Origin of the sequence: Amycolatopsis arida (assembly GCF_900115565.1) — a bacterium.
GTDB classification, from domain to species: domain Bacteria; phylum Actinomycetota; class Actinomycetes; order Mycobacteriales; family Pseudonocardiaceae; genus Yuhushiella; species Yuhushiella arida.
On the sequence record NZ_FOWW01000013.1, the window covers coordinates 54967 to 110879 of the forward strand.

Here is a 55913-nt window from a genome sequence, read left to right on the forward strand (position 1 = left end):
TGCGCGAGAAATCGCGTGTCTTCGGAATCGAGGAACCGTGCGAATCACCAGACTGTTCCCTGCGCTCCTGGCCGCGTTGCTCTCCCTGCTCGCCATGGCCCCCAGCGGATCCGCGGCACCCGCGCCACCATCGTCGGACGGCGGCGCCACGCCGTACATCATCGGCGGGAGCTACGCGAGCAACGCCCCGTGGGCGGCGCGGCTGTTCTCCAACGGCCGGCAGACGTGCACCGCCACCATCATCGCGCCCACCTGGATCCTCACCGCGAAGCACTGCGTGAGCCGCGGCGCGCTGTCGTTCCGCATCGGCAGCCTCGACCAGACCAGCGGCGGCACGGTGGCCAACGGCGTGCAGACCTACAACCATTCCTCCGACCTCTCGCTGGTCCGGCTCGACCGCTCGGTGTCGGCGACCTACGCCCGTCTCGGCGGGCCGGGCTCGGTCACCGTGGGCCAGACCGTGCAGGTGTACGGCTGGGGCGCCACGTCCCGGTGCGGTTCGGAGATCAACTGCCAGTCGCGGTACCTGAAGGTCGCCAACCTGACGGTGAGCGGCGGCTGCGGCGACGCCTACGGCGGCGCGGCGATCTGCGCCCGCCCCGGTGACGGCATCACCGCCGGCGGTGACTCCGGCGGCGCGATGATGTCGAACGGCGTGCAGGTCGGCGTGGCCTCCACCAGCGACCGGCGGTCCATCACCGCGTACACCAACGTGACGCGGTACCGGTCCTGGATCCAGTCGATCGCCGGGGTCTGACCCCGCTGGCTCGCCGGGCGCCGGGTCCTCGACTCCGGCGCCCGGCCCGCGCACGGGACGGACGGTCCGGTCGCGCGAGCGCACATCCGGGGTTGCCGGCCGGTCCCGCCCGGCGCCGGACGTCGTTGGCGACGACGAACACCTTGGCGAGCTCGTGGATGAACAGCACGGTGGCCAGCCCGAGCAGCCCGAACACCGCCAGCGGGACGAGGCTGAGCACGATCGTCGCGGATGCCGATGACGCCGAGCACCGCGTGGTCGTGCTCGACGACGGCGACCGTGGCGGCGGCGTCCGGCAAGCGGGTCATCGCTGGGTGTCCACAGTGGAGCGTCCTTCGTAAATGGTCCCGTCGCTGGCCACGCGCTCTCCGGCACGCGCCAGCATCCGGTCGCCCACGCGCAGCTCGTCAATCTCACGCCCGTCGCTGTGTTCGGGCAGGAATGGCCGGGGCTGCTCGTGGATGCCGGCCGCGGGCCCAGTGGGTCAGCTCGTGCGGGGGAGCAGGCCGTTGGCGATGGCGTCGGTGGCGGTGGCCAGCAGCCGGCGCAGCTCCGCCTCGTCCCGGCGCAGCGCGTCGGGACGCCAGGCGAGGCTGATGATGCCGTTCCAGGCCGCCCACAGGACGGTGGCGACCCGCTCCGGGTCGTGCGCCCGCAACTCGCCCGCCTCGATGCCCGCGCGCAGCGCGGCGACCAGGCGCTGGTTCTGCTCGTCGACCGAGCGGGCGAGCCGCTCGGCCAGCTCGTGCCCGGCCTGGTACTGCCCGGGGGAGTTGGGGAAGGCCAGCATCCGGAAGTAGTCGGGGTAGGCGAGGTAGAACGCCAGGTACTCGTCGGCGGCGGCGTAGATCGTCTCGAGCGGTCCGGCGTCGGAGAGGTAGGCGCGGTCCATGTAGTCGCGGTCGACCTCCAGCGCGCGCTCGACCACCGCCGCGTGCAGCCCGGCCTTCGACCCGAAGTGGTTGTAGATGGACCCGACGGCGACACCGGCGCGCTCGGCGATCTCCTCCACGGTCACCTCGTCGGCCGACCGCTCGCCGAAGATCTCCTCCGCCGCGCGCAGCAGCTTGTTCAGGGTGCGCTCCTTGCGCGGATCCATCGCGTCCTTCCGTCGGCGCGCCGGCCGGCGAGGCCGAGGCGTTGCACCGCTGCCACCTGCCGGGCTAGCCTATCCGCCCGACTTCATGTAATGCTTGCAAAAACTCCGTCAGGGTCGCGCCCCGCGAACGAAGGGACCAGCTGATGGCCATCTCCACCGAGCGCGCCGACGTCGTCGTGGTCGGCGCCGGCATCTCGGGACTGGTCGCCGCCACGCGGCTGGCCGCCGCCGGGCACGACGTGCGCGTGCTGGAGGCCCGCGACCGGGTCGGCGGCCGCACCCTCAACGCCGACCTCGGAGACGGCAAGATCGTCGAGGTCGGTGGCCAGTTCACCGGTCCGGGCCAGTACGCCATCCAGCGGGTGGCCGCCGAGTTGGGCGTGTCCACCTTCGCGACCCACGACACCGGAGCCAGCCTGCTGGAGCTGAACGGGCGGGCCCGGCGCTGGCTCGTGGGGCGTCCCTGGATCGGGGTGACGCCGACGGTGTCCTACCTGCGGGCGCAGCGCGCGCTCGACCGCATGGCGCGCCGGGTGCCGGCCGAGGCGCCGTGGCTGGCCCCCGACGCCGCCAGGTGGGACGGCCAGACACTGGGCTCGTGGCTGCGCCGGCACGTGCGCTCGCCGCGGGCCCGCACGCTGCTGACCATGGCGGTGCGCGCAGTGTGGTCGATCGAGCCCGACGACGTCTCCCTGCTGCACATCCTCGCGTGCATCAGCGCGGGGGAGAGCCTGCGACGGCTGGTGTCCACCCGCGCCGGTGCCCAGCAGGACCGCTTCGTCGGCGGCTCCCAGCGCATCGCCGAGCTCCTCGCCGAGCGCCTGCCCGAACCGCCCCGGCTCGGCCACCCGGTGCGGCGGATCGTCCAGGACGGCGACCGGGTCACCGTCCACGCGGACGGCCTGACCGTCTCGACCCACCGGGTCGTCGTCACGGCCCCCCCGATGCTGGCCAGCCGCATCGACTACCAACCGGCGCTGCCACCCGGCCGCGCACAGCTGCTGGCTCGCACCCCGCAGGGCACCACGCTGAAGTGTCTGGCCGTCTACGCCGAGCCGTTCTGGCGGCGGACCGGGCTCTCCGGTCAGGTCGCCTCGGACACCGGCCCGGTCGGCGCCGCGTTCGACAACTCGCCGCCGGACGGTGACCCCGGAATCCTGCTCGGCTTCGTCGTCGGCGGGCACGCCCGGCGCCTGCTCGACCTGCCCCCCGCCGATCGCCGCGCCGCCGTGCTGACCTGTTTCGCCCGGTGGTTTGGCGCGGAAGCGCTGACCCCGCAACGGTTCCTGGTCGGCTCGTGGTCCGAAGAGGAGTGGACGCGCGGTTGCTACGCGGGCTACTTCACGCCCGGCACGTGGACGTCACACGGGCCGTGGCTGCGCCGGCCGCACGGCCGGATCCACTGGGCGGGCGCCGAGACGGCCACCCGCTGGATTGGGTTCATGGACGGCGCGGTCACCGCGGGGGAGCGTGCCGCCGGCGAGGTGTGCGCGGCGTTGCGCGCCGAGGGCGCGGTGAGCGAGGTGGCGCGGTGACCGAACGCGGCTGGCGGTGGATCCTGCTGCCCCTCGGCGGGGGCCACGTGGCGTTGGCCGGGTGGGCGGCCCTGCACCCTCCTCCTTCACGGTGGTCCTGGCGAACTTCGGTCCGGCCAACGAGCACCTCGTCCGTGACTTCGCCGCCTGCGCGGCCACCTTCGGCCTGGGACTGCTGCTCGGCTGGCGGGTGCCGCGGTGGCGGACCTTCGCGCTGGTCATGGCCGCGCTGTGGAACGGCTTCCACGCGCTCGGGCACCTCTACGACATCGGTGAGGCCGAGCCCGCGATCGTCGGCCCGATCGAGGCCGGCGCGCTGATCGCCATGACCGCCCTGCTTGGCTGGCTCGCCCGAGCCAGCGCCCGCCACGCACCGAAAGGGACGCCCGATGACCGATGACGGCCGCCTCGCCAGCCTCGCCGAGCGCTACGGCGCGGCGTGGAACGCCCACGACCTCGACGCGATCATGGCGCTGCACACCGAGCGCACCACCTTCCGCCTGCACCTGCTCGGGGCACCCGACGTCGTCGGGAGGGACGCGGTCCGCGCCGCGTTCGCCGGGCTGCTCGGGGTGTGGCCGGACATCCACTTCCGCCCCGAGCGCCTGTCCTTCGGCGCGGGCCTCGTCGTGCACCAGTGCGTGATCTCCGGCACCCTCGCCGCGCCCATGCCGTTCGGCGCGTGGGTCGCCCAGCCCACCGGCGAACGAATCCAGTTCACCGGCGTCGACGTCATCACCGTCGCCGACGGCCTGGTGCACCGCAAGGACACCTACCTCGACATCGCCGCCGCCCAGCACCAACTCGGGTTGTTCGACGAGCCGGCCGCCGCCGCGGGGTGAGCGCGGCCGGGCACCGACGGCTCCTCGCGCTGGTGCGCCTCGGCGCCGACGACGAAAACTTGATTCATTCCAGAAAATAGGGCAGACTGTCGGACGTGCCCACGACTACCGACTTCGAGCGCATGTTGCGTGGGGTGGCTCTCCGCGTGACCCGCCCTCGGCTGGCGGTGCTGTCCGCGGTGCACGACCATCCGCACGCGGACACGGACTCGATCATCCGTGCCGTGCGCGTGAATCTCGGTGAGGTGTCCCACCAGGCCGTCTACGACGTGCTGCGCGCGCTCACCACCGCGGGTCTGCTACGGCGCATCCAACCGCCGGGCTCCGTGGCGCGCTACGAGTCGCGGGTGGGGGACAACCACCACCACCTCGTGTGCCGGTCGTGTGGTGCCATCGTCGACGTCGACTGCGCCGTCGGCGAGGCGCCGTGCCTCGCCGCGTCGGACCACCACGGCTACGTGATCGACGAGGCCGAGGTCATCTACTGGGGCCTGTGTCCCGACTGCTCCACCGTGTCCAGTTCCTGAACGAAAGCCCGAACCCGTCCGAAGGGATCTCCATGTCCGAGAACAACGAAGGTGCCGCCACGGGCGGCTGCCCGGTCGCGCACGGCAACCGGCTGCCGCACCCGACCCAGGGGATCGGCAACACGCACTGGTGGCCGAACCGGCTCAACCTGAAGATCCTCGCCAAGAACCAGCCGGTGAGCAACCCGATGGACGAGGACTTCGACTACGCCGAGGCGTTCAACAGCCTCGACCTGCCGGCCGTGAAGCAGGACATCGCGGAGGTGCTGACGACGTCGCAGGACTGGTGGCCCGCCGACTTCGGCCACTACGGCCCGCTGATGATCCGCATGGCGTGGCACAGCGCGGGGACCTACCGGGTGAGTGACGGCCGCGGTGGCGCGGGCGCCGGCCAGCAGCGGTTCGCTCCGCTGAACAGCTGGCCGGACAACGTGAGCCTGGACAAGGCCCGCCGGTTGCTGTGGCCGGTCAAGAAGAAGTACGGCAAGAACCTCTCGTGGGCCGACCTGATGGTGCTGGCCGGCAACGTCGCCCTGGAGTCGATGGGCTTCGAGACCTTCGGCTTCGCCGGTGGCCGGGAGGACGGCTGGGAGCCCGAGGACGACGTCTACTGGGGCCCCGAGACCACCTGGCTGGGGAGCGACCTGCGCATCTCGGGCGGCGAGAAGCGGGTCCTGGAGAACCCGCTCGGCGCGACCCACATGGGGCTGATCTACGTGAACCCGGAGGGCCCCGAGGGCAAGCCGGACCCCCTCGCCGCCGCTCGCGACATCCGCGAGACCTTCGGCCGGATGGCGATGAACGACGAGGAGACCGTCGCGCTGATCGCGGGTGGGCATACCTTCGGCAAGACCCACGGTGCGGCTCCCGACTCCCACCTCGGCGCCGACCCGGAGGCCGCTCCGCTCGAGGCGCAGGGTCTGGGTTGGGCGAGCAGCTTCGGTACCGGCAAGGGCGCCGACACCATCACCAGTGGCCTGGAGGTCACCTGGACCAGCACGCCGACGCGGTGGAGCAACGGCTTCTTCGAGAACCTGTTCGGCTACGAGTGGGAGCTGTACCAGGGTCCGGGCGGCGGCTGGCAGTGGAAGCCGAAGGACGGCGTGGGTGAGGGCACCGTCCCGCACGCCCACGATTCGTCGAAGCGGATTGCGCCGAACATGCTCACCACGGACCTCGCGCTCAGGGTCGACCCTATCTATGAGCCGATCGCCCGGCGCTTCATGGAGAACCCGGACGAGTTCGCGGACGCCTTCGCCCGCGCATGGTTCAAGTTGACCCACCGCGACATGGGGCCGATCCAGCGTTACCTTGGCCCCGAGGTGCCGAGCGAGACGCTGATCTGGCAGGACCCGGTTCCCGCGGTGGATCACGAGCTCGTCGACGCCGGGGACATCGCGAGCCTCAAGCGCCAGATCCTCGACTCGGGCCTGTCGGTGTCCGAGCTGGTGTCGACGGCGTGGGCGGCGGCCTCGTCGTTCCGCGGCAGCGACAAGCGGGGTGGTGCCAACGGTGCGCGGATCCGGCTGGAGCCGCAGCGGAGCTGGGAGGTCAACAATCCCGCCCAGCTGGCGAAGGTTCTGCGCACGCTGGAGGGCGTCCAGGAGTCGTTCAACTCCGGACAGGGCGGCGACAAGAAGGTCTCGCTCGCCGACCTGATCGTTCTCGCCGGGTGCGCGGGTGTCGAGCAGGCCGCGCGGAACGCGGGCCTCGACCTCGAGGTGCCGTTCACGCCGGGGCGCACGGACGCGTCCGAGGAGCAGACCGACGTGGAGTCGTTCTCGCACCTGGAGCCTTCCGCTGACGGGTTTCGTAACTATGTCGGGAAGGCCGCCCCGCTGCCGGCGGAGTACATGCTCATCGACAGGGCGAACCTGCTCACGCTGAGCGCGCCGGAGATGACGGTGCTCGTTGGTGGGCTGCGGGCGCTGGGCACGAACTATGACAGCTCCTCGCTCGGTGTGCTCACTGACAGGCCCGGGTCGTTGACCAACGACTTCTTCGTGAACCTGCTCGACATGGGCACGGAGTGGAAGCCGACGGCGGGGTCGGACTCGGAGGCGGAGACTTTCGAGGGTCGCGATCGCGGCACCGGCGAACTCAGGTGGACCGGCAGCCGCGTCGACCTCGTCTTCGGCGCGAACTCCGAGCTCCGTGCGCTGGCGGAGGTCTACGCCTGCGATGACGCGCGGGAGAAGTTCGTGCGCGACTTCGTGGCCGCGTGGGACAAGGTTATGAACCTCGACCGGTTCGACCTGCACCGCTGATCCCGATGTCCGGGTCGGCCGCCCGCCGCGGCCGGCCCGGACACTCCGTTCGGCGGGATGTGATCCCGGTCGGCGCGGGGTAACCTGCCGGGCAGCCTTCACCGACTCTCGTCTTCCCCTGTGCGGGTCCAGCCCTGTTGGCGGCTGGCCCGCGTGAGGAACGGACGGGACGTCGCGGAGCCGCTCGGATCACCGGGTGCGACAGGAGAGGACACGGCGTGCCCTTCCCCCGACGACGAACGGTCGCCTCCGGTGTGGTCGTCACGCTGATCGCGGGCCTGACCGCGGTCTGGGCGCCCGCGCCGGCTTCGGGCGAGGCCGGCGCCGACATCCGCGCGCGGCTGGAGCGGATCGAGGGCCTCACGGTGGTGTCGGAGTCGCCGACCCCGCCGCCGGGCTACCGGTTCTTCGTCCTGTCCTTCCGGCAACCGACCGACCACCGCGACCCCGCCGCCGGCACCTTCGAGCAGCGCTTCCAACTCCTGCACCGGTCGGTCGACCGGCCCATGGTGCTGCACACCACCGGCTACGGCATGCCGGAGCGGGCGTTCCGCTCCGAGCCGGCGCGGCTGGTCGATGGCAACCAGATCTCCACCGAGCAGCGGTTCTTCACCCCGTCGCGACCGGAGCCGGCGAACTGGGAGCATCTCACCATCTGGCAGGCGGCCACGGACCACCATCGCATCGTGCGCGCGCTGAAACGGGTCTACCGCGAGCCGTGGATCTCCACCGGCGCCAGCAAGGGCGGCATGACCTCCGTCTACCACCGCCGGTTCTACCCCCACGACGTCGCCGGTGTCGCCGCCTACGTGGCGCCGAACGACCGGATCAACCCGGCCGACCACGCCTACGACCGGTTCTTCGATCGCGTCGGCGGCGATCCCGCGTGCCGGCGGGCGCTCGCGGACGTGCAGCGGGAGGCCCTCCGGCGCCGGCCGGAGCTCGTGGAGCGGTACCAGGCGTGGGCGGCCGCGGAGAACCGGACCTTCCACCAGGTCCTGGGCACCGTCGACAAAGCGTTCGAGATGACGGTGCTGGATCTGGTTTGGGCGTTCTGGCAGTACGGCACCGAGGCCGACTGCGCCACCGTTCCGGCCATCACCGCCACCACCGACGCGATCTACGAGTTCGTCGACCGCGTGGTCGACTGGTCCTTCTACACCGATCAGGGCGTGCTGCCCTACGCGCCGTACTACTACCAGGCGGCGACCCAACTCGGCGCGCCCTCGCTGCGCTTCCGGCACCTGCGGCACCTGATGCACTACCCACCGAGCTTCTACGGGCCCAACTCGAACCTCCCGCCCCGGCTCCGCCGCCACCACGACCCGTGGCCGATGATCGACGTCGACACCTGGGTCCGCACCCGGTCCAGCCGGATGCTGTTCGTCTACGGTGCCAACGACCCGTGGGGCGCGGAGCCGTTCGTCCCGAGCCGGCACGACTCCTACCGTTTCACCGCGCCGGGCGCGAATCACGGTGCCGACATCTCCGCCCTGCCGCCCGGTGAACGTGACCGGGCCACCGCCGCCCTCCTCCGCTGGGCCGACGTGGATTCCCAGCCGGCCACCGCCCGCTCGGCCCCGACGGAGCTCGACGAGGCCGAGCGGGAGCTGCGCCGCGAACGAAGGCCACGGTAGCGCGGGGACAGCGGGAGGCGGGTGGGGCCGCCGCCGATGCTAGGCGCGCAGGAACTCCAGGATCGGCTGGGTCTGGCCGATGATGGCGTGGCCGACGTCGGGCAGCACGGTCACGCTCGCGTGCGGCACGCTGCGGTTCACACGCTCGGCCGTGTCGTAGGAGTCGAACATCGCGTCGCGCCCGCCGACGATCACCAGCACCGGCATGGTCAGCCTTCGCAGGGCGTCGTCGGGGAACACGGGCAGCCGGTCCCGGCGGGGCAGGAAGTGCGTGAACGTCTGCTCGAGGTACTCGGCGACCTCCGGTGTCGCCCTGGTGTCGACGCCCGCGACCGCCTTGATCGAGCGGCGGGTGCCCCACCGCCCGAACGGCTTGTACAGCAGGACCTTGAGGAGGAACCCGATCTTCTGGCGGCCGACGCCACCCGGGCACAGCAGCGCGAGCTTCTCGACTCGATCCGGTTGCCGTGTCGCGTAGTCGAGCGCCAGCCACCCGCCGAGTGATGCCCCGACGACCGCGGCGCGGTCGAGCCCGAGGTGGTCCAGAACGTCGTCCAGCCACCGGGCGTAGGCAGGGGAATCCAGCGGCGGGCGCGCGGGCGCGGAGAGTCCCGGTTCGCCGATCATGTCGACGGCGTGGACGCGGAAGTGCTGGGCCCATGCCGGAACGTCGCCCATCCACATCGTCGCGTTCGAGCCCGATCCGTGGAACAGCAGGAGCGGCGGCGCGTCACGGGGGCCGCACACGAGGACGAACGTGTCGCCCTCACGGGTCGGGACGCGGAGACGCTCGGCCGGGACGGGCCAGTGCACGAGGGTGTGCTCGTAGCGGCGCAGGATCTCCCGCTCGCCGGCCTCGGTCTTGTAGATCACGACTCGAGCACCGCCTGCGCGTACTCGAGGAGCTGCCTGGTGTCGGCCAGGCCGCCAATGATGATGATCTTCATTCGTGCCCTTTCCTCGTCATAGACCGTCTCCACCCGGAGCGGCTGGTCGCCAGGATGGCTGCGCACCGCGGTGAGCAGGGTGCTGACGCGGTGGGCCGTCTCCGGGGCGACCGCGTCGATCTCGACGACGCTCGACACGTCGACGTGCCGGTGTCGCCGAACGTCGGGTGGGTCCGTCACCGGTGCGCCGACGAACGCCTCGAGGTCCGCACGCATGATGCGGTACTGCTTCCCGATGCGGACCGCCCGCAGCCGCCCGTCGCGCACGTAGCCGCGCACGGTGCGCACGTGCAGCCCGAGCCGCTCGGCCACCTCTTCCGTCGAGTAGAGCGGGGTGGACATGTTGTTACCCTAACGGCCTCTTGTGGGCGCTTCGTAGGTAATTTTGGGTAACAACCAGGAGCAGTGGTTCGAGCGTGTCGCGGGGCGCGAAGCGCGCCACCGTGGCGATCGCGATGAACCGGACCGAGCGCTGAACAACCAAGACGATGGGTAGGACAGGAAGCCGAGGGCACGCTCGTGCATCCGGCCCTCAGTCGGTTTTGACGGCGACGGCGGGGTGATCTCGAAGCGGGAATCCCTGGCCGGCTCGGAGGCGTCAGCCGCCGAGGTCGTCCAGTCGGCGCAGGTACTCGTCCCGGTCGAGCTGGCCCGCGGCGTAGCGTCGGCGCAGCTCGGCCCGCGCGGGGTCCTCGAGCGGTGCTGCCGGCCGGTTGGTCAGCGAGCGCACGAGCCAGACGATGCCGAGCACGGCCAGGGTGAGCACCGCCAGCCCCACCAGGCCCCAGAGCAGCATCCACCAGCCCATGCCCATCATCCCGTCCATCACGGCCATCGCCTCCCGCGCAGTGCTCCAGTGGGTCCGTTCACCCGCCTACCCACCCCACTCGCGTCAATCCTATGCTACTAAGGAGGTTAGGTATCAGGTGGAGGTGTGTCGTGGGACGTGGTGCCAGGGGCCGGCAGCGGCGGAGTGCGTCGGTGGTGGCGAGCAGGCCCAAGCCGTGGGGCACGATCGCCGCGGTCGGGGTGGTCGTGCTGCTCGCCGCGGTGGTGTTCGGCTATGTCTACGTGCGAGCGGCCGAGAACCGGGAGCTGGCGGCGGCGTTGGAGCCGTTCACGCCCACCGAGGCCAACCCCGATCCCTCGACCGGCATCCCCGGCGTGGTGGTGCGGGAGTTCGAGGGCGCCAACCACGTGGGCGCCTGGCAGCGGGTGGCCTACGACGCGACCCCGCCGTTCGGTGGGCCGCACGACCAGTCGTGGGCGGCGTGCGACGGCGTGGTCTACGACGAGGCGATCCGGGTGGAGAACGTGGTCCACTCGTTGGAGCACGGCGCGGTGTGGATCGCCTACCACCCGGACGAGGTGACCGGCGCCGACCTCGACGCCCTGCGCGACCGGGTGCGGGGCGAGAACTACCTGCTGATGTCACCGGTGCCCACGCTCGACGCGCCGATCTCGCTGCAGTCGTGGGGGCATCAGCTGAAGCTGGACAGCGCCAGGGACGAGCGCATCGACCAGTTCATCGCGGCGTTGCGCACCAATCGCTTCACCCACCCGGAGGTGGGCGCGACCTGCGGCGAGCTGGGCCCCGGCCGGTTCGACCGGGACAACCCGCCCCCCTTCGACCCCACCCCGCCCGGGCCCGACGCCCTGCCGATGACCGGCGCCGGCGCCGGCCAGGACATGCCCGGCGCACCGGCGGGCGAGGGCACCCGATGAGCGGCCCGAGTACCACCACGCTCGTGCCGGAGGCCGGGCCAGCCGCGAGGTCTCCGCGGTGGGTGCGCCTGCTGCTGCTGGCCGGCGCCCTGGCCGCGGCGGTACTCGTGGGCGGCACCGGTGGCCTCCTGCTCGCCGACCACCCCCGCGCCGCCGGCCCGCGGCCCAACGCCGTCGACGTCGGCTTCGCCCAGGACATGACCGTGCACCACCGCCAGGCGGTGACGATGGCGGGCTGGGCGCGCGACCACAGCGACGACCCGGCGATCCGGCAGCTGGCCTTCGACATCGAGCTCGGCCAGACCGAGCAGATCGGGCGCATGCAGGGCTGGCTCGGCTTGTGGTCCCGCGCCGCCATGCCACCCGACGAGCCCATGCGGTGGATGCGCCACGACGACTACGCCCGGCACGCGGCCCCGGGCAGGACCATGCCCGGCATGGCCACCCCCGCCGAGCTCGACCGGCTCCGCTCCCTGTCCGGACCCGAGCTGGACGTCTACTTCCTGCAACTGATGATCCGCCACCACCAGGGCGGCGTGCCGATGCTGCACGCCGCGACCGGCGGCGCCGCTCTCGGCGAGGTCCGCAACCTCGCCCAGCAAATGCTCACCGCCCAGACCGCCGAGACCCGGGCGATGACCGCGATGCTCACCGAACGCGACGCGACTCCGCTCCCGCCGCCCGGCTAGACCCCGTCGCGTGCCGGTTGTCTTTGCCGGGACTTTCTGGCCCCACTTGTCCGCCTAGTCTTGGCCCCAGCAGGGCGTGGAGCGGTGTGGGTTTGGTGCCCGGTGAATGCGGATGTCCGGCGGGGTTGGCCCCACCCTGGATAGGTGAAGTTTGCGGGGGCCTCGCGTGGGCTGGCAGGTGCGTCAGGTGGGACCGGTTAGGTTGTGTGGGCCGGGTGCCCACGGATCCGCCCCCGACAGGGTGGTCCGCCGTGGGCAGCCCGCCCTTTCATGTTTGACCAGGGGCTGCTGGTTCCAACGTGTTGATGGCAGTGTGCGTCAGTCGAGGAATCGCTCGGCGACTACCTGGCCGTGGAACGTTTGTCTGGTCGGAGTGAAGCCCAGCCGGAGGTAGAACTGTTCGGGCCCGTGCGGCTGCGGGACCCAGAGGACGGTGACTCGGGTTTGGCCGCGGCGACGTGCCTCGGCACAGAGTTGTTCGACGGCGAACCGTCCGTATCCGGCGCCTTGGCGGCCGGCTGCGATGTTGAGCCGCCAGATCCCACATCGGAAGAAGTCAACCGGGCTGTCGGGATCAAAGCCTCCCATGATGAAACCGACAAGGTGTTCACCGTCATAAACCAGTCGTGGCCATGCGGATCCAGGTTGGGTGTAGGCCTCGGGGAGAGAGACCGCGACGGGTGCGACGACCTCCTCTTGCTCTGGTTCGACCTTCAGCGCGCAGGCGTCCAGAACATTGTCGGTTGTGACCAGTTCCAGTCGAAGACTCATGGATCGACCTTGGTGGACCACGAACTGCATTGTCCAAGCGGGAATGGGCGAGGTCACAAACTTTCGCCGGGAAAAGCGTGAGCAGCTGGCCTTTGTGTGTTCAGGCCTGGTCGCGGAGCCGGGCTTGGGTGCCGTGGACGCGGTAGGACTGGCTGCCGGTCTCGATGATGTTGGCCTTGAACGTCATCCAGTCGACAATCGCGCGGCTGAACCGCTGGTCGGTGAAGGTTTTCGGCCACTCGGAGAAGGGCGCGTTGGTCGCGATGGCGATGGCGCGGCGTTCGTCCCGGTCGGTGAACAGCTGGAACAGCAGCCTCGCGCCTGCCTTGTCCAGTTCGAGGTAGCCGAATTCGTCGAGGCAGAGCAGGTCAACGCGGTCGTAGCGGGCGTAGACCTTGGTCAGCTGTTTCTCGTCGGCGGCTTCGGAGAGCTCGTTGACCGAGTTCGCCGTGGTGATGTAGCGGACTTTCAGCCCGGCTTCGGCGATCGCGGTGCCGATCCTGACGAGCAGGTGGGTTTGCCGGTGCCGGAGTCGCCGATCAGGCAGAGCGGCTGCCCTGCGGCGACCCAGGCAGGTTCGGTGAGTGTGATGATGATCTCGGGGGGTGACGTTGGGGTTCGCGCTGAAGTCGAAGTCCTCGATCCGCTTGGAGCGTCGGAACTTGGCCTCGCGGACCAGTCGGGTGCGGCGTCGTTCGTCGCGGTGGTCGACCTCGGCTTCGAGCAGTTCCAGCAGGAAGGTCCGGTAGGACGCCTGCTGGCGCATCGACGACTCGGCGATCTCGGCATAGCGGTCGCGGATCGTCGGCAGCGCCAGCGTGCGGCAGGCCTGATCCAGCATCGCGTCGAGACCGTCGACGCCGGGCGCGGTCTGCCCGGCGGGCAGGGTGGTGGTCATGCGGTGGTGCCTTTCTGGCGGCGGGTGAGCAGCTAGTCGTAGATCGCGAGCGACGGCAACGGACGTTCGTGCAGCTCCGGAGCCCGCGAGCGCAGGGAGATCACCTCAGGCCCGGCCGGCTCGCTGGGCGTGGGCATCAGCCTCGGGTCGGTGGTGTCGTCGGTGATGGCGGGCATGATCACGGTGTCGAGGCCCAGTTCGGTGCAGTCGGCGTCGTCGAGCAGCGGGTGGGCGTCGCGATGGGATTTCGCGGCCTTGCGGGACTCGATCGCAACTAGGTCCGGGCTGGTCGACCCGGCCTCCAGCGTCGCGGCGATCCCGGCGGCGACGAACTTGGCGTCCTGGTGACGGTGCTGCAGCAAGACCTCGATCAGCAGCCGGGTGCCGTCGCGGTCGCCGTGGGCTTTGCGTGCGGCTGCCCAGCGACACGACCGACGTGGGTTGCGGCGCACATCGTCGCGGGTCCATCCGGGTGATCAACGCCCTTCACACCATCGTGGGCGTGTCCACATCGGACAGCGTGGGGCCAAAACTCGGCGGACTTCCACGACCGGGGCCCGATCCCTCCGGACAGTCGGGGCAAGAAACCCCGGCAAGAACAGCCGGTCGGATGCTCGGACGCGGGTGCCCACCAGGTGCCCTGGGCGGCGGTGCTGGCGACCGCGCTCGCGCCGCACGGCGACGGGCGGTCCGGGCACCGTGACGGGTTGGGACGTGGTCAGTGGCAGAGTGTGGCGCCCATGGCCACGGGGGCTCCGAGGGCGAACAGGGCGAGGCCGAGCAACAGCACGACGCCCGCCAGCATCGGTGGGGACAGGAGACGGGCGTGCCGGAGCCACGGAGACGCGGGCCCGGGGAGATCGGCGGTCAGGGCGTCGAGCTCGGCGACCGTGCGCGCGCCGTAGGCGAGACCGGCGCGGTCGGCGAACTCGTCCAGGCTCAGCCGCCCGGTGCCGACCTCCCGCCGCAACACCGCCACCGTACGTTCCCGCTCGGCGTCGCTGGCGCGGATACCGGGATCGGCCATCGGCACACTCCTCACTCGGCGTGGGCAGGGAGCCCGGTGGGCATCAGCGCCTGCTGTCCGCGCTTCCGGGGCCGCGGACGGTCCTGAGTCAGCTCGACCTCCTGGTCCCACTCGCACACCAGGCTAATACTAGCCTCCTTAGGAGATTCGTGGGGTCGGTACGATGGCGGGCGTTGGTGTGTGGGAGGCGGACGGAGTCGGATGCGGCGGTTTGGTGAGCTCGAAGCGGCGATCATGGACGTGGTGTGGGCCGCCGAGGAGCGGGTCACGGTGCGCGAGGTGGTCGACGCGTTGCGGGCGAGTCGGTCTCCGGCGTACACGACGGTGCAGACGGTGATGGACATCCTGCACCGCAAGGGTTGGTTGGCGCGGGAGAAGGACGGTCGCGCCTACTCCTACTGGGCGTTGGCCTCCCGTGAGGACTATGCCACGCGGCTGATCGACGACGTGCTGTCCGAGACGCCGGACCGTGCGGCGGTGCTGGCGCGGTTCGTCTCCGAGATGGACCCGGCCGAGGTCGCGGAGCTGCGCCAGGCGCTGGGTGAGGTCACGGCGAAGCGGCGGCGGTCGTGATCGTCGCGTCGCTGCTGTTCGGTTACGCCGCGCTCGCGCTGGTCGCCGGTCCGGTGCTGCTGCGGCGGGCCGGCTGGTTGTCCCGTGCGCCCAGGTTGGGGATCGCCGCGTGGCTGGCGTGGTCGGGTTCGTTGCTGCTGGCGGTGTTGCTCGGCGCGCTGGTGCTGGCGGTGCCCACCGCGCTGGTCAGCCGTGGTCTCGGCGAGTTGCTGCGCGCGTGTGCCATGGCACTGCGGGCCTGGTACGCCACGCCGGGTGGCGCGGTGCTGGCCACCGCCGGGGTGCTGGTCGCCGTCGCCGTGCTGGCCCGGCTCGGCTACAGCGCCGCCACGGTGCTGGGCGGTGTGCGGCGGGAGCGGCGCCGGCATCACGACGCCCTCGCCCTGGTCGGCCGTCCCCATCCGGAGACGGGCAGCACGCTGGTCGAGCACGACCAGCCGGCGGCCTACTGCGTGCCCGGTCGGCCGCACCGGGTGGTGCTCACCACGGCGGCACTGCGCACCCTCGACGCGGCCCAGCTGGCCGGGGTGCTCGCGCACGAGCGCGCCCACCTGCGCGGGCGTCACCACCTGGTGCTCGGCGCGGTCAGCGCGGTCGAGCACGCCTTCCCGCTGCCTCCGCTGCGGACGGCCGCCCGCGAGGTGGGCCGGCTGGTGGAGATGCTCGCCGACGACCACGCCGGCCGCCACGCCGACCGGCTCGACCTCGCCGAGGCGCTGCTTGCGCTGGCCGGCTCGCCCGTCCCGGCGGCCGGGCTCGGCGCCTCCGGCAGCGCCGCGTCCGCCCGCGTCCGCCGCCTGCTCACCCCGTACCGGCCGCTGGGTCGGGCGCGGGGTGTGCTGGCTGGTGCGCTCACCGCGCTCGCGATCGCGTTGCCCGCCACCATCGCCGGGCAACCCGCGCTCGCCGCCCAGCACCTGCCCTACTGTCCGCCCGGCGAGTCCGCGCCCGCCGCACCGGGCTGCGCCGCCGCGGTCGGCCGTGGAGTGCTCGGGTCGGTGGACTGCCCGTCCTGAGCGACGTCGTTGACCGGTCAGGCCGGCCAGCCGGACAGCAGCAGCTCGGCGTGCAGCTGCTGGCGGACCGTCAGGGCGACCACCGCGAGCACGACGGCACCGAGCAGCACCCGCCGCCACGGGCGGGGCCACCGCACGTCCAGCCACCGACCGGTCACCAGGCCGACCGCGGCCCGGGTGAGCAGGGCGAGCGCCGCGGCCGCGAGCGGGAACACCGCCGGGTTGTACGCCGCCGCCGCACCAGGCCGCCCGGCCAGCAGGAGGTAGGTGGCCCGGGTTCCCCCGCAGAGCGGGTCCATGACGCCGACGTAGTGCAGCACCCCGTGCACGTCCACCGGCGGAACCCCGACGATCCGCAGCACCACCGCGCCCACGGCGAACACCACGGCGGCCGTCGTCCAGCCTCGAGCCCGGTCGCGGCCCGACCACGTCACCACGGTGCTCGCTGCCATCCCCGTCTCGGTGCCTCCCGGGTCGACATGTCCGATTTTCGAGCCTAGCGGGGCGTGGTGGACCCCGCGATGCGCGGATCGAGGGGTGCCCCGCCTGGCCGTCCCGTGGACCTTCCCGCGGAACGGTGGCGTTGACCGCTCAGGACCGTGCGCATCCATAGTGGTCGGTGACGGCGCGGCCGGCGTCGGTGAGGGCTCCGCGCAGCCAGGTATGGGCCGGGTCGGTGTCGTACAGGGGGTGCCACCAGAACGCCTCCTTCAGCGGGACGACGCCCCACGGGCACGGCAGGACCCGGATGCCGGCGGCGACCGCGAGCCGGCGGGCGAGCGAGGTCTGCAGCACGGCGACCCGTGAGGTTCCGCTGACGAGGAACGGGACCGCGAGAAAGCTCTCCACCACGATGTGGACGTTCGGCTCGATGCCGAGCATCTGCAGCTGCCGGACGGCCGGGGTGTACGCGGTCGGCCCGCGGTAGGTGGCCACCCACGGGAGGTTCGCGAGGTCGTCGAGCGTGGGCGCGTCGCCGACCACGTCGTTGTCCTCGGACACGACGCAGGACCAGGAGTCCTCGTAGAGGTCGATGGTCGGCAGGTCCGACAGGATGCCGTGCGGCATCACGATCCCGTCCACGGCGCGCAGCGTGTCCTCGATGTTGTCGACGGCCTGCGGCACGTTGTACTCGAACCGCAGGCGGACCTTCGGTGCCTGCCGCGCGACCAGCTCGGCCAGGTGCTCCCCGAGGACGGCCGCGCCGTAGTCGCTGACGATCAGGGTGAACTCGCGTTCGGCGACGGCCGGATCGAAGTCCGGCGCGGCGTCGAAGACCCGCTGGACGCCGACGAGCGCGGCCTTGGTCCGCCCGGCGAGCTGGGCGGCGAGCGCGGTGTGGTGGTAGCGATTCCCGCTGCGCTGCAGCAACTCGTCGCCGAAGTGCCGGCGCAGCCGCGCGAGCGCGGCGCTCATGCTGGGTTGGCTGACCCCCACCCGGTGCGCGGCGCGGGAGACGTTGCGCTCCTCCAGCAGCGCGTCCAGCGCGAGCAGCAGGTTCAGGTCCAGATTGCGCAGGCGGGCCACATCCATGGCAGAACTATAGCTGCTGTCTATAGCGACGATAGGAAATTGCCGGTTCCCCGATAGTGATCCGTGCCGCACTGTTGTCGCGTCACCTCCTCCACACCATCCGGAGCACGCCATGGCAACGCAGAACGTCCTCGTGGTCGGCGCCGGCGCCGCCGGGGCCGCCACCGCGATCCTCCTGGCGGAGGGAGGCCTGAATGTCGACCTCGTCGACGTCGAACCCAACGTCAGCACCAGGGGCTCGGGTGTCACCCTGCAGGGCAACGCCCTGCGCGTGCTGCGCCGGCTCGGCGTCTGGGAGCGGGCACGCGGCGAGGGCTTCGCCTTCGACACGCTCGGGCTGCGCGCACCCGACGGAACCCTGCTGGCCGAGTTCGACGACGTCCGCACGGGCGGTCCGGAGCTTCCGGCGACGCTGGGCATGCACCGGCCCACGCTCGCGCGGATCCTCGTCGAGCGCGCCGCCGAGGTGGGCGCCACGGTCCGCTTCGGCACGACGTGCGCGGTGCTGGCGCAGGACGGCGACGGCGTGGACGTGACCTTCGCGGACGGCACGACGGGCCGCTACGACCTGGTCGTGGGCGCCGACGGCGTGCGGTCCCGGACCCGCCACCAACTCGGCATCCAGCTGGAGACCCGGCGCACCGGCATGGGCATCTGGCGGGCCTTCACGCCGCGGCCGCCGAGCGTGACCCGGACCGACCTCTACTACCACGGACCCTGCTACATCGCCGGCTACTGCCCGACCGGCGAGGACTCCCTGTACGCGTACCTGGTCGAGGACGTGCGCGACCGCGGCACCCTCTCGCCGGACGAGGCGCTGAAGGCCATGCGCGAGCTCGCCGAGGCCTACCACGGTCCCTGGGACGACGTTCGGGACAACCTGACCGACTCCTCGGCGATCAACTACACCTGGTTCGAGGCGCACGTGCTCGACGCGCCGTGGAACCGCGGCCGGGTGGTGCTCATCGGCGACGCCGCGCACACCTGCCCGCCGACCCTCGCCCAGGGCGCGGCCCAGGCTCTCGAGGACGCCGCCGTGCTCGCCGAGCTGGTGCTGGCCGCGGGTGACGTGTCGGGCGAGCTGTGGGCCGAGTTCACCGAACGCCGCTTCGCGCGAGCCAGGACCGTCGTCGAGGCGTCCGTCCAGCTCGGACAGTGGCTGCTCGATCACGAGGAGGGTGACGTTCCCGGCCTGCTGGGCCGCATCTCCCAGATGGTCAGCGAACCCGCCTGAGAGGAAGGAGAACCACCATGACCGACCGGCTCATCACGCACCTGCGGCACCTCGACATCGCGGTGCCCGACTACGCCAGGCAGGTCGAGTTCTACACGAACCTGTGGGGACTCACCCCGATCGCCGCCGACTCCGGGATCACGTTCCTGGCCGCCGAGGGCTCGCCGGAGCAGTACGTGGTGCGGCTGCGCGAGGCCGAGGAGAAGCGGCTCGACCTGATCGCGTTCGGCGCGGCCGACCAGGAGTCCGTCGACGCGCTCGCGCACCGGCTCGGCACCGCCGGAGTGCGGCTGGTCAGCGAGCCAGGAAAGCTGCGGACCCCCGGCGGGGGCTACGGGTTCCGCTTCTTCGATGTCGACGGTCGGACGGTCGAGGTGTCGTGCGACGTCGCGGTGCGGCAGCACCGCAGGGTGGAGGAGAAGGAGGCCATCCCGGTCAAGCTGTCGCACGTCGTCATCAACTCCCCGGACCCGGAGCGGACCAGGGCGTTCTACGAGCGGCACCTCGCCTTCGCGCTGTCGGACACGCTGTTCCACCCGAAGCTCGGCGAGGCGATGTACTTCATGCGGTGCAACCCGCAGCACCACAGCCTCGCCGTCGCGCGCGGCCCGCACGTGTCGTTGCACCACGCCTCGTTCGAGATGCGCGGCATCGACGAGTACATGCGGGGCACCGGCCGGCTGCTCCGCGCGGGGGTGAAGAAGGTGTGGGGACCCGGGCGGCATCTCGCGGGCAACAACACCTTCAGCTACTTCCTGGACCCGCACGGCAACACGGTGGAGTACACCACCGAGCTGGAGCTGCTGGACGAGGACACCTGGCACCCGCACCTCTACGATTTCACCCAGCCGGAGGTATCCGACCAGTGGGGGACGGCCAATCCGATGGACGAGTTCGTGGCGGCCGAGTCGTTCAACGACCCCGACCGTGGCGTGTTCGTCGCCCCACCGGTGTGAGGAGGCCGAGGTGCGTTTCGTCACGGCCGAGTACCGGGGAGCCGCCGTGTGCGGTGTCCTCGATGGCGACGAATGGTGCCCGATCCCCGGCGGCGCCACGCTGCTGGATCTGCTGCGCTCCGGCTCGCTCCACTTGGCCGGGGACCGGGCGGCGCGTGGTGGGGTCCGCGTTCCCGTCGACGAGCTGCGGCTGCTCGCGCCGCTGGAGCCACCGTCCATTCGCGACTTCGTCGCCTTCGAGGAGCACGTCGAGGGTGTGCGGCGGTCGGTCGACGGTGCGGTCGGGGTGCCGCCCGAGTGGTACGCGGCACCGGCCTTCTACTTCAGCAACCCCTACGCCGTCACCGGGCCGCATGACGACATCCCGGTGCCGCCCGGCTGCCGGGTGCTCGACTTCGAGTTGGAGGTCGCCGCCGTCATCGGCCGTGCCGGCGGCGACCTGACCGCGGAGCGGGCCAGGGAGCACATCGCCGGGTACACGATCCTCAACGACTGGTCGGCCCGCGATCTGCAGGCACGCGAGACGAAGGTCGGCCTCGGCCCGGCCAAGGGCAAGGACTTCGCCACCACGCTCGGCCCGTGCCTGGTCACCGCCGACGAGCTGGAGCCCTACCGCGACGGCGACGGCTTCCTGGCGCTGGACCTTCGGGTGTCCGTCAACGGCGTCGAGGTGGGCCAGGATCTGCTGGCCAACATGGGCTGGCCGTTCGAGGAGTTGGTGGCGCACGCCTCGCGCGGCACCGTGGTGCGGCCCGGGGACGTGCTGGGCTCGGGCACCTGCGGCAACGGCGGCTGCCTCGCGGAGTGGTGGGGCCGCCACGGCGAGGCCGACCCACCGCCGCTGGAACCCGGTGACGTCGTCGAGATGACCGTGGAGGGCATCGGCACGATCCGCAACCGAATCGTGCCGGGGGTGGATCTCCCGCCCGTGCCGGCCGCGCGGGTGAGGCCACGTGACCGCGACTGCCGGACATGAGCCCCGGCCGCGCTGACCGGGCGCTTCCCGGTCACCTCCCCGGCGCGACGTTCGTCGCCGGCGCCGAGATCCCCGCGACCGACGGGATGGCCGCGCGCGGCGGAGACAAGTCGATCAGCGACGCCGCACGGTCGGACGTGTGAGCGGAAAGGACGAACATGTTCGAGTACTTCCCCGGAAACTACGTGTGGAACCTCGCGGTGGTCGCCACGTTGAACAGCGGCGGCCTCATCGACGAGGTCGACCGCGCCTGCCGGCCCATCCGCGAGGCCGCCGCGCGGGGCTCCGACGTGGGCACCGCGGAGTTCCTGCGCGCCTGGACCGACGTGGTCGACGACCTCGAGGCACAGGCCGTGGCCGACGAAAAGGCCGGGCACCCGCGCAGCGCGGGTCAGAAGTACCGCAGGGCCACCAACTACCTGCTCCAGGCCGAGCGGATGCAGAGCGCCCACGCTCCGGAGCGCCCGGCCGTCTACCGGCGCTGCCTCGATCTGCTGCGGCGCTCGCTCGAGCTCGCCGACCCCGCGACCACCAGGGTGGAGGTCCCGTTCGAGGGCACCACCCTGCCCGCCTACTTCACCGACGCCTCCACTGGAGGGCGGCCCGCGCCGTGCGTGGTGATGTGGAACGGGTTGGACAGCACGAAGGAGCACATGTACCTGTCGGGCTTCCCGCGCGAGCTGGCGGCGCGGGGTGTCTCGACGCTGATGGTGGACTGCCCGGGCAGCGGTGAGGCGCTGCGGATGGGCGGCCTGACCGCCCGCGTCGCGACCGAGGGCTGGGCCGCCGCGTGCGTGGACCACCTCGAGCGGCGGGACGACGTCGACGCGCGCCGGATCGGCATCGTCGGCTGGTCGCTCGGGGGCTACTACGCGCCGAGGGCCGCGGCCTTCGAGAAGCGCCTCGCGCTGTGCGTCGCCTGGGGTGCCAACCACGACTGGGGCGCGGTGCAGAAGCGCAGGCTCGAACGGGAGGGGGAGAACCCCGTTCCGCACTACTGGGACCACGTGCTGTGGGTCTGGGGCCAGCCCGACATCGACACGTTCATCGAGAAGGTCGAGGACGTCCACCTCGACGGTGTCGTCGACGAGATCACCGTGCCGTTCCTCGTCGTGCACGGCGAGAACGACCGGCAGATCCCGCTCGAGTACGCGTACCGTTCCTACGAGCGGGCCGTGCGCAGCCCCAAGCGCGACCTGCGGGTCTTCACCCGCGCGGAGGGCGGGGCGGAACACATCGGACTCGACCACCTGCCGCACGTCGGTGTGTTCATCGCCGACTGGATCACCGACACCTTCGCGGAGGGCCACGTGATCGACGATCGCGAGGCCCCCGAGCACGCGGACCGGCCGGGTGCGGGCGCCCCGCCGGCCACGGAGCTGCCATGACCGGGACGTTCGACCGCACCGACCCCGAGGGCGCCATCGCGGCGATGGCCGAGCGCTGCTCCAACTGGGGTCGCTGGGGCGCCGACGACGTGCGTGGCACCCTGAACTTCCTCGACGAGGCGAAGCGCCGCGACGCCGCGGGTCTCGTCCGGCGCGGGGTGGCGTTCTCGCTGTCACAGCCGTTCGACATGCACGGCCCGCAGAAGGGGTGGCGGCGCCGCACCAACCCCGTCCACACGATGCTCGACACGGGAACCGACGCGGCCGCGGGAGTCCAGGGCTTCCCGCACGGGATCGGCGGCGCCGACGACGTGATCAGCATGCCGCTGCAGTGCTCCACGCAGTGGGACGGGCTCGGGCACATCTTCGACCACGGGATCGCGTGGAACGGGCGCCCCGCGGGGGAGGTCGTGACCTCCCAGGGCGATCAGGTGACCGGCATCGAGACGGTGGCCGACGCCATCGCGGGCAGGGGAGTGCTGCTCGACGTCGGCCGCGCGTTCGGCGACGAGGGCGAGCTGCCCGACGGGTTCGCCATCACCGAGGAGCAGCTCACCGCGACCATCCGGCGCCAGGGGGAGACGTCCCGGGTGGGCCGAGGGGACATCGTGCTCGTGCGCACGGGACAGCTCACGCGGGCCCGGCGCGAAGGGTGGGGTGACTACGCCGGCGGCCCCGCGCCCGGCCTGTCCTTCACGACCGCGGGGTGGCTGCACCGCAGCGAGATCACCGCGATCGCCACCGACACCTGGGGCTTCGAGGTCCGGCCCAACGAGTTCGACGACGCCTTCCAGCCCCTGCACCAGGTCGCGATCCCCCACATCGGACTGTTCATCGGCGAGATGTGGGACCTGGACGCGCTCGCCACGAGCTGCAGCGCGGACGGGAGCTACGAGTTCTGGCTCACCGCGGCGCCACTGCGCGTCACGGGTGCCGTCGGCGCACCCGTCAACCCCATCGCCGTGACGTAGGGTGAGCGCCGCTGAGGGACTGCCAGTGAACGACGACGAGGGCAAGGGAAGCCGACACCGGACGCTGCGGCTCGTGGTGCTCATCGTCGCGGGAGTGATCCTCGGTCATGTGGGTCGCCGCGGCACTGTTCGAGCGTGATCCGGCGCTCGGAACGGACGATCTTCTCACCACGCTCGGGTCCCTGCGTTCGAGGTGAGCGCCCGCCGGCTCGAGCACGAGTTCGCCGCGCCGGTGCGGCACGGCGAAGTCGACTCAAACCTCCGCCGCCTCGAATACCCCATATCGGGCAGGGAGCCCGTTATCGGGCACCGCTCACCCGGTTCCGCACCGTGATCTCTGTGGACTACCCTGAATCTGGTCGGCCGGTCGTGCGCTCGTGACGGACGGAGCCGACGCCCGCGGTGAGCGTCCGGCGACGCCATCGCGCATGGGCGGCTCGCCGCCCTCGCCGCCCTCGCCGCCCTCGCCGCCCTCGCCGCCCTCGTGGCCGGCGATCCCCCCTCACACCCAGCGCACCCCTCGGGCCGCGCGAGCGGCCGCGCCCGAACGTCGAAAGGACACCGCGCCGTGCCCACCGGCACCGCCTCCGACGCCACCACCGTGCCGCCCGCCGCACCGGCCCGCGCGAACACGTCCCGGGCCGTGGCCGCGGCCGCCGTCGCGCTCGCCCTCACCGCACCCGGGCAGACCGCCGCGGTGTCGGTGTTCGTCGACCCGATCATCGACGACCTCGGTGTCTCCCGCTCCGCCGTCTCCACCGCCTACCTCGTCGGTTCGCTGGCGGGCACGTTCGTCATGCCCTTCCTCGGCCGCCTGATCGACCGCTTCGGACCCCGCCGGATCATGGCCGCCATCGCGGTCTGCTTCGGCGCGATCCTCGTCGCGGGCAGCCTCGCCACCGAGATCATCGGGCTCACCGCCGCCTTCGTCGGCATCCGGGTGGGCGGCCAGGGAGCGCTCAACCTGGTCGCCACCACCACGGTGGCCATCTACGTGCACCGCCGCCGCGGGTTCGCCATCGGGGTCAGCTCCGCGATCGGCACCGCGGGGATCTCCCTGGCCCCGGTGCTGCTGGAACGCCTCGTCGCCGCCTGGGACTGGCGGACGGTGTGGATCTGGGAAGGCGTCGCCGTCTGGGCCCTGGTGGTCCCGGCGGCGCTGCTGCTCCTGCCCCGCCGCCCGCCGGCTCGCCCGGAGACCACCGACACATCCGCCGAGCACCACGGTCCGCTGCCGCTGGTGGACTGGACCCTGGCCCAGGCCATGCGCACCGGCATGTTCTGGGCCGTGGCCGCCGGGGTCGCCGTCTGCGCGCTGGTCACCACCGGCCTCAACTTCCACCAGGTGTCCCTGCTCGGCGAGCGCGGCCTCACCCCCACCCAGGCCGCGGCGACGTTCCTCCCGCAGACCATCGCCGGACTGGTCGCCACCTTCGGCCTCGGCTGGTTGGCCGACCGCTTCTCCGACCGGGTGCTGATCGTGATCACCATGCTGCTGCTCGCCGCGGCCACCGCCGGGGCGGGCTGGGCCAGCCCCGGGCTGCCCGCCGTGCTCTACGGCGTCGCGCTCGGCGCCTGCGCCAACGGCATCCGCACCCTGGAGGCGGTCGCCTTCCCCCGCTGCTTCGGACTGCGCCACCTCGGCGCCATCCGCGGCGTGGTGCACTCCGTCACCGTCGGCGCCTCCGCCTTCGGCCCGCTGCTCGTCGCGCTCGGCCGCGCCTCCGCCACCAGCTACCGACCCGCCCTGCTGGCGCTCACCACGCTCCCACTCGCGGTCGTCCTCGCCGCCGCCCTGGTCCGCACCCCACCATCGGCACCACCCGCCCGGGAATCCGCGGCGTGACGTCGGCGCCGCGTCGACCGGCGGTCAGACTGATCCGGATCGGCTCGTCGGCGTCGTTGGTGAGGCTCCGGTGGCGTGCCCGCCGCGCCACCGGCCGTCATCGACCTGGTGAATGGACTGCCGTGCGCTGCCCGGCCCCGCCGGTTGCGGCAGTACGACCAGAACCAGCCCGGTCCTCGGCGAGCGCGCGGCTGCGCGCCATCAGCTCGGCCGGCGGCGCCCTGACCGCTGTTGTCCCGTCAGCTCGAACCTCTGCGTCCCACGAGATGGAAGACGCGGCTGAGTTGGCGGTAGGGGTCTCGTCGGCTGGCTTCGAGTTCGACTGCGGCCGTCGCCGCTACCTGCTGTGCATCGCTTGGGTCCAACTCGGCTCCGCTGAACTCGAGCCAGTCGACGAACAGCCATACCCCGTACCAGCACAGTGGCTCCACGCCACGGCTCCGGATGAGCTCGCTGAGTTCTTCCACCGTGTCGGCTCGGCTCGGCACTCCCAGCACGCCGATCCCGGTTCTGGCGTCGAAGGCCGCCAGGGCGTCGGCCCAGCGCCGTTCCAAGGCCGGGCGCACCGCCGTCGTCTTGGCGTTGCCCGTCATGATCGAGACGACGCCACCGGCGGCGGCGCACCGGCACAACTGGTTGACCAGCGGCCCCGGCTGCTCCTGGTATCCGAGCACGCCATGACACAACACGGCGGCGAAGCGTTGACCATTCACCGCGTCGTCGGCGTTCTCGCCGTCGGCCGGCAAGAGCGTCACCCGTCGCTGGACCTCGGCTGGCAGCCGCTGGAGTCGCTGTCGAGCTTTGTCCAGCATCGCCGACGACGGGTCGAGCAATGTTACGTCGTAGCCGGCCTGGGCCAGCGGAAACGATTGATGGCCCGCGCCGCCGCCGACATCGAGCACGGGCGCTGGAGGCGGTGGCAAATGCTCCAGCAGTTGCTGGTGCATTACATAGGTGCGCACGTACCCCTTCACTGAGGCATAGGCATCATCGGCGAATTGGTCAGCCAATCTGCCCCAGATGTCATCGCCCACCACACCAAGATACCAGTGGAATCGTTGTGGCTGGACGGACGGGCGGAATGGAACGGCGATGCCGATGATGGACGCCAGGGTGATCTGGGTGGCTCCAGCCCTGTGGCCGGCCTCGTGCAGATCGCGCGTTGACGTGCGGAAGAACGTCGTCGCCGCCTCCCGGTCCGAGGCGTGCCACGACGCGACGTCGATGGTGGCTTCCACCCCGGTCAGATCGCCCGCCGGGCACGGGCGCACGTGGCCGTGCGCCGACCACGCGGCACCGTCTCCCCGGCCGAGGCCCGTGCCGCGCTCCAGGCCTTGCCACGAGCGGCTCCCCATTCGCTGAGGAGGTGCCGTGGGAGCGGGGGCGCGTCGAGCGCACTGGGTCGAGCCGGTCGGTAACCGAGGTCGAGCACCGCCAGGGGACCTCCGACACCCCTGCTGGCGCGGTCATCGGTGCGCTACTGGTGGTCGTCGTCAGTGGGCGCGACGGCGATCGCACCGCGGGCCTGGGCGTTCGGCGACGCCCAGGGGTGAAGGCCGGCTGGTAGGCGCGGCGGAGCAGGCCGAGCGGGTTGGAGGACGGAACGGACGTTTGACTCGTTCCGTACCGGGAATCACCGGATCAGCGATGCCGACGTCATGAGAGACACGTTCCGTTTGGCGAGAGGGTTCTACCTGCGATGACCACTACTGAGGGCTCCCTGGCGCCACCATCGAGGGAGGGGCGGGGCGGTGACTTCACGGCACTGGTCCAGCTGGTCAAGCGCACGGGCCTGCTGCGCCGGCGCTATGGCTACTACGCGGTAAGGATCGCGGTCAACACCGTGCTGCTGGCCGCGGGCGTCGGCGCCTTCGTGTGGCTCGGCGACTCGTGGTGGCAACTGCTCACGGCCGCCTACCTCGCGGTGGTGCTCACCCAGTTCGCGTTCATCGGCCACGACGCCGGGCACCGGCAGATCTTCCGATCCCGTCGGCACAATGACCTGGTCGGCCTCCTGCACGGTGCGGTCACCGGAATCAGCTATCGATGGTGGGTTGGCAAACACAACCGGCACCACGCCAATCCCAACCACGAAGACGACGACCCCGACATCGAACTCCCTGCGCTCGCCTTCAGCCGGGAGCAGGCTCGCACCAAGCGCGGTGTGTACCGGTGGATAGCCCGTCATCAGGCGGCTCTGTTCTTCCCGCTGCTGCTCGCCGAGGCGGTGATGCTGCGCATCGCCAGCGTCCGCGCCGTCCTGCGCCGTGAGGTGGGCACCCCCTGGCTCGAGGCCGGGCTGTTGATCACCCACGTCACGGGTTACCTGGTCGCGGTGTTCCTCGTGCTGTCCCCGCTCAAGGCGATCATGTTCATCGTCGTGCACCAAGGGCTGATGGGTGTGTACCTGGGGTGTTCCTTCGCCCCGAATCACAAGGGCATGCCCATCCTGGCCAAGGACGAGAAGCTGGACTTCTTACGCAAGCAGGTCCTCACCTCCCGCAACGTCATCGGTGGCCGGTGGGTGGACTTCCTCCTCGGCGGCCTGAACTACCAGATCGAACACCACCTGTTCCCCAGCATGCCGCGACCCAACCTGCGCCGAGCACAGCCCCTTGTGCAGCGGTTCTGCGCTCGGCACGGCATCTCGTACAGCCAGTGCGGGCTGTTGGCCTCCTACGCCCAGGTCCTGCGCCACCTCTACGACGCGGGCGAACCCCTACGCGCGGCTACCCGTCGAGCACGGGCCCACTCCTGAACACCGTGCCACGGGCGAGCCCGACCGGTTCCACCCCGCCAGGCCGCGCCGGCCGGACGGGGCATGGCCGGCGACGCTCAGTGCCGTCACTGCCGACCGGCAACGGTCGGGATCGGCCTGGCCGGGGAGGTCGCCTGCGGCGGGAGGTGAACCAGCCAGACCTGGGTGTCGCGTTCCGAGCCGACGAGTAGCGATGTGTGGTCGTAGTAGTTGACCGACTCGCCCTGCCGTTGGCTGGGCAAGGTGACCTGCGCCCGCAGCGAGCCGGTCGTGTCGTAGACGTGCGCGATGTCGGGGGCCGAACGGCTTGCCGGTGCGCAGGACGTAGGACGTGCCGTCGGGGGAGTAGGCGCCGTCGGTGGCATAGGCCGGAGCGGCCGATACCGGCGTGAGGACGTTGGGCTGGTCGGTGCGCAGCGGTGACGGCGCCTGGTAGAGCGTGCCGTCCGAGCCGCGTTTGCTCGCCACGTACAGCCGATTGGTGCGGGGATCGACGAGCAGGGACTCCGCGTCCCGGGGGCCGTCGGGGTAGCGCAGGGTGAACGTGGTGGGCGTGACGGTGGCGCTGGTGAGCGTGGCCGGCTCGGGGACCCGGTACACGGTCACCTCGCTGCGACCGCCCGGAGAAACCAGATCCGGACGCCACGGCCGGTCGGGGCGGGTGGCCGAGTGCGGGCGGTAGTCATCAGCCCAATGTGTAAGCCCCACCGGGGCAGGGCAACAGTTGATGCCACATTCGCAGGTCGCCATGCCGGAAAGGTATACGAACTGCTCGCGCGCCCGTGCCCGGTCGCGGCTCCGCGGCGGCGATGACCTGCGGGACAAGGGCTTTGGCGCCCGCGGTGCCGATGCGCAGCGGAGCCGGCCGACGCGCTCGGGAGCCGAAAACCGGCATTGACACGTCCGCGGGCGTCGCCGCACTATTCGGTCCCCTGCCATTCTTCACCCGCGGCCCGATGATCGCGACACCGATTTCCGTCGGGTGCATTCCCCAATAGGAGGGCGATGTGGCCCCGCTGCCGGCCTGGCGCGATCTCGTCATCGCGGTGACTCCGTGCGCGGAACCGAACGCGCGAATGGCCGCGGCCGCGGTCCGCTCCGGAGCCATCGGTGTGCTCGACCTGGGGCACGACGCGGCGCGGGCCCGCGCGGCGCTCGCCGCGATGGCCGAGGAGGTGCGCCGGCCGTACGGGGTGCGGGTGTCCGCCCGCTGTCCGTTGCCGCCGACCGAGCTTCCCGAAGCCGTCGACACGGTGATCACCACGCCGAACGGCTCGGCCGGTGGCGGGCCCGGCTCGGGACGCGCCTGCTCGCCGAGGCCACCACCCCCGAGCAGGCCCTGGACGCCGTGCGGGCCGGCGCGGACGGGGTGATCGCCAAGGGGTGCGAAGCCGGCGGGTCGGTCGGCCCGACGACCACCTTCATCCTGCTGCAGCGCGTGCTGGCCGACCCGGCCGTCGACGCGCCGGTGTGGGCGTGGGGTGGGATCGGACCGCACACCGCCGCGGCCGCCGTCGCCGGGGGTGCGGCCGGGGTGGTGCTCGACACGCAGCTGGCCCTCACCGCCGAGGCGGGGCTGCCGGAGCCGGTCGCCGCGGCCATCCGCGCGATGGACGGCAGTGAGACGACCGTGGTCGCGGGGCACCGCGTGTTCGTCCGGCCCGACCTGCCGACCGACGAGCTCGCCACCCGGCTCCCGGACTGCCTCGGCGCCCGCGACCTGCGCACCCACCTGCTTCCCGTCGGTCAGGACGGAGCGTTCGCCGCGGGGCTGGCCGATCGGCACCGCGGCACCGGCGGCGTGATCCGGGCCGTCCGCGCCGCGATCTCGGCGCAACTGTCCACAGCGGACCGACGAGGGCCGGACACGGTCGCGCAGGGACCGATGACCAGGGTGAGTGACCAGCCGGCATTCGCGGCCGCCGTGGCCGACGAGGGTGGACTGCCGTTTCTCGCGCTCGCGCTGTCCACCGGTGAGCAGACCCGGCGCCTGCTCACCGAGACCGCCGATCTCCTCGGCGACCGGCCGTGGGGCGCCGGGATCCTCGGTTTCGTCCCACCCGAGCTGCGGGCGGCGCAGCTGGCGGCGCTCACCGCGGTCCGGCCGCCCTACGCGCTCATCGCCGGTGGCCGCCCCGCGCAGGCCGCACCACTGGAGGCGGCCGGTGTCCGCACCCACCTGCACGTCCCCTCACCCGGCCTGCTCGACCGGTTCCTGCGCGAGGGGGCTCGCCGCTTCGTGTTCGAGGGCCGGGAATGCGGCGGGCACGCCGGGCCGCGCGGGAGCTTCTCGTTGTGGGAGGCCCAGATCAGCAGGCTGCTGGCCTACCTGGACCAGACGGGCGCCGATCCGGCCACGGTGCACGTGCTGTTCGCCGGTGGGGTGCACGACGCGCGTTCGGCGGCGATGGTCGTCGCCGCGGCCGCCCCGCTCGCCGCGCGCGGGTCCGCGGTGGGCGTGCTGATGGGCACCGCGTATCTCTTCACCGAGGAAGCGGTGGCGGCGGCGCCATCCAGCCCGAGTTCCAGCGGGTGGCACTGGACTGTGCCCGCACCGTCCTGCTGGAGACCTCGCCGGGGCACACCACCCGCTGCGCCGACAGTCCGTATGTCGACACCTTCACCCGCAGCCGGGAGCGCCTGCTGGCGGACGAGGTATCCGCGCAGGACAGGTGGGCCGAGCTGGAGCGGCTCAACCTGGGCAGACTCGCGCGCCGCGAGCAAGGGCCTGCGCCGCACTCCGGACGGCCTGGAGCGGGTCGGCCCGGACGAGCAGCACCGCGAAGGCATGTTCATGATCGGCGACGTCGCCACGCTGCGCGCCGGCACCACGACGATCGCGGCCCTGCACGCCGACGTCACCACCGGCGCGCAGCGGATGCTCGCCGCCCGCGCGGCCGAGCTCGCCCGGCCCGCCAGGCCCGAGCCGTCGGCGGACCCACTCGACATCGCGATCGTCGGCATGGCCTGTGTGTACCCGGAGTCGAAGGACCTGGCCGCGTACTGGCGCACGGTGGTGACGGGCGTCGACGCGGTCGGCGACGTCCCGCCCGACCGCTGGGACACCTCGCTCTACCACGACCCGGATCCGGCCCTCGCCGGGCGGCGCACCCCGTCGACGTGCGGCGGTTTCCTGCCGGCGACGCCGTTCGACGCGCTCGCCTACGGCATCCCCCCGACGTCGCTGGGCAGTATCGAGGCCGTCCAGCTGCTCGCGCTGGAGGTGGCCACGCGGGCGCTGGCCGACGCCGGGTACGCCGACCGGGAGTTCGACCGGGAACGCTGCTCGGTGATCTTCGGCGCCGAGGCGGGCAGCGATCTGGCCAACACCTACGGCTTCCGCTCGCTGTACCCGGGCTACCACGGCGAGCTGCCCGGTGAGCTCGACGCGCACCTGCCCGAACTGACCGAGGACTCCTTTCCCGGCGTGCTCGCCAACGTGATCGCCGGGCGGATCGCCAACCGGCTCGATCTCGGCGGGGTGAACTACACCGTCGACGCGGCCTGCGCCGCCTCGCTGGCCGCGGTGGACCTGGCCGCGAAGGAACTGTGCACCGGCGGCAGCGACCTCGTGCTGTGCGGTGGCGCGGACGTGCACAACGGCATCAACGACTATCTGATGTTCTCCTCGGTGCGGGCACTGTCGCCGACCGGCCGCTGCCGCACGTTCGACGCCACGGCCGACGGGATCGCCCTCGGCGAGGGTGTGGCCTGCGTCGTGCTCAAACGGCTCGCCGACGCCGAGCGCGACGGCGACCGGATCTACGCCGTCCTCAAGGCGGTCGCGGGCTCCAGCGACGGCCGCTCGCTCGGGCTCACCGCACCTCGCCCGGAAGGCCAGCGCCGCGCGCTGACCCGGGCCTACGCCCGGGCCGGGATCGAGCCCGGCGAGGTGGGGCTCGTCGAGGCACACGGCACCGGCACCGTCGTCGGCGACCGCACGGAGTTGGCCACCCTCACCGAGCTGTTCGCCGGCACCGCGCCCGCGGCGTGCGCACTGGGCTCGGTCAAGTCGCAGATCGGCCACACCAAGTGCGCCGCCGGACTGGCCGGGCTCATCAAGGCGGCCAGGTCGGTGCACACCGGGATCCGGCCGCCGACGCTGCACCTGCGCGAGCCGAACCCCTTCTGGGAAGCCGACACCAGCCCGTTCTTCTTCGACACCGAGGCGCGACCGTGGGTGGCCCCGCCCGAGCGGCGGGTGGCCGGGGTGAGCGCGTTCGGCTTCGGTGGCACCAACTTCCACGCCGTGCTCGCCGGCTACCCCGGCGCGCCGGAGCCGGCGCACGGCCTCGACGAGTGGCCCGCCGAGCTCTTCCTCTTCCGGGGCGTCGACGCGGCGCACGCCCGGCAGGCGATGGACCGGCTGGCCGAGCGGATCGCCGCGAACGACGCCGCGGGCAGGCCGTGGCCGCTGCGGGACCTGGCGGCGGGCTGCTGCGCCGACTCCGAAGGCCCCGTGCTGGCCGCGTTCGTCGCGCACGATCTCGACGACCTGGCCGCCCGGCTCGAGCGGGCGCGGGCCGGTGCCGGCGGAGCCGGAATCCACCACCGCCGCGACCCGGCGGCGGAGGTCAGCAAGGTCGCGTTCCTGTTTCCCGGGCAGGGAAGCCAGCGACCGGGCATGCTCACCGACCTCTTCGTCGCCTTTCCCCGGCTGCGCCGGGTGCTCCACCAGGCCGACGCGGGGACGGTGTCGGCGATGTTCCCGCCCGCGGCGTTCACCGCGCGGGACCGGGCGCGGCAGCGGGCCGCCGTCACCGACACCCGCGTGGCGCAGCCCGCGCTCGGAATCGCCGGTGCCGCCGTGCACGACCTGCTCCGCACCCTCGGCGTGCGCCCGGATCTGGCCGCGGGGCACAGCTACGGCGAGCTGACCGCACTGTGGTCGGCGGGTGTGTTCGACACGGGCACGCTGCTCGAGCTGAGCACCGCGCGGGCGGCGGCGATCCTGGCCGCCGCCGGCGGCGATCCCGGCACGATGGCCGCGGTCAAGGCCGATGCCGACACCGTGGCCGGTGTGCTGACCGATCCGTCCGTGGTGATCGCCAACCACAACGCGCCCGGCCAGTGCGTGATCTCCGGGCCGACCGTGGCGGTCGGCGCGGCGGTCGACGCGCTGCGCGCCGCCGGGCACGCCGCGGAGGGCATCCCGGTAGCCTGCGCGTTCCACAGCCCCGTGGTCGCGGATGTGGCCGCGGTCCTCGCCGAGCGGCTCGCCGGCACCGAGCCGGCGGCACCCGCGTTCGGCGTCTGGTCGACCGTGACCGCGGCGGCCTACCCCGACGACCCCGCCGCGGTACGACCAGGCGGTGTGGCTCGACGACGACACGCTGCTGTACGTGCTGCCCGGCAACCTGCGCGGCGATGTGTGGGCCGTGCCCGCGGACGGTTCCGGCAGGCCGCGGAAGCTGATCGAGAACGCGCTGACTCCTGCCGTCGTCCGGTGACCGGGCGGTGTCACCCCTGGCCACCGCCGCCTCGATTGTCTCGTTCGCTGTCGGCTCGTGCCGTCGCCACGTCGTAGGCAAGGCCGTCCTTTCGGCATCCTGTCTCAAGATCGTTCGACGTCCTCGATCGGCTCGGTGGTGCCGGCGGCCACCAGCACTTCGGTGCCCGGCACGAGACTGTTGATCTCGCACAGCTCGACAACGCGATCACCCCGTGCGCCAGGAAACGTTGACGAGGTGCGGCTGTGGTTCCGGGACGACCGGGCGGGCAACCGGGACCTGGCGTCGTCGTTCTACAACGTCCAGTACTGGATCGATAGTTCGTGGTTGAACGCCGTTGTACACGCCAAGGCGCTGGCCACGCCGCGCCAACTACACTGTCGTTCGGTTCACCCCGGTGGGCACGCAACGCCTTCGGATCCAGTTCACCCACGCGGCGGGATTCCCGACGGGCTTCCGCTCTGACGGAGGTGAAGGTCCACAACCGCGACGGGGGCGGCGATCCCCTCTCGCCGAAAGGTTCACGGGGCGTCGAGTCGGAGGAGTCACAGTGGGTTACTTCACCGGGCGGGTCGCGGTGATCACCGGGGCAGGCTCTGGCATAGGTCGGGCCCTGGCCGTCGCGCTCGCGGACCAGGGCAGCGTCCTGGCCCTGTCGGATCGTGATGCCGCTGCGGTCGAGGGCACCCGTGACCTGTGTCGGCGGGCGCGGGCGGTCGTGGCCGACACGGTGGACGTCACCGATCGGCACGCGATGGCCGACTACGCCGACAAGATCGTCGCCACGCTCGGTCATGTCGACGCGGTCTTCGCCGTGGCGGGAGTTATCCACACCGGGAGTGTTCTGAGTTCGGAGTTTACCGACATCGAGCACGTGATGAATGTCGACTACTGGGGCGTCGTGAACACCGCGAAGGCATTCTTGCCCCAGCTGATCGCAACGAATCAAGGGCGAGTCGGTCACGTCGTTCCGGTATCGAGTGCGTTCGGTCTGGTGGCGGCGCCGTCGCACGCCGCGTACTGTTCCGCGAAATTCGCCGTGCGTGGGTTCACCGAGGCGTTGCGGCAAGAAATGTCGCTCGGTCGCTATCCTGTTGTGGTGACCGGTGTCTACCCTGGCGGAGTTCGCACCGCGATCATGCGTAACGGGTCGTACGCCGCGGACGAAGATCGAGCCGCGGTGCTGCGACGATTCGACCGGGTGGTCGCGCGCACCGAACCCGCCGATGCCGCCGCGACCATACTCCGCGGGGTGCGGGCGGGCCGGGCACAGGTACTGGTAGGCGCCGACGCGCGGGTGGCAGCACTGGTCGCGCGCGCCCTCGGCACTGCCTACCAACGTGTGCTGCCGGCGTTGCTTCGCCGAATGGTCCGGTGATGCCACGGGCGGCGATGGGTCGGCCGTTCAGGTAGGCGGTACGGACGGCGTCGGTCTCCGTGGCATCCGGCCACGAAGTCTGCGCAAACCCGTTGGCGGACCGCGGCGACCACTGCTACTTTTCCGGAGGCCGTGCGAGAGAACGAGGAGGTGGTACCCGTGAACGTATCGACATGGGTGCTCCCTCCGGGGTCACGGTCGGGCGATAGGTCGTCCGGGAGCGCCGTTCACGAGCACTCCCGAAAGGCACGACCATGCGAGTCACCTCCGAACAGCGCCTCGACGACGGTGTCGTTGAACGCGAATTCACCCTCGGCGAGATCCCGGGCATCCTGTGGACGCCCGCATCCGTACCGGCCCCGCTGATCCTGCTCGGCCACCCCGGCGGACTGCGCAAGATGTACCCCCGACTGGTGGCCCGGGCCCGGCACTCCGCGGCGGAGGGCTTCGCCGCGGCCACCATCGAGCTCCCCGGGAGCGGTGACCGGCCTCGTTCCGCCGCCGCCGAGGAGGCCCGCGCCGACCTGCGCCGGGCGCTGGAGGCCGGCGAGCCGGTCGACGACGAGATCGTCGACCGGCTCGTCCTCCCGCTGGTCGACAAGGCGGTCCCGGAATGGCGGGCCGCCCTGGACTCCCTCCTTTCGCTGCCCGAGATCGGTGGCCCGGTCGGGTACGCGGGAGGGGTGATCGCCATCGGCCTCCGGCTGGCGGTGGTCGAGCCACGCATCTCGGCCGCCCTTCTGTTCGCCGGGAGTTTCGTGCCCCGCACGATGTTCGAGGAGGCCCGGCAGGTCACCATTCCGCTGCAGGTCCTGCTGCAGTGGGACGACGAAGGAAACGACCGGCAGTTGGCCCTGGACCTGTTCGACGCCTTCGGCTCCAAGGAGAAGACGCTGCACGCCAATATGGGCGGGCACACCGGCGTCCCGCGGTTCGAGGGGGACGCCGGGAACCGGTTCTTCGCCCGGCACCTGAAGTGAGGCCGGGACGTCAGGCCGGCAGCAGACGATAGGAGCTGTCGGCCAGGACGCCGCTCATCGAGGGCAGGTCCCGGCCCTCCTCGAGGGCGGTGGCCAGCAGATGCACAACCGCCCCGACCGCGGCGGTACCGGCCATCGGCGGTACCGGCCGGTCGGGGCGGCGCTCGGCCACCAGCGCCTCCATCAGCTGGGCCGGGGGATGGTGGTGGCGTCGCCGGTGGGGGAGCCGAGGACGAGGTGGCCGCTGGGGCACCGCAGGGTCAGTGGGGCCAGGGTGGGGTCGTCGCTGTTGAGTTGTGGGGTGGTGTCCCAGAGTTGGATGTGGATGTCGATGGGGATGAGGTCCTGGGCTCTGGTTGAGGGCGCGACGAGCCGGGCCGCGGGTCGTCGCATCGAAGACCGACAGAACGAGGACGACGCACTGGAAACAGCATGGAAAGAACGCGCGCTGAACGGTGAGGACGCGCTCAAGGCGCCCACAAAGAGATCCTGGCCCAACGGAAACAGATCGGCGAACTCCTCGGGCATATCCGCGATCTGCGGACACACTGGACCGAGGAAGACCTCGCCCGGTAGGCGACGACAACAACACCCTGAAGAAGCAGGTCCGCCTGCTGGCCAACGAAAACCCCTTGAAGCCGAGTGCGCGGCGGCGATGCGGACCTGATGCACGACCAGAGCCCGGCCCGGCGCCTCCGGCGTGCTTGGGGCGGTGATCGCGGAAAAGGGTTTGCGCGGAGGACCGTGATCGGATAGATCTTGCGGCAGGCCCCGGTCCACAGGACCGAGGGCCACGACACCGAGAGGAGGGATAAGCCCATGATGCCCATGATCACTGCGCTTGTGTCCTCCCGGGGCGCGGACCACGCCTGACCCCGGAACGGACAGGGCGCCTTCCCTGGAGCGTGCCTTACCGTGGAACAGAACGACCTGACCATGCGCCCGATTACCGGGCGCGAAGAACTCTGCCTCTTCACCCGACTGCCCTACGTCCTCAACGAGGAACTGGCCGACGACCTCCCCGCCGGCCGTCGCAGGCCGGAATGGATGTGGGTCGCCCTTCGCGGTGACCACCTGCTGGCCAGGCTCGCCTGGTGGGGTCATGCCGGAGACGACTCACCATTCCTCCTGGACATTTTCGACATCGACGACAGCAGCGCGGACCGCGTGGACATCGGCGTGCGGCTGCTGCAGACCGCCATGGCCGAAGTAGTCCCAGCAGGCCGCCCACCCGAGTACATCCGCTGCGTCCCACCCGATTGGCGCGAAAGCGAGGTGACCAAGCGCGTAGTCGAGGACCGCATAGCCGTCCTGGAACGGACCGGTGCTCACTTGTTCGTCGAACGGCTGCGTTTCGAGTGGCATCCCGGGACACCGATTCCCGAGCCGAGCGGGCGTCTGGTATTCCGGCCGGTCCGCGACACCGAGGAAATCCTCGCCCTGATGACCCTGGTCCTGGACGGGACGCTGGACGCGCACAGCCGCGACGACCTGACCCGCATGTCCGCCCGCGAGGCGGCGGTCAGACACTATGAAGACGAACTCGCGCACTACCGGAGCCCGCGGGACTGGTGGCGGATCGCGACGCTGCCGGACGGCCAGCCGGTCGGGTTCGTCACCCCGGCCCGCAACGACTACAATCCCATCATCGGCTACGTCGCCGTACTGCCCGAGCACCGAGGCAACGGCTACATCGACGAGATCCTCACCAAAGGCACCCGCATCCTCAACACCCAAGACGTCCCGCGCATCCGGGCGGCCACGGACCTTGGCAACACTCCCATGGCGAACGCCTTCCAGCGCATCGGGTACGTCAATTTCGAACGCACGATCAACATGACCTGGCACTGATGCAGGGCCACCCGGGACGAGGTGCTCCGGGACGGGTTCGTCGGACATCTGCGCGAGTACCGCCGGCAACTAGCCGAGCGTGCCCGCGCCGACCTCGAGGAAAGACGGCTACCCGGCGGCCTACCCGCGAACGGTGTCGCGATGGTGGTCTCGGCCGCCATCGACGGGCTGCTGCTGCACGCGGGGGCCGACCCGCAGTTCGAGTACGAGCAGGCACACCGCCACCTTGGCGGCACTGCTGTCGATTAGGTCGACCGACTGACGAGGGTGCGGAGACCACGGCCAACCAACGGATTGGACGTTCACCGCTGTGACCCGGATACACGACGAGCGCGAAGCGACGACCTCGGTGCTGGGACGATCGGGCAGGTTCTTCGCGCGCAACGCATGATGGGTGCTCGTCGGCTGGCTCCTCGTTCTGGTCGGCGCCGGCGCTGTATTCGAATTTCGTGGACCAGCAGGCCGGGCTCGGTTACACGGTCGACAACGTCGAGTCCGAGCGTGTGCAGACGGTCCTGTCGGTGAAGCGAAGAGCGCTTGCGGGATAGGAGTAGAGCTCGGCCAGTTCTGGTCCGGCGATCCCGACGAGCTCGCGGGCAGCGGGGAGGTCCTCGCCGAAGAACTCGTCGCCCTCAGCGCCGTGGATCTGCACCGGCGGGCCTTCGGGCCATGACCCGAAGGCCCACTCGCCGGTGACCGGGATGCAGGACTCATAGAGCAAGGCGCCCAGCGCGCCCGGTCGCGTCTGGGCCAAGCGCTGGGCCACCGACTCCCCGCGGAGAAGCCCCCGTAGACCAGTTCACCAGGCAGGTCGGCGACCGCGCGGTCGGCCCGCCGGTCCAGCTCGTCGCCGAGCTCGCGAATCAGCGCGAGGCCGGCTTCGATGCTCTCGGGGATGATCCCGTCGAACAGGTCCGGGGTGTGCACGATATGCCCCGCGCCACGGAAGCTCCGCGAACTAACGGACCCCCTCGGTGGCCCCCGGGCGGTGTCTCGGAAGTGAACCCGAGTAGTGCCTGGGCCACGGCCAGAGTGACCAGTTCCGCATCGGTCAGCTGGGGGGCCGCCCGATGCGGGCCTGCCCGCCGATTGGTCATCGACCTTGACGCGGCAGCACGTCACTCACGTGCGGAGACCTGCATGCCCAGGCCGGCAGGATCGCCGAGAAGAACCGCATCCGCCCCCCGCGGGTCGCCTCGTCGACGCTCTTGTCGTTTGGTCCGCGGCTGTCGAACCGGGACCGCGCCGGACCGCGCCAGCGGCCATGGTCACCTCCCGTTCGGCGTGGTAGCCGTTGCGGACCACCAGCCGACGGCCGTGCTCGTCAACCTCGTGAGCTGGCTGCGGCGATGTAGGCGGCGGCCTCGGCCTGCAACGCCGCAGCCAGCATCTGCCTTGAGCAGTCGCGGACGATCTTCGTCTAAGGGTTGTCCCGAAACCATGCCTCGACCTGTCAGAGCCGATCCGACGGGCAGGGCGGACCTGACTGATGGGCGGCCGGAACGGGACAACGCTGTCCGCCGCGCCTGCTCCCGGAACGGGTTGTGTGACCACGGTGGTGTCCTGGGTGAGGACTGCGTCCGAGGCGTCAACCACGAGGTTCGCGCACTGACCGACTCCGCCGCGCGACCCGCCACACCGCGCCTTCACTGCCAACATGCTCATCCTGCTCCAGTGGGCAGCTCTTGGACGGCCCCGTTCGCAGGCACGGAATAAGCACCTGCGAGTACCCCAGCCGGCATGCTGGAATGGATCATCATGAAGCTAATGGATATCCCGTCGATCAATGAATCCGACCTTCCGCTCGCGATGGAGCAGAATCTCGCCGAGCATGCCTGCCACCTGCACCGAAACCTGAAAGGCGCGTCCGTCACCGAGACCGGCGACCTGCTGATCGCCGACAGCGGTCTCGCCGATGACACCTTCAACATCGTCGCGGCGGCCCGCTTCGTCCCGGACACCGCCCCGACCCGCGCCGCGGAGACGGCCCGGACTTTGGCCGCCACCGGCCGCCCCTTCTCGTGGTGGGTGGGCCCCGCCTCCACACCGGGCAATCTCGCCGAGTCTCTTGAGGCCGTCGGCCTGGAGGCGTCGGAGACCGAGACGGGCATGTGGAAGGATCTGCGCGGTCCTCTCCCCGAGGCGCACGTCGACGGCCTGGAGATCCGTCTGGCAACCACTCCGGAGCAGCTCGCCGACTACGCTACGGTGCTGGCTGCGAACTGGAACCCGCCCGCCGCCACGGTGCGCCGGTTCTTCGCCGACGCCGCCGACTTGGCGCTCACCGCCGACTGCCCCGCCCGCTACCTGGTCGGCTACGTCGACGACCGTCCCGTCTGCTCGGCCGAGGTCTTCCCGCACGCGGGTGTCGCCGGGATCTACAACATCGCCACGCTCGCCACTGACCGCCGCCGTGGTTATGGCGGCGCCATCACCCTGGCCACCCTGCACACTGCCCGCGGCGCGGGCTACGAGACCGCGGTGCTGCAGGCATCCGCCGACGGAGAACCCGTCTACCACCGCCTCGGTTTCACCGCCTGTGGCCACTTCACCGAGTACGCCATCACCCCCTGACCCGTCACTGCAACCGCCCCGCTCCTCATCAACGCCTGGTAGTCCACCGACAACGCGTCGGGCCCGGGGCATCGTCCAGATGGGGCACCGCCGCGGACTGCTTCCGCGCCTCCAGCTCACACCGGATTCCGCCCACGCTCGGCAGTCGTTGCGGCTGCCGGGCAGCGGTCGGCCGACCACCACGATGAGACGGGTGTCGGCATCGATGACGACCTGGTGGTTGGTCGAGTAGCGGTAGTTCTTCGACTGCTCGGCCACTGTGGTCGCGGGTGGGCACGAGAGTGCCGTCCACGATGAGCACGGTGTCCTGGCGGAACCGCCTACGCGGCTGGAAGGCGAGCTTGGGGCCGAGGTGGTCGATGATCCGGTCGGCCGCCGACTGCGCGCGTGCACGTGGCAAACCGAGTTCGGCAACGGCCGGCCCCCGCGCTACTGCCACCGCCGCGCCACCCATTCGGCCAGGGCGGCGCCTTCGATTTCTACTGCCGCACCCACGCCCGCCAGGTTCGACCCTCTACGGCTGGACCACCACCGCCCTGCCACCCCGCGCGTTCGCCCAGATCCGCGCGTGACACCGCGCCACCACAAGGAAAGGAGTCCTCGTGTTCGTGAAGTTCTACGTGGCGTTCGCGCTCCTCACGACGCTCCCGGGTCCCGGTCCAGATGGTCCTTCAATGCGCTGAGCGGGCCGTCCCAGTCCCTGGCAAGCGCGGCGAGGAACTGTTGGGCGACCCGCATCGGCGCCGATTGCAGGTGGTACCGCACTCGGCGCCGCTCTCCAGGTTCCGCCCTGACCAATCCGGCCTCCGTCAACAGCCCGAGATGCTTGGCGATCGCCTGCCGGGTGATGGGCAGGCGATTCGCCAGATCCGTCGCGGTGGCCGGGCCGGCCACCGCCAGCGCGGACAGGATGGCGCGGCGGCTCGGATCGGACAGCGCGGTAAAGACCTGCTCGGCGATCGTCTCCTGGTCAGGCGGCATCGAGGTAGTCGACCAGTTCGCCGAGTTCCTTTGGCCAGCCATCGGTGTGTCCGTCGAACTCATTGCTGGCGATCGTCGCCGGCATTTGGGCGAACCCGGTCTCTACCACGCGCAGCCGGGTGCCGGTCGCGATCGGTTCCAGGGTGAACTCGACGTGCGTGTGGTACGGGTCGTTCTCCGGCAGGCCGGGCATCTTCCAGGCGAAGCCGAACACGGTCGGTTCCTCGACCCGTTCCACCGTCAGATCGATCACGTGACCGCCGTCCCACATCACCTTGGCCGGGCCACCCGGCCGCAGGTCGATGGTCGCGGAATCGCCGAACCAGTTGCCAAGGCCTTCGGCGGTGGTGAGCGCGGCCCACACCTTCGTCGGCGTGTGGGCGACCTCGATGGTCCGCTCGATGCGATCAGGAATACCCATTCTACGTCCTTCGTTTTCGGCGGTCACCACTCTAGGGTAACCGGTAGTGGTTACGACTCCACACGCAGCCGGCGCCAGATCAGGAGCGCGCTACCGAGTGTGAAAACAACGGCGATGCCGAACGCGAGGTGGATATCGGCCAGCCGCTCGCGCTTCTTGGTCGCGGCGATGGGGCTCAGCATCGGGATGCCGACGGTGACGGCATCCTGTTGGGTCATGCTGGTCAATCTGGGCGAGTCGGTGTTGTTCCTCCAGTTCGGCCTGGTCTACTGAGTCTGGACCGCTGCGGGCGCTTTCTCGGGGAGGGGGCGTCCGCTCACCGTTGGTGGCTTGAGGAAGCTGGTCGCCCAGGCGACAACCACGGTCGCGCAGGCGAAGCCGAAACCGGTGAGCACCGCGGCGGCGGTGGAGAAGCCGCCGATCGCGATGCCACCCGCCGTCGAACCGAGCGCGACACCGAGATTGGCAAACGACGCGGGCAGTGACTGGGCGAGCTGGGCGCCGGGACCGGCGAGGCTCACCACCCGGTACTGCATCACAGACACCATCCCCATGCTGAATACCCCCATCGCGAGCAGCGCCAGCACGACCACTGCCGCGATCGCGCCCGCCAGGTACAGCACCAGCAGGGAGATCGCGAGGCCACAGCTGCCGATGATCAGCGCACGCGGGGCGTCGCTGTCGGCGAACCGGCCGCCGCCGAACGAGCCGAACGCGGTCGCCACACCGTAGGCCAGCAGGAAAACGCTGATCAACGTGCCGGAGACGCCGGTGACCTGCTCCAGGAACGGCACGATGTAGGTCAACGCGGCAAATTCCGCCGCGCACATCAAGAAACAGAAGCCGAGCACGGCGAGCACCCGCGGCGCGAAGGCGTATCTGGCCTGACTGCCGATACCGCCGCCACTGGCGGGCACGGGCGGCACGACAGCGATGACGGCGGCGAGCGTCAGAGCGGCGAGCACCACGATCGCGATGAACGTCCCCCGCCAGCCCAACGACTGTCCCGCCAACGTGCCCAGCGGCACGCCCAGCGCGGCCGACACGGAGAATCCGGAGATGACCACGGCGATCGCCCGCCCCATCCGCTCCGGCGGCACGATCGAGGTGCCGACCTCCAACGCGGCGGCGATGGCCAACCCCTGCGCCGCACCCGCCAGCACGCGCGCCACGAGGAACAGGCTGTAGTCGTCCGTCAGCACCAACACCAGGTTCGCCACGAGGAACAGGCTGAGTGCGCCGCTCAGGATCGTCCGCTTGGGAAGCCTGATCGTCAACGCGGTCAGGACCGGCCCGCCCAGCGCGAGCCCCAACGCGTTCGCGGTCACCAGCATCCCGGCCGCCGGGATCGACACGTCCAGGTCGGCGGCCATCAGGTTCAACATCCCGGGCACGATCAGTTCGGCGGTCCCCAGGATGAACGTGCCGAGGAACAGCACGATCAGCACCAGCCTGGTCCGGTTCGGGCTCACGGTGTTCACGGGGCGACCGACGCAGGGATGGGCTGACCGGTGCCGGTGGTGATCAGGGCGCGCAGGCTGGTGTTGACGCAGTCGGTCCAGCCCTGTGAGCAGGCCCGGTAGCACGCACTGGCCGGGGTCAAGCCGTGGTGGGTGAACCGCAGCGTGGTCCCGGCCTCGCCCCGGGTGATCTCGAAGGTCATCGTGGTGTCGTTCCACTCGTCGTGGGCGTCCTCGACGTGCCAGGCCACCCGGCGGCCGGGAACCAGGTCGGTGACCCGGATCCGACCCGACGTGATGGCCTCGTCGGCGAACGAGAACACATCGCCGACCTCGGCGGACGCGCCGGTGATGGTCTCACTGAACCAGGCACGAACATCGTTGATCGCCGCGAACACCTCATCCGGCGTGTGGTCGACGATGAACTCGGTGGTGAAGTCATCGGGCGTGGTCATCTTCGAAACGCTCCTTTCGCAACTGGGTGGTTGCGACAGTATGGCAACCAATCAGTTGCGTCAAGACGCTGGTCAGATCGCGATCAAGCAGAGCAGCCACCCAGTGGTCGCGGCCCCAGCCGCGATCGCCACCAGCGAGACCGGGACCGCGCGATTCCGCGGCGAAGGCCGGCCTGTCGGTCGTGGTCACGCCGACACTTCCACTGTGTGCTCGCCCGGCATCAGCACCGCCGACCAACGTTGCAGCACGTCTGGCACCACCCGGTAGTAGACCCAGGTGGCGCGCTTCTCGCTGGTGAGCAGGCCCGTCTCGCGCAGGACCTTGAGATGGTGGGAGATCGTCGGCCCCGTCGGCTCGAAGGCGTCGGTCAGGTCGCACACACACCTCGCCGCCCGCGTGGGAGGCGATCAACAAGAGCAGTCGAAGCCGGACCGGGTCCGCCAGCGCTTTGAACGCTCGCGCCAACTCGGCCGCCTGCGGATCGGTCAGCGGTTCACGCGCCAGCTGGTACTCGGCGGAGGACTCATCGGACTGCTGACCGCGGCCGCTCTGGCCCGGCACTGTGCCAGCGTGACGATGCGCTGATCGAACGTGAGCGAGCGGCCATCGAGATATTTGAGTCTGAAGTTGCCAAACGTTCCTGACGGTCTATCACGGTATTGATAATGGTGAAGGCTCGAATTGAGTCGGGACCATCCTGGCGAACTCGCGAGCCAGGATGGTCCCGTTTGTCCTACTTCCCGATCTGGTACGCCCGCAGGACGGTCTGCCGGACGGTGTTGCCGTCGGTGTCGGTCGCCGTGGCACGCAGGGATGCGTAGCCGGTCGCCGGGTGCTTGACCAGGACGGTCCAGTGATCGCCGCGGGATCGTACGCGGGCCTGCCGCCAGGTGCTGCCGTCGTCGTAGGACACCTCGACCGTCAACTTGGTGACGTTTGCGTCGCCGTCCTGCCGCTCCACATAGGCGGGGAACGTGAACGCCCGGTTTCCCGGGGCCCTGTTGTGCACGTCGACGTCGGGGGCGAGCCGGGCGTTCAGCAGTGGCAACGCCTTGCGGTCGCCGGCCGCCGATGAGTGGAACGTCCACTCCGCGCTGACCTTCGTCCACAGTGGCCAGCTTTCGTCGGCGCGGTGGCTCTCGGCGACCAGGCGGTAGGCCCCATCCTCGGACGGGACCGGGATGGTGGCCCGTGTCGGGTCCGGAACGGTCCGCACCAGTGTGCCGCCCTGGTACAGGCTGATCGACCCGGTGACACCGTCCGCCGTCCTCAACTGACGCGGGCGCCCTGCCGCGTCGCCGTACATCGGTAGCGACAGGTCGAACACGTCGTCCTTGCGCCACGCCCATGGGCGCGGTTCCTCGCCGATGTAGGTCATGGTGAGTCCACGCAGCGACGGACCCGCCACCGCCTTGTTCCAGGCGATGGCATGACGCCCTCGCGCCGCGAATTCCCGCGTGTCGGTCAGCTCCCCACGTCGGGCAGAGCTCCAGAGCAGGTCCCAGGTGCCGGGGGTGAAGTACTCCGTTCGTACCTGCCCCGAAGCGGCGGGCTGGAGGTAGAGACTGCCAACAGTCGTTCCGAAGAACCGCCACGCCGCCCAGAAGTGGACCGCCCCCGGGGCGTTGTCGTGGTAGGCGGTACGCACCTCCGTGAGGTCACGGGTCTTCGGCCGGTGCACCTGTGGTGTCGTGACCTGCCCCTCGACTCCGTAGGCCAGTTCGTAGCGGAGGTCCGTGAACGGCCTGTTGGCGTACGACGCCGTCGCACCGGCTGTTCTGGCGTACGTCGCGAACCGCTCCGCGGTCACGCTGCCGGGCGTGCTGTACATCGTGGGCAGCGCGAACGCCGGTGGTTGTTCGTCGTCGGCTTGCGCCAGGCTCGGCGCGTTGTCGAGAAACCTCAGCATGGCGAGCTTTCCACCCGCGGCCTTGATGTTGTCGACGCGCCGAAACCACTCGTCGCGAGGGGTACCGGGGGCAACGTCGAACACCACCAGCCGCCCGGCGGCGTCGATCTTGGCCAGGTCCTCCGGCGTGCCCGCACCGCCGTGCGCCACGGGAAGCTTCACGTTCTCCGCCGGACCTTGCTCGAGCCAGTTGACCTCGACGTCGAACGGCTGGCCATCGTTCGCGGTGAGTTCCAGGGTGGGTTCGGTGGCCCGCCGCCCGAGTCCCATCGCGAACCCGGCCGATCTGGTGCCGGGCACCGTGGCCGCGTACACCTCGTGGAACCGCGGGTTGACATCGAGGAAGAAGCTGTATGTGCAGGCACAGTCGCGGACCTTGTTCAGGCCGTGGATGCTCTGTGTGCCGCCACGCGCCGCCACGTTGTCCGGCTCGGCCGAGAACCGGAGGCCGGTACGGGCATCCAGCACCTGGGTGGTGTCGCCGTCGAGGACGAACTCCGGATGGCTGATGAAGCTGTGCGACAGCTCCGTGCCCTGCTGAGGCGTCCGGATGTCGCTGTTCACGGTGTACCGGCCGTGTGGCAACCGGAACGTTCCCCGCCCACCGAACCAGAGGTCACCGGTGTCCAGATTGATGATCGTCACCGAAGCACGCGCGTCCGGAGCGGGCTTGCCATCGCGGTCGATGGTCCTGATCGTGAGGTCGAACAGCTCCTCCGCCTGGCGCACCGACAGCGCCGTGCGCGTCGTGATCGACCCGTCGGCCGTGCCGGCGGTGAGCGTGCCGGAATACGTGCCCGCCTTGCCTGCCTGCGCGGTCACGGTGAGTTCGACCGACGCGCTGGCATTCGCCGGCACGGTGACGCTCGGCGCGGACAGTTCGAGCAGCCCGTCCGGGGCGCCGGGCAGGTCGGCACGCAGGTCCAGGGTGACCGGCTCGGCGCCGCCGTTGTGCCAGGTGACTGTCTGCTTCTGCTCTGTGCCCTCGTTCGGCCACGGCAGGAAGGCCGAAACGCTGCTGGTCGCGATGATCGGCGTGCTGGTAGCGCGGGCGATGTCCGCCCGGCCTGCTCCGACCTCGAACGGCCCGGCGTCATCGATCGCGACGGCGCTGCTCACCAGTGCGTCCTTGAGCAGGTCCGGGGCCCAGTCCGGGTGCTGCTGTGCCAGGATCGCGGCCGAGCCCGCGACGTGGGGCGCCGCCATCGACGTGCCGTCGAGACTCTGGTAGGCATCGCCGACCGGCTCGCCGATCGGTTCCACCCCGGCCGGCCGCGCGGCCACGATCCCACCGCCCGGTGCCGCGATCTCCGGCTTGACCGCGCCGTCGCCGCCGCGCGGCCCCCGGCTGGAGAACGGGCTCAATTGGTCCTGTTTAGACACACTGGCCACCGCGAGCGCGGCGTCCGCAGCCGCGGGCGAACCCACCGACTCGGGCCGTCCGAAGTTGCCCGCGGAGACGACGAACAGGGTGCCGTGCTCGCGCGTCAGGCTGTTGACCGCCGCCGACACCGGGTCCGTGCCGTCGCTGCCGGGGTCGGCGCCGAGGCTCATGTTCACGACCTTCGCGCCCGTCTCGGCCGCCGCCCACTCCATGCCGGCGATGACGGCGTCGAAGGTGGCGCTGCCGCTGTCGTCGAGCACCTTGCCCACGGCGAGTGACGCGTCCGGCGCCACGCCCTTGTACCTGCCCTCGGACGCCGCGCCCGAACCGGCGATCGTGGATGCCACATGGGTGCCGTGCCCGTTGCCGTCCTCGACGGATCCCTTGCCGGAGAAGTCCTTGCTCACGTCGACCTTGCCAACCAGGTCGGGGTGGTCGGTGTCGACGCCCGAGTCCAGCACCGCGACCCGCACGCCGCGACCGGTCAGGCCGCTCTCCCACGCCGTGGGCGCGCCGATCTGCGGCACGCTTTCGTCGAGGTTCGCGTGCACCCTGCCGTTCAGCCACACCTTTCGCACACCGGCGGCCCTCGTCTGCTGACCGGCGACCAGCCCGCGCCAGAACTGGGCCGCGTCGGTCTTCCGCTCGTCGAGTGCGGTCATGGCGAAGGCCGGCAGTGTTCGCCGTACGGTGCTGCCTGCGGGTGGGGCCGCGCGGGTGAACGCCGCGCCGTCGGCGTGCTGCACCAGCAGTGGCACGGTCGGGGTGTGCGCGTCGTCGTAGCCTTGCCGGATCAGGCCGGTGACGTTGAACAGTTCGCGGTCCAGCAAGCCGGTCTGGACCATACGGGCCGCGTCCGCAGGCACGAGGTAACTGTCGCCGTTCCGCGTGAACTGCTGGAACGGCACGGGCTGAGCTCGCGGCGCCGGTTCCACACGCAGCGCGGTTCGGCCTCCGCTCACCTGCACCGCGACCCGGTCTCCGGTGATCAGTGTGACCCAGTTCCGCGGTGCCGACACGGGGGTGTCGTCGGGCGGTGTTGCCTGTGACGGCGTGCCGCCGGTCGGTCCGACCAGCACGAACGCGATGGCCGCGACAAGCGCGGCGGCGATCTGTCTGCGCATGGCCCATACGGTGGCACCGCAACGTTCGGGTTGTGCGCGGGTTCTGTACGAGTTCTGTGACAAGATCGCGCGGCGCGCTATCGTTCGGTCATGCCGCGAGTTCTCTTGGTCGAGGACGACGACGCAGTGGCCGAGGCACTCACGCTGGGACTCGGCGGGCTGGGGCACCAGATCCAGCTGGCCGGCGCCGGTGAGCAGGCGCTCGACATGTTGTTCGGGTCCGGCCCGGCCATTGACGTGGTGCTGCTCGACGTGATGTTGCCCGGCATGGACGGCTTCGAGGTCTGCCGCCGCATCCGGGCCAGGAGCATGGTCCCCGTGCTTCTGCTGACCGCGCGCAGTGATCCGATCGACGTGGTCGTCGGCCTGGAGGGCGGCGCCGATGACTACGTGATCAAGCCGTGCGAGCCGCGGATCATCGACGCCAGGATGAAGGCCGTGCTGCGCAGGGTGGTGACCACGCCGCCCACGAATGAGCAGGCGCTGCGGATCGGCACGCTGACGGTCGACCTGGCCGCGATGCTGGTGACCAGGGACGACGCCGAGCTGCATCTCACCGCGACCGAACTTCGGCTGCTCCTCGAGTTCGCCAAGCATCCGGGCCAGGTGCTGAGCCGGCAGGTCCTGCTCAAGCTGGTGTGGGACTACGGATACGTCGGTGACTCGCGGATCGTGGACGCCACCGTGGCCAGGCTGCGCGCCAAGATCGAGGACGATCCGGCGAACCCGTCGATCCTGCGGACGGTGCGCGGGCTCGGTTATCGCCTGGTGCATCCGTGAGACCGGGACTGCGCACCCGGATCACCGTCGTGATCGTGCTCATTGCGATCACGGCGGCGGCTGGGATGGGCTTCGCCGCATATCGGCTGCAAGCTGGCACGATTGAGGGTCGCTTCACCACTGCGGCGAACACGGGCTTCACCTCTGATGTCGCCCAGGCGCGGGCCGTACGGATTGATCCCAGCCGTGGTATGAACCATTTCGACGCGGTGGTCGAGTACATGCGCGGCAGGCGGGGCATTGACTGGGGGCTGTACGAATTCGCGAACATCGACCCGCCGCGGACGAATGGCAGCTACTCGGTGGACGACATGACGGCGTTGAGCGGCGTACACGCGTCGGTGTCGGCGCCGTTGAGCCGGGTGGCCGGGGTGCCGGCGGAGCTGATCGACAACGCGCGGCGCGGTGGGACACCGAGCGCAGTGCTGGACGTCGTGGCCGGCGCTCCGGTTCTGGCGTTCGCCGCGGCCGTGGGTCACGACACGGTGCTCGTCGAGTTCTACGACCTCGGCCCGATGCGGCTGGAACTCGCCAACCTCCAGCGCGACCTCACGCTGATCGCCCTTGCTGTCGCGACGGTCGGTGTGCTCGCGGCCGTGCTCGCCGCGAGTGGCATTCAGCGACCGGTGCGCCGGGTCGCGGCCGCCGCGCGCAGGCTGGGGCAGGGAGAGCTGGACATCCGCCTCCCGGTGCGGGGGCGGGACGAGCTCGCCGACCTCACCCGTTCGTTCAACACGATGGCCGGCAGGCTCGGCGAGTCGATCGAGCAGCAGCGGCGGTTCATCGCCGACGTCACCCACGACCTGCGCACGCCGGTGACGGCGATGGTCGCGGCGGTCGATAGCCTGGAGGACGCCGACCCGGAGGCCCGGTCCAGGTCCGCGCGGTTGCTCGGCACCCAGACCCGCCGGCTGGCCAGGCTCGTCGAGGACCTGCTGGAGATCTCCCGGTTCGACGCGGGCGTGGCCGACTTCCGGCCCGAGCCGGTCGACCTGCGTGCCCTGCTGCTGGACGCGGTCGAGGCCAGCGCAGGGGGTGCGGATGTCGAGGTGACCGGCGACGCGACCGTGACGGCCGACCCGCGGCGTCTGCACACGATCGCCTGCAACCTGCTCGCCAACGCCGTGCGGCACGGCGCGGAACCGGTGACCGTCACGATCGACGCGACCAGGCTAGATCTGGTGACCGTCCGGTTCGCCGACTCCGGCCCGGGAGTGCCTGCGGACCTGATGCCGATCCTGTTCGACAGGTTCGTCCGCGGCGAGCGGTCCCGCACGGCCGCAGGCAGCGGCCTCGGCCTTGCCATCGCACGGGAGAACGCCCTCGTCCACGGCGGCCAGCTCGACGTGCAGAACGAGGCCGGCGCCGTGTTCACCCTGAGCCTGCCGCGCCCGTGAGTTTCTCCTTACGCGCACGGACGACGAGGAATCCCGGTCCAGCCGGTACCTCTCGAAGCTGGAACGCCACAAGCCAACAACCCAGTATACGAACCTGAATCTCCTGGTCAGCGAGCTTCCGGTCACCGTGAAACCCGTACGCGCGAAGGTTCGTCCCAACGGATACCGCTCCTGCGGTCTGGCTGGGTCGCCAGCTGGGCCGGGAAGTCCACGGTGGAGCGTAGGTGCCCGGTCTGCTGGGGGCTGATCTGCTCACGGCAGAGAACCCCGCGAACGGTGCTGGGGCGGCGGCATTGTCGGAGCATGACGAACGACGAGAAGCAGCCGCTGTTCGATCACCGGCTCCGAGAACGATTTTTCAGTCAGCGGGTACTGGTCCTCGACGGCGCGCTCGATGACGACAACGGGACAGTGCTCGCCACCCAACTGCTGTCCCTGGCGAGCGAGGATCCTGGGAAGGACATCGCGATGTGGATTCACTCGCCAGGTGGCTCGGTGCCCGCGATGCTGGCCATCCGCGATGTGATGCGGCTCGTGCCGTGTGACGTGGCCACGCTCGCGCTGGGGCTCGCGTGCAGTGCGGGGCAGTTTCTGCTGTCCGCGGGCACGCCGGGCAAGCGCTTCGCCCTGCCGCACGCCCGCATCCTGATGCACCAGGGCTCGGCAGGGATCAGCGGATCGGCGGTCGAGGTGGAGGTGCAGGCGGACGACTTGCGCCACACCCGGGACACGGTGCTCGGGATCATCGCGGAGGACACCGGTCAGCCGATCGACCGGATCTTCGCCGACTCGTTGCACGACCGCTGGTTCACCACCGGGCAGGCACGTGAGTACGGCTTCATCGACCACGTCGTCGACGATCTCGGCCAGGTTGTGCCCGTGCGCACACACCGGCTGGGGCTCGGCTCGGCGACGGGAGCGCGCGCATGAGCACCTACACCATCCCCAATGTCATCGCGCGTGATGCGGGTGGCGAACGGATCATGGATGTCTACTCTCACCTGCTGTCGTCGCGGATCGTCTACCTCGGCACTGCGATCGACTCCGGGGTGGCGAACGCGTTGATCGCCCAGTTGCTGCATCTGGAGGCGGACAACCCGGAACAGGAGATCAACCTGTACATCAACTCCGAGGGTGGCGACCCGTCAGCGATGCTCGCGCTGTACGACACCATGCGCTACATCAAGTCGCCGGTCGCGACGACGTGTGTCGGCCAGGCAGTCGCGGCCGGTGCGGTGCTGTTGGCCGCGGGCCAGGCCGGTCACCGCGCCGTGTTGCCGCACACCCGGGTGGTGCTGCACCAGCCCGCGGCGCAGGGTCGCGGCGCCATACCGGACCTCATTCTCCAGGCCGACGAGGTAGTGCGGGTGCGCACCCAACTGGAGGAGATCCTCTCGGCACACACCGGTCGCGAGGTCGCGGACCTGCGGCACGACACCGACCGGGACCGCGTGTTCGACGCGACGGGCGCCGTCGGCTACGGGCTCGCGGATCACGTCCTCGACCACCGAATCTGAGACCGCAGTCTCAGGCAGCCATGAGCACGGGTCCCGCGGGGCGGCCCCCGATCGCGGGACCCGTGCCGCGGCGCTGGCGGACATCGCCCGCGATACCGACGAGCAGGTCGGCCAGGTCGACACCCAGCGCACCGGCGACCGCGGCGATCATCTCGCTGGAGGGCTCCTTGCGACCGCGTTCGATCTCCGACAGGTACTGCGGCGAGATACCGGCCCGCTCCGCGATGTCGACGAGGCGGCCGCCCTGCTCCTCCCTGGTCGTTCGCAGGCTCTGGCCCAGCACCTCACGCCACAGCGGTTCCGGCTCACGATCCGGCGTGGAGGTGCGCTTCTGGTGGAAGGGGAGAATGTCCGCCATACCGTCATCCTGGCACCGGTCAGGAACCCGGGGACACTGGTTCCGCTCCCGGCGGAAACAGCCGCGACTCAGCCCGCGGGGCATCGTCACCTCGTCGGTCGTCGGCATGCCCGACACCGAGGCCGCCCTGCTGAAGCCAACGTCCTGTCATGCCGCGGTGAGCTCGCATTGGTGCGAAGCGCTCGATTTAGCACTACGGAGTGCAAGGTTCGCACACTGGCTGGCCCCTCTAGCCGCAGGAACCGCACGTTCTCGCAGGTCAGAGCACATATAGATCATCAGTGGTGCCCCCGGCGGGGCACCATGCGGAAGGATGGCGGTCTGACCAGGGGATTCTTACCGGCCGACTCGTGATCGAGGGCATCTTCCCTGTGGATCCGCCGGGCGGTGATGCCTGATGGCAGCGGTCGAGCTCGGCGGGGCTGAACGACCGGCGGTCGATCCGGCGGTTGTCGTCAGGTCAGTCACCGTGATCATGGGGACGGTCATCGGCCTGACGTTCTTGTTCGGCTTCGGCAACGTTCTCAGTCTCGCTCTCCGGCTTGGTGTGCCCGTCTGGGTCGCTCCGCTCGTCGCCTCCGCGGTCGACCTGTCGATTCTCGGACTGCTGCTGGGTATCCGGCACTTGGCGCTCGCCGGAGCGTCCGCGGAGGTGCTTCGTCCGGCTCGTCGGCTGCTGATCTTTGCCAGCGTGGTGACCCTCGCGTTGAACGTGGCGGACCCGCTGGTCGCGGGCGAGTTCGGCCGGGCGGCGTTCGATGCCGTGGGGCCGCTGCTGTTGATCGGCTGGGCCGACGTAGGTCCCGGCTTCCTGCAGGCCATCAGCGCGGCCAGCGTCAGATGCGGGGGTCGTCGCGGCCGGTGAGGATTGCAACACCGGCGACGGGTTTTCCGTCCGTCCTTGTTGATGTGCAACGTCGGCCTTACGGGGCTGGTGAGAATGTAACTTCCGTTCTCCCCGTTACCTCGGCCTGACGTGGGTTCGGCATCGGGGATGTCGTAGGCGGCCATGTCGGCTCGTGATCTTCGTGAGGGCCGTGGTGCTCTTCACTGAGGGTTGCGTCTTAGCTCGGTGTTGGTCCGTTTGGGTGGTCTTGGTGGGAAGGTTCTCGGTTTTGGCGGGAAGTGTCGGGGGTTGCTTCTAGATTGCGCTGCGTTTCCATCCGGCGCTTCTGAAGGAGCTTGTCATCATCGTGTGGGCGCATGGCGGTGGTCGTGGCGGCAAGTTGCATGGTCTTGCCGAGCATTTGCGGTCGACGGCTGAGCTGGCGCGGCGTTTCGCGGAGCCGTTCGGGGCGGGGGAGTTGGCGGAGGCGCTGGGGTTGTTCCACGACGCCGGGAAGGCGTGGGGGGAGTGGCAGGCGGGGTTGTTGCGGGTGGCTGGGACCGACAGGCCGGTGGGTAATCCGCACAAGGAGTTGGGTGCCTGGTTGTTGGCGGATCGGGTGGATGTGGCGGCGTTGGCGGTGGTGGGTCATCACGGTGGTCTGACCAGCGTGGCGGCGTTGTCGGAGCTCGTGGATGGTGATCCGAGGCCGGAGTGGGCGGAGGCGACGGCCCGGTTTCTTGAGGTTGTGCCGGAGGCGAAGCGGATTCTGGATGGTCCGGATCTGGTGCCGGCGGCGTGGCGGGGCGATCGGCATTTGTGCGACCTGGGGTTGCGGATGGTGTTCTCGGCGCTGGTGGACGCTGATCATCTGGATACCGGGGCGTTTCGTCGGGGCTGGGCCGAGCCTCGGGTGGCGGACCCGGTGGATATGGCGGTGTTGGTCAGCCGGTTCGAGCGGCGCCGCCAGGAATGGTTGGCCCAGCAGGCGCAAACGAAAAGCCCTTCGTCGTCGTCGGATGTGGCCGGGGTGCGGACGGAGGTGTATCGGGCGGCGGTGGTGGCGGCGGCCCGGGAGCCTGGGGTGTTCCGGTTGACGGCGCCGACGGGGTCGGGCAAGACGATCGCGGCGGCGGGGTTCGCGCTGCACCATGCGCGGCAGCACGGCCAGTCGCGGGCGGTGGTGGCGGTGCCGTTCACCACGATCACCGAGCAGAACGCGCAGGTCTATCGGAACCTGCTGCAGCCGGAGGGCGTGGACGAGCCGCCGGTCGCGGCCGTTCACCGTTCTATCTGTCGTCAAACCCTGTCGTCAACCCGGAACGGATCGCATTGGATCGGGGCGGCGGTTTTCCCATCATCCGCGCGGCCAGGGCTGCCTGTCTTCAAAGGGTCTAATCCCGACACCCCACGGTCCGGCCGGGAGCCGCGGTGCGGGCACGCCGTGCGCGCGAGTTTCCTCCGCGCGGCGCAGCAGTACCGGCAGATCCAGTACGAGAGCTCACCGTGCCGGGCGACAGGAACCACGGATAGCCGACGCCGCCGTCGTGGAGATGGCCAGTCAGGCCAGGCGGTGCAGCCCCAGGGCATGCGGACATCGCCCCAGCGGCACGGCATCACAGCCCCCATCCCGGCTTCGCCGCACCCGGGCGGATCGGGCTACCTGGGGCTCCGGGACTCTACTGGCGGGTAGCTACGTTAAGGACCGGAGCTCCGAGCCGGGCCTTGACAAACAGATTGTGTGAGTGGTTTATTACTCATATGGCGCCATCAGCATCCCGACGGCAGCTCTCGACCGCCGACGAACGGAAGAAGGCGGTCCTTGGAACGGCGGTCAGCACTTTCGCCGACCGGGGCTACTTCGGGACCACGACCACCGATGTGGCCCACCGGGCGGGCATCTCGCAGGCCTATGTCTACCGGCTGTTTCCCGACAAGGAGGCGCTGTTCGCGGCGGTGGTCGAGCACTGCTTCACCCTGATTCGCGAGAGCCTGAGCGATGGCGCCGCCGCAGCCGGGGGCAGCTCACCGGAGAAGGTGCTGGATGCCATGGGCGACGCCTACGCTCGGCTTGTCGCCGACCGGGATCTGCTCCTGCTGCAGTTGCATGCGCAGTGTGCGGCGGCCTCGGAGGCTGCGATCCGTGAGGTGGTGCGCGCCGGTTACGCCCGGCTGGTCGAGTACGTGCGAGGCGTCTCCGGTGCGGCGGAGGTCGATATCCAGCGGTTCTTCGCCACGGGCATGCTGTGCCATCTGGTGGTCGCCATTGACGCCCACCAGGTCGATGCCCCCTGGGCCCGGGCACTGACCGACGGTCTGCGCCACTACTGACGTCCGTACCGAGGCAGACCGAAGGAGGTGATGATATGACCCGCGACGTCGGGGGCCCGTTGGACGCGCTCGCGCCGCTGGCCGTTCTGGACGTGGTGCTGTTCATGCTGTGGCGCTGAGCGCCCCCGCACCACTGGTCCCGGTGGCCATTTTTTTCGGACCAATGAGTGAGTGATTGACCACACACATCTGGAGATTGAGGAGACCGCCATGACTACGCCGACGCCCCCGCGCGTCGAGCGCCTCGCCTGGGCGGCCACGCTGACCGTCCTGCCCCTCGCGCTGGCCTTCATGGTCGCGCTCTGGAACCGACCCCCGGCCGGGCGCTCTCGGCCGATCCCCGCGAGAGGAGCCCCATGACATCCGTTTCGACTCTGCCGGCCCCGTCACAGCGGGCGCCCTCACGCCCGGCGCGCGGCGCGGTCCTGGCGGCGGCCATGCTGACGATCATGGCGCCGGCGATCATCTCGCCCAGTCTGCCCGCGATGCGGGAGGTCTTCGCCGGCACCCCTGGCGCGGACCTCCTCGTCCGCTTCGCGCTGACCGTCACCTCCCTCGCGATCGCCGTCAGCGCCCCCGTCTCCGGGCTGGTCGCCGACCGCCTGGGGCGCCGTCCGCTGCTGGTCTCCAGCCTCGTGCTGTACGCCATCAGCGGCACCGCCGGATTCTTCGTCACCGACCTGTACCTGCTGCTGGTCACCAGGGCGCTGCTCGGCATCGCGGTGGGCGCGATCATGACGGCGGTCAGCGCCACGATCACCGAC

Annotated in this window: 57 protein-coding genes and 4 pseudogenes (1 of these 61 running past the window's edge); 35 read left to right on the top strand and 26 right to left on the bottom strand. The window is 70.6% G+C overall.

The genetic code is table 11. The features are described 5' to 3' along the window. Positions 1 to 94: 94 nt before the first annotated feature. Positions 95 to 757 (top strand): S1 family peptidase, encoded by a 663-nt coding sequence (locus tag BM051_RS26535; protein ID WP_208326036.1) that lies wholly within the window; start codon positions 95 to 97, stop codon positions 755 to 757. Positions 758 to 915: 158 nt separating this feature from the next. Then, complete coding sequence (locus tag BM051_RS26540) at positions 916 to 1098, top strand: hypothetical protein (protein ID WP_092536268.1); 183 nt, start codon at positions 916 to 918, stop codon at positions 1096 to 1098. Here the strand turns inward: BM051_RS26540 and BM051_RS30550 are convergent. Beyond that, positions 1062 to 1142, bottom strand: coding sequence for a hypothetical protein (locus BM051_RS30550; RefSeq protein WP_341770883.1), 81 nt, complete (start codon positions 1140 to 1142; stop codon positions 1062 to 1064). The genes BM051_RS26540 and BM051_RS30550 overlap by 37 nt on opposite strands. A 99-nt stretch (positions 1143 to 1241) precedes the next feature. Beyond that, complete coding sequence (locus BM051_RS26545) at positions 1242 to 1856, bottom strand: TetR/AcrR family transcriptional regulator (protein WP_092536271.1); 615 nt, start codon at positions 1854 to 1856, stop codon at positions 1242 to 1244. 143 nt (positions 1857 to 1999) lie between these two features. Between BM051_RS26545 and BM051_RS26550 the strand changes: the two genes are divergently transcribed. From BM051_RS26550 to BM051_RS26575, 6 genes are all read left to right on the top strand, one after another. Further along, entirely contained in the window at positions 2000 to 3391 is a 1392-nt protein-coding gene (locus tag BM051_RS26550) for a flavin monoamine oxidase family protein (RefSeq protein ID WP_092536275.1), read from the top strand. Positions 3392 to 3482: 91 nt separating this feature from the next. Beyond that, positions 3483 to 3791, top strand: coding sequence for a hypothetical protein (locus BM051_RS26555; RefSeq protein WP_134046386.1), 309 nt, complete (start codon positions 3483 to 3485; stop codon positions 3789 to 3791). Further along, a complete protein-coding gene (locus BM051_RS26560; protein WP_092536281.1) occupies positions 3781 to 4233 on the top strand; it encodes an ester cyclase in 453 nt (150 codons plus the stop codon). Before BM051_RS26555 ends, BM051_RS26560 begins: the two co-directional genes overlap by 11 nt. Before the next feature lie 95 nt (positions 4234 to 4328). Beyond that, a complete protein-coding gene (locus BM051_RS26565; protein ID WP_092536284.1) occupies positions 4329 to 4760 on the top strand; it encodes a Fur family transcriptional regulator in 432 nt (143 codons plus the stop codon). Positions 4761 to 4792: 32 nt separating this feature from the next. Continuing rightward, on the top strand, positions 4793 to 7027 hold the full coding sequence (gene katG / locus BM051_RS26570) for a catalase/peroxidase HPI (protein ID WP_092536287.1): 2235 nt from the start codon (positions 4793 to 4795) through the stop codon (positions 7025 to 7027). Positions 7028 to 7245: 218 nt separating this feature from the next. Then, a complete protein-coding gene (locus BM051_RS26575; protein ID WP_092536290.1) occupies positions 7246 to 8664 on the top strand; it encodes a S28 family serine protease in 1419 nt (472 codons plus the stop codon). 39 nt (positions 8665 to 8703) lie between these two features. Here the strand turns inward: BM051_RS26575 and BM051_RS26580 are convergent, their stop codons facing one another. The 3 genes from BM051_RS26580 to BM051_RS26590 form a co-directional block, all read right to left on the bottom strand. Further along, the gene (locus BM051_RS26580; protein ID WP_092536293.1) at positions 8704 to 9537 is read right to left on the bottom strand and encodes an alpha/beta fold hydrolase; all 834 of its coding nucleotides are present in this window, start codon (positions 9535 to 9537) and stop codon (positions 8704 to 8706) included. Further along, the gene (locus BM051_RS26585; protein ID WP_092536296.1) at positions 9534 to 9953 is read right to left on the bottom strand and encodes a helix-turn-helix domain-containing protein; all 420 of its coding nucleotides are present in this window, start codon (positions 9951 to 9953) and stop codon (positions 9534 to 9536) included. Before BM051_RS26585 ends, BM051_RS26580 begins: the two co-directional genes overlap by 4 nt. Positions 9954 to 10209: 256 nt before the next feature. Next, the gene (locus tag BM051_RS26590) at positions 10210 to 10446 is read right to left on the bottom strand and encodes an SHOCT domain-containing protein (protein ID WP_092536299.1); all 237 of its coding nucleotides are present in this window, start codon (positions 10444 to 10446) and stop codon (positions 10210 to 10212) included. Between the two features lie 65 nt (positions 10447 to 10511). On the opposite strand from BM051_RS26590, the gene BM051_RS26595 reads away from it, so the two are divergent. Then, positions 10512 to 11336: a thioredoxin-like domain-containing protein gene (locus tag BM051_RS26595; RefSeq protein WP_092536302.1), complete on the top strand. Its 825-nt coding sequence runs from the start codon at positions 10512 to 10514 to the stop codon at positions 11334 to 11336. Continuing rightward, a complete protein-coding gene (locus BM051_RS26600) occupies positions 11333 to 12025 on the top strand; it encodes a DUF305 domain-containing protein (RefSeq protein ID WP_092536305.1) in 693 nt (230 codons plus the stop codon). The genes BM051_RS26595 and BM051_RS26600 overlap by 4 nt, the downstream gene beginning before the upstream one ends. A 318-nt stretch (positions 12026 to 12343) precedes the next feature. On the opposite strand, the gene BM051_RS26605 is transcribed toward BM051_RS26600, so the two are convergent. The 4 genes from BM051_RS26605 to BM051_RS26620 all read right to left on the bottom strand — a co-directional run bounded on the left by BM051_RS26605 (position 12344) and on the right by BM051_RS26620 (position 14721). Beyond that, positions 12344 to 12796 (bottom strand): GNAT family N-acetyltransferase, encoded by a 453-nt coding sequence (locus tag BM051_RS26605; RefSeq protein ID WP_092536308.1) that lies wholly within the window; start codon positions 12794 to 12796, stop codon positions 12344 to 12346. Between the two features lie 100 nt (positions 12797 to 12896). Further along, positions 12897 to 13694, bottom strand: a complete 798-nt coding sequence (locus tag BM051_RS26610; protein ID WP_092536311.1) for an ATP-binding protein — start codon at positions 13692 to 13694, stop codon at positions 12897 to 12899. Between the two features lie 32 nt (positions 13695 to 13726). Continuing rightward, entirely contained in the window at positions 13727 to 14056 is a 330-nt protein-coding gene (locus BM051_RS26615) for a hypothetical protein (RefSeq protein WP_134046388.1), read from the bottom strand. Between the two features lie 356 nt (positions 14057 to 14412). Next, positions 14413 to 14721 (bottom strand): DUF1707 SHOCT-like domain-containing protein, encoded by a 309-nt coding sequence (locus tag BM051_RS26620; RefSeq protein WP_092536317.1) that lies wholly within the window; start codon positions 14719 to 14721, stop codon positions 14413 to 14415. 201 nt (positions 14722 to 14922) lie between these two features. Between BM051_RS26620 and BM051_RS26625 the strand changes: the two genes are divergently transcribed. Together BM051_RS26625 and BM051_RS26630 are read left to right on the top strand one after the other, a co-directional pair. Next, positions 14923 to 15294: a BlaI/MecI/CopY family transcriptional regulator gene (locus BM051_RS26625; RefSeq protein ID WP_092536320.1), complete on the top strand. Its 372-nt coding sequence runs from the start codon at positions 14923 to 14925 to the stop codon at positions 15292 to 15294. Next, a complete protein-coding gene (locus BM051_RS26630) occupies positions 15291 to 16310 on the top strand; it encodes a M56 family metallopeptidase (protein ID WP_092536323.1) in 1020 nt (339 codons plus the stop codon). The genes BM051_RS26625 and BM051_RS26630 overlap by 4 nt, the downstream gene beginning before the upstream one ends. A 17-nt stretch (positions 16311 to 16327) precedes the next feature. Here BM051_RS26630 and BM051_RS26635 read toward each other — a convergent pair whose 3' ends face one another. Both BM051_RS26635 and BM051_RS26640 read right to left on the bottom strand, forming a co-directional pair. Further along, positions 16328 to 16762 (bottom strand): DUF2752 domain-containing protein, encoded by a 435-nt coding sequence (locus BM051_RS26635; RefSeq protein ID WP_166677862.1) that lies wholly within the window; start codon positions 16760 to 16762, stop codon positions 16328 to 16330. Positions 16763 to 16901: 139 nt separating this feature from the next. After that, the gene (locus BM051_RS26640; protein ID WP_092536329.1) at positions 16902 to 17843 is read right to left on the bottom strand and encodes a LysR family transcriptional regulator; all 942 of its coding nucleotides are present in this window, start codon (positions 17841 to 17843) and stop codon (positions 16902 to 16904) included. A 112-nt stretch (positions 17844 to 17955) separates the two neighbouring features. On the opposite strand from BM051_RS26640, the gene BM051_RS26645 reads away from it, so the two are divergent. The 7 genes from BM051_RS26645 to BM051_RS26670 all read left to right on the top strand — a co-directional run bounded on the left by BM051_RS26645 (position 17956) and on the right by BM051_RS26670 (position 25214). Next, the gene (locus tag BM051_RS26645) at positions 17956 to 19077 is read left to right on the top strand and encodes an FAD-dependent monooxygenase (protein WP_092536332.1); all 1122 of its coding nucleotides are present in this window, start codon (positions 17956 to 17958) and stop codon (positions 19075 to 19077) included. Between the two features lie 17 nt (positions 19078 to 19094). Then, positions 19095 to 20033 carry a VOC family protein gene (locus BM051_RS26650; protein ID WP_092536335.1) on the top strand — a complete coding sequence of 313 codons (939 nt, stop codon included), beginning with the start codon at positions 19095 to 19097 and terminating at the stop codon, positions 20031 to 20033. Between the two features lie 10 nt (positions 20034 to 20043). Then, a complete protein-coding gene (locus tag BM051_RS26655) occupies positions 20044 to 21009 on the top strand; it encodes a fumarylacetoacetate hydrolase family protein (RefSeq protein WP_092536338.1) in 966 nt (321 codons plus the stop codon). Further along, on the top strand, positions 21006 to 21152 hold the full coding sequence (locus tag BM051_RS29285; protein ID WP_166677863.1) for a hypothetical protein: 147 nt from the start codon (positions 21006 to 21008) through the stop codon (positions 21150 to 21152). Before BM051_RS26655 ends, BM051_RS29285 begins: the two co-directional genes overlap by 4 nt. A 15-nt stretch (positions 21153 to 21167) precedes the next feature. Continuing rightward, positions 21168 to 22397 carry an alpha/beta hydrolase family protein gene (locus BM051_RS26660; protein WP_092536341.1) on the top strand — a complete coding sequence of 410 codons (1230 nt, stop codon included), beginning with the start codon at positions 21168 to 21170 and terminating at the stop codon, positions 22395 to 22397. Continuing rightward, a complete protein-coding gene (locus BM051_RS26665) occupies positions 22394 to 23368 on the top strand; it encodes a cyclase family protein (protein ID WP_092536344.1) in 975 nt (324 codons plus the stop codon). The genes BM051_RS26660 and BM051_RS26665 overlap by 4 nt, the downstream gene beginning before the upstream one ends. A 568-nt stretch (positions 23369 to 23936) precedes the next feature. After that, positions 23937 to 25214 carry an MFS transporter gene (locus BM051_RS26670; protein WP_208326033.1) on the top strand — a complete coding sequence of 426 codons (1278 nt, stop codon included), beginning with the start codon at positions 23937 to 23939 and terminating at the stop codon, positions 25212 to 25214. A gap of 239 nt (positions 25215 to 25453) precedes the next feature. On the opposite strand, the gene BM051_RS30755 is transcribed toward BM051_RS26670, so the two are convergent. Next, complete coding sequence (locus BM051_RS30755; RefSeq protein WP_424923316.1) at positions 25454 to 26569, bottom strand: class I SAM-dependent methyltransferase; 1116 nt, start codon at positions 26567 to 26569, stop codon at positions 25454 to 25456. Positions 26570 to 26913: 344 nt separating this feature from the next. On the opposite strand from BM051_RS30755, the gene BM051_RS26685 reads away from it, so the two are divergent. From BM051_RS26685 to BM051_RS26705, 5 genes are all read left to right on the top strand, one after another. Beyond that, positions 26914 to 27972 carry a fatty acid desaturase family protein gene (locus BM051_RS26685; protein ID WP_092536350.1) on the top strand — a complete coding sequence of 353 codons (1059 nt, stop codon included), beginning with the start codon at positions 26914 to 26916 and terminating at the stop codon, positions 27970 to 27972. Positions 27973 to 28979: 1007 nt separating this feature from the next. Next, a complete protein-coding gene (locus BM051_RS30555) occupies positions 28980 to 29345 on the top strand; it encodes a hypothetical protein (protein WP_341770881.1) in 366 nt (121 codons plus the stop codon). Continuing rightward, complete coding sequence (locus BM051_RS26690) at positions 29321 to 33499, top strand: beta-ketoacyl synthase N-terminal-like domain-containing protein (RefSeq protein WP_341770882.1); 4179 nt, start codon at positions 29321 to 29323, stop codon at positions 33497 to 33499. The genes BM051_RS30555 and BM051_RS26690 overlap by 25 nt, the downstream gene beginning before the upstream one ends. A 473-nt stretch (positions 33500 to 33972) precedes the next feature. Next, positions 33973 to 34800 carry an SDR family NAD(P)-dependent oxidoreductase gene (locus BM051_RS26695; protein ID WP_092536353.1) on the top strand — a complete coding sequence of 276 codons (828 nt, stop codon included), beginning with the start codon at positions 33973 to 33975 and terminating at the stop codon, positions 34798 to 34800. A gap of 254 nt (positions 34801 to 35054) precedes the next feature. After that, entirely contained in the window at positions 35055 to 35780 is a 726-nt protein-coding gene (locus BM051_RS26705; protein ID WP_092536356.1) for an alpha/beta hydrolase family protein, read from the top strand. A 10-nt stretch (positions 35781 to 35790) separates the two neighbouring features. Here BM051_RS26705 and BM051_RS29290 read toward each other — a convergent pair whose 3' ends face one another. Then, positions 35791 to 35952, bottom strand: a complete 162-nt coding sequence (locus BM051_RS29290) for a hypothetical protein (protein ID WP_166677864.1) — start codon at positions 35950 to 35952, stop codon at positions 35791 to 35793. A gap of 11 nt (positions 35953 to 35963) precedes the next feature. Further along, on the bottom strand, positions 35964 to 36173 hold the full coding sequence (locus tag BM051_RS28750; protein ID WP_134046390.1) for a hypothetical protein: 210 nt from the start codon (positions 36171 to 36173) through the stop codon (positions 35964 to 35966). Between the two features lie 522 nt (positions 36174 to 36695). Here BM051_RS28750 and BM051_RS26715 point away from each other — a divergent pair. Both BM051_RS26715 and BM051_RS26720 read left to right on the top strand, forming a co-directional pair. Next, on the top strand, positions 36696 to 37631 hold the full coding sequence (locus BM051_RS26715) for a GNAT family N-acetyltransferase (protein ID WP_208326034.1): 936 nt from the start codon (positions 36696 to 36698) through the stop codon (positions 37629 to 37631). Positions 37632 to 37652: 21 nt separating this feature from the next. Next, entirely contained in the window at positions 37653 to 37880 is a 228-nt protein-coding gene (locus BM051_RS26720) for a hypothetical protein (protein ID WP_092536362.1), read from the top strand. Between the two features lie 223 nt (positions 37881 to 38103). Here the strand turns inward: BM051_RS26720 and BM051_RS26725 are convergent, their stop codons facing one another. Both BM051_RS26725 and BM051_RS30145 read right to left on the bottom strand, forming a co-directional pair. Next, positions 38104 to 38397 (bottom strand): hypothetical protein, encoded by a 294-nt coding sequence (locus tag BM051_RS26725; RefSeq protein WP_092536365.1) that lies wholly within the window; start codon positions 38395 to 38397, stop codon positions 38104 to 38106. Between the two features lie 342 nt (positions 38398 to 38739). Next, positions 38740 to 39048 (bottom strand): annotated as a pseudogene (locus BM051_RS30145) (IS256 family transposase); the annotation flags it as partial. 323 nt (positions 39049 to 39371) lie between these two features. On the opposite strand from BM051_RS30145, the gene BM051_RS26735 reads away from it, so the two are divergent. Then, positions 39372 to 40205, top strand: coding sequence for a GNAT family N-acetyltransferase (locus tag BM051_RS26735; protein WP_243859860.1), 834 nt, complete (start codon positions 39372 to 39374; stop codon positions 40203 to 40205). A 120-nt stretch (positions 40206 to 40325) separates the two neighbouring features. Here the strand turns inward: BM051_RS26735 and BM051_RS26740 are convergent. The 9 genes and pseudogenes from BM051_RS26740 to BM051_RS26770 all read right to left on the bottom strand — a co-directional run. Further along, positions 40326 to 40590 (bottom strand): annotated as a pseudogene (locus BM051_RS26740) (transposase); the annotation flags it as partial. 251 nt (positions 40591 to 40841) lie between these two features. Then, entirely contained in the window at positions 40842 to 41186 is a 345-nt protein-coding gene (locus BM051_RS26745) for an ArsR/SmtB family transcription factor (protein ID WP_092536368.1), read from the bottom strand. Continuing rightward, a complete protein-coding gene (locus BM051_RS26750; protein ID WP_092536371.1) occupies positions 41176 to 41607 on the bottom strand; it encodes an SRPBCC domain-containing protein in 432 nt (143 codons plus the stop codon). The genes BM051_RS26745 and BM051_RS26750 overlap by 11 nt, the downstream gene beginning before the upstream one ends. A gap of 50 nt (positions 41608 to 41657) precedes the next feature. After that, positions 41658 to 41825, bottom strand: a complete 168-nt coding sequence (locus tag BM051_RS29295; protein WP_166677865.1) for a hypothetical protein — start codon at positions 41823 to 41825, stop codon at positions 41658 to 41660. Positions 41826 to 41873: 48 nt separating this feature from the next. Then, on the bottom strand, positions 41874 to 43088 hold the full coding sequence (locus tag BM051_RS26755; protein WP_092536374.1) for an MFS transporter: 1215 nt from the start codon (positions 43086 to 43088) through the stop codon (positions 41874 to 41876). Beyond that, a complete protein-coding gene (locus BM051_RS26760) occupies positions 43085 to 43522 on the bottom strand; it encodes an SRPBCC family protein (RefSeq protein WP_092536377.1) in 438 nt (145 codons plus the stop codon). Before BM051_RS26760 ends, BM051_RS26755 begins: the two co-directional genes overlap by 4 nt. Then, entirely contained in the window at positions 43506 to 43712 is a 207-nt protein-coding gene (locus BM051_RS28760; protein WP_134046392.1) for a hypothetical protein, read from the bottom strand. The genes BM051_RS26760 and BM051_RS28760 overlap by 17 nt, the downstream gene beginning before the upstream one ends. Beyond that, positions 43709 to 44027 (bottom strand): annotated as a pseudogene (locus tag BM051_RS26765) (ArsR/SmtB family transcription factor). The gene BM051_RS28760 and the pseudogene BM051_RS26765 overlap by 4 nt, the downstream one beginning before the upstream one ends. 229 nt (positions 44028 to 44256) lie before the next feature. Beyond that, on the bottom strand, positions 44257 to 47940 hold the full coding sequence (locus BM051_RS26770; RefSeq protein WP_092536381.1) for a S8 family serine peptidase: 3684 nt from the start codon (positions 47938 to 47940) through the stop codon (positions 44257 to 44259). A gap of 90 nt (positions 47941 to 48030) precedes the next feature. Here BM051_RS26770 and BM051_RS26775 point away from each other — a divergent pair, with 90 nt between their 5' ends. The 4 genes from BM051_RS26775 to BM051_RS26790 all read left to right on the top strand — a co-directional run bounded on the left by BM051_RS26775 (position 48031) and on the right by BM051_RS26790 (position 51634). Next, positions 48031 to 48720 (top strand): response regulator transcription factor, encoded by a 690-nt coding sequence (locus BM051_RS26775; RefSeq protein WP_092536384.1) that lies wholly within the window; start codon positions 48031 to 48033, stop codon positions 48718 to 48720. A 191-nt stretch (positions 48721 to 48911) separates the two neighbouring features. Next, positions 48912 to 50117 carry a sensor histidine kinase gene (locus BM051_RS26780; RefSeq protein WP_243859862.1) on the top strand — a complete coding sequence of 402 codons (1206 nt, stop codon included), beginning with the start codon at positions 48912 to 48914 and terminating at the stop codon, positions 50115 to 50117. 303 nt (positions 50118 to 50420) lie between these two features. Beyond that, a complete protein-coding gene (locus BM051_RS26785; protein ID WP_092536387.1) occupies positions 50421 to 51047 on the top strand; it encodes a ClpP family protease in 627 nt (208 codons plus the stop codon). Next, positions 51044 to 51634: a ClpP family protease gene (locus BM051_RS26790; protein ID WP_092536390.1), complete on the top strand. Its 591-nt coding sequence runs from the start codon at positions 51044 to 51046 to the stop codon at positions 51632 to 51634. The genes BM051_RS26785 and BM051_RS26790 overlap by 4 nt, the downstream gene beginning before the upstream one ends. Positions 51635 to 51644: 10 nt before the next feature. Here BM051_RS26790 and BM051_RS26795 read toward each other — a convergent pair whose 3' ends face one another. Next, entirely contained in the window at positions 51645 to 51992 is a 348-nt protein-coding gene (locus BM051_RS26795; RefSeq protein WP_092536448.1) for a helix-turn-helix domain-containing protein, read from the bottom strand. A gap of 475 nt (positions 51993 to 52467) precedes the next feature. Here BM051_RS26795 and BM051_RS26800 point away from each other — a divergent pair. From BM051_RS26800 to BM051_RS26815, 4 genes and pseudogenes are all read left to right on the top strand, one after another. Further along, a pseudogene (locus BM051_RS26800) lies at positions 52468 to 52827 on the top strand (hypothetical protein); the annotation flags it as partial. A gap of 358 nt (positions 52828 to 53185) precedes the next feature. Then, complete coding sequence (locus BM051_RS26805; protein WP_134046394.1) at positions 53186 to 54511, top strand: CRISPR-associated endonuclease Cas3''; 1326 nt, start codon at positions 53186 to 53188, stop codon at positions 54509 to 54511. A gap of 68 nt (positions 54512 to 54579) precedes the next feature. Continuing rightward, positions 54580 to 55149, top strand: a complete 570-nt coding sequence (locus tag BM051_RS26810; RefSeq protein WP_092536397.1) for a TetR/AcrR family transcriptional regulator — start codon at positions 54580 to 54582, stop codon at positions 55147 to 55149. Positions 55150 to 55505: 356 nt separating this feature from the next. Further along, positions 55506 to 55913: the start of an MFS transporter gene (locus BM051_RS26815; RefSeq protein WP_092536400.1), read on the top strand. The gene runs 798 nt beyond the window's last position; 408 of the gene's 1206 nt are visible here — the first part of the coding sequence; it begins with the start codon at positions 55506 to 55508; the stop codon falls past the right edge of the window.

Excerpts from the sequence above, each read along its gene's own strand:
- BM051_RS26645 (WP_092536332.1), top strand. The coding sequence starts at position 17,956 with ATGGCAACGCAGAACGTCCTCGTGGTCGGCGCCGGCGCCGCCGGGGCC.
- BM051_RS28750 (WP_134046390.1), bottom strand. The coding sequence starts at position 36,173 with ATGCGACGACCCGCGGCCCGGCTCGTCGCGCCCTCAACCAGAGCCCAG.
- BM051_RS26750 (WP_092536371.1), bottom strand. The coding sequence starts at position 41,607 with ATGGGTATTCCTGATCGCATCGAGCGGACCATCGAGGTCGCCCACACG.
- BM051_RS26590 (WP_092536299.1), bottom strand. The coding sequence starts at position 10,446 with ATGGCCGTGATGGACGGGATGATGGGCATGGGCTGGTGGATGCTGCTC.
- BM051_RS26735 (WP_243859860.1), top strand. The coding sequence starts at position 39,372 with ATGCTGGAATGGATCATCATGAAGCTAATGGATATCCCGTCGATCAAT.
- BM051_RS26605 (WP_092536308.1), bottom strand. The coding sequence starts at position 12,796 with ATGAGTCTTCGACTGGAACTGGTCACAACCGACAATGTTCTGGACGCC.
- BM051_RS26745 (WP_092536368.1), bottom strand. The coding sequence starts at position 41,186 with ATGCCGCCTGACCAGGAGACGATCGCCGAGCAGGTCTTTACCGCGCTG.
- BM051_RS26560 (WP_092536281.1), top strand. The coding sequence starts at position 3,781 with ATGACCGATGACGGCCGCCTCGCCAGCCTCGCCGAGCGCTACGGCGCG.
- BM051_RS26760 (WP_092536377.1), bottom strand. The coding sequence starts at position 43,522 with ATGACCACGCCCGATGACTTCACCACCGAGTTCATCGTCGACCACACG.
- BM051_RS26665 (WP_092536344.1), top strand. The coding sequence starts at position 22,394 with ATGACCGGGACGTTCGACCGCACCGACCCCGAGGGCGCCATCGCGGCG.
- BM051_RS26625 (WP_092536320.1), top strand. The coding sequence starts at position 14,923 with ATGCGGCGGTTTGGTGAGCTCGAAGCGGCGATCATGGACGTGGTGTGG.
- BM051_RS29285 (WP_166677863.1), top strand. The coding sequence starts at position 21,006 with ATGAGCCCCGGCCGCGCTGACCGGGCGCTTCCCGGTCACCTCCCCGGC.
- BM051_RS26550 (WP_092536275.1), top strand. The coding sequence starts at position 2,000 with ATGGCCATCTCCACCGAGCGCGCCGACGTCGTCGTGGTCGGCGCCGGC.
- BM051_RS26775 (WP_092536384.1), top strand. The coding sequence starts at position 48,031 with ATGCCGCGAGTTCTCTTGGTCGAGGACGACGACGCAGTGGCCGAGGCA.
- BM051_RS26660 (WP_092536341.1), top strand. The coding sequence starts at position 21,168 with ATGTTCGAGTACTTCCCCGGAAACTACGTGTGGAACCTCGCGGTGGTC.
- BM051_RS26685 (WP_092536350.1), top strand. The coding sequence starts at position 26,914 with ATGACCACTACTGAGGGCTCCCTGGCGCCACCATCGAGGGAGGGGCGG.
- BM051_RS26780 (WP_243859862.1), top strand. The coding sequence starts at position 48,912 with ATGAACCATTTCGACGCGGTGGTCGAGTACATGCGCGGCAGGCGGGGC.
- BM051_RS26810 (WP_092536397.1), top strand. The coding sequence starts at position 54,580 with ATGGCGCCATCAGCATCCCGACGGCAGCTCTCGACCGCCGACGAACGG.
- BM051_RS26650 (WP_092536335.1), top strand. The coding sequence starts at position 19,095 with ATGACCGACCGGCTCATCACGCACCTGCGGCACCTCGACATCGCGGTG.
- BM051_RS26640 (WP_092536329.1), bottom strand. The coding sequence starts at position 17,843 with ATGGATGTGGCCCGCCTGCGCAATCTGGACCTGAACCTGCTGCTCGCG.
- BM051_RS26635 (WP_166677862.1), bottom strand. The coding sequence starts at position 16,762 with ATGGCAGCGAGCACCGTGGTGACGTGGTCGGGCCGCGACCGGGCTCGA.
- BM051_RS26770 (WP_092536381.1), bottom strand. The coding sequence starts at position 47,940 with ATGCGCAGACAGATCGCCGCCGCGCTTGTCGCGGCCATCGCGTTCGTG.
- BM051_RS26620 (WP_092536317.1), bottom strand. The coding sequence starts at position 14,721 with ATGGCCGATCCCGGTATCCGCGCCAGCGACGCCGAGCGGGAACGTACG.
- BM051_RS26705 (WP_092536356.1), top strand. The coding sequence starts at position 35,055 with ATGCGAGTCACCTCCGAACAGCGCCTCGACGACGGTGTCGTTGAACGC.
- katG (WP_092536287.1), top strand. The coding sequence starts at position 4,793 with ATGTCCGAGAACAACGAAGGTGCCGCCACGGGCGGCTGCCCGGTCGCG.
- BM051_RS29295 (WP_166677865.1), bottom strand. The coding sequence starts at position 41,825 with ATGACCCAACAGGATGCCGTCACCGTCGGCATCCCGATGCTGAGCCCC.
- BM051_RS26535 (WP_208326036.1), top strand. The coding sequence starts at position 95 with ATGGCCCCCAGCGGATCCGCGGCACCCGCGCCACCATCGTCGGACGGC.
- BM051_RS26595 (WP_092536302.1), top strand. The coding sequence starts at position 10,512 with ATGCTACTAAGGAGGTTAGGTATCAGGTGGAGGTGTGTCGTGGGACGT.
- BM051_RS26790 (WP_092536390.1), top strand. The coding sequence starts at position 51,044 with ATGAGCACCTACACCATCCCCAATGTCATCGCGCGTGATGCGGGTGGC.
- BM051_RS26795 (WP_092536448.1), bottom strand. The coding sequence starts at position 51,992 with ATGGCGGACATTCTCCCCTTCCACCAGAAGCGCACCTCCACGCCGGAT.
- BM051_RS30550 (WP_341770883.1), bottom strand. The coding sequence starts at position 1,142 with ATGCTGGCGCGTGCCGGAGAGCGCGTGGCCAGCGACGGGACCATTTAC.
- BM051_RS26600 (WP_092536305.1), top strand. The coding sequence starts at position 11,333 with ATGAGCGGCCCGAGTACCACCACGCTCGTGCCGGAGGCCGGGCCAGCC.
- BM051_RS26545 (WP_092536271.1), bottom strand. The coding sequence starts at position 1,856 with ATGGATCCGCGCAAGGAGCGCACCCTGAACAAGCTGCTGCGCGCGGCG.
- BM051_RS26610 (WP_092536311.1), bottom strand. The coding sequence starts at position 13,694 with ATGACCACCACCCTGCCCGCCGGGCAGACCGCGCCCGGCGTCGACGGT.
- BM051_RS26585 (WP_092536296.1), bottom strand. The coding sequence starts at position 9,953 with ATGTCCACCCCGCTCTACTCGACGGAAGAGGTGGCCGAGCGGCTCGGG.
- BM051_RS30755 (WP_424923316.1), bottom strand. The coding sequence starts at position 26,569 with ATGGGGAGCCGCTCGTGGCAAGGCCTGGAGCGCGGCACGGGCCTCGGC.
- BM051_RS26785 (WP_092536387.1), top strand. The coding sequence starts at position 50,421 with ATGACGAACGACGAGAAGCAGCCGCTGTTCGATCACCGGCTCCGAGAA.
- BM051_RS26540 (WP_092536268.1), top strand. The coding sequence starts at position 916 with ATGAACAGCACGGTGGCCAGCCCGAGCAGCCCGAACACCGCCAGCGGG.